Genomic DNA, 57,671 nt, shown 5'->3' on the forward strand with positions numbered 1-57,671 from the left:
AAGCTGAAACGCGCGTCATAGCCAGTGACTGGTGCGGTCTTAAGATCCCATGGCTTACAAATCATATTTACCGAGCCCTCCGTCACCTGGCAATCAATTGAAACAATTTTGTCCACGCTAAAGTCTTCGACGCGCCGTACAGCCGCAGCACACTCTATAAATGATTGCAGATAGTGACAGCAGGGGTAAAGCTTTGCTCGCGTATCTAAGAGTTCCCAGTGTTGGCCAATACCATCAAGGATACTCGCCAGATCGTACTGCTCGCCCCGGAGAATTGAATTATAAAGACCGAGGTGTCCCTCGATAACGCTGGTCGGACCCGTAAACCCTATTTTAGCAAAATCGCTCGCCATTATGCCACACAAACCAGCCCAGCCTGCGTGTAGACGCTTGGCAGAGCTCCGTGCCGGGACGCATTCAAGGAGACCGGAGGCAAAACTGCCACATATGCCGAACGCTTCTTCATAAGCTTCAAGACTGGCGTTCCTAGTGTGCGACGACAGGATGGCTGAGCCAAACGTACAGGCGACGGAAGTTGTGTGGAAGCCTCTGAGGTGAAATCTGTTTAGCGCTGGCATTGCAAGACGGATCGATACTTCAACAGCGATCACTAATGCCAGCAGGGCACGTTGGCCGTCAATCTGATCACGCTCTGCGCACGCGAGCATGGCAGGCACAAGCGCACTGGATGGATGAACTACTGACTCCGTGTGCGTGTCGTCATAGTCTTGTCCATGGCCGAGAATACCGTTGACAAGCGCAGCGTGGTGCGGCGCAACCTTAAGCGACGATCCAATCAGTGAGACTCCGCCTTGTATTTCCCACTCCTTGGCAAGTTTAATTGTGTCTCGACCGAATTCGAGCTGGCTCGATGAAAGGCAAACCCCGATAGTATCAAGTACCATTAGTTTGGCTTTCTGAAGCACATCCGGGGGCACTTGGGAAAAAGACGTTTCATGTGAAAAGCGCGCCAATTCTGAGCTGATCGTCAACTTGTTTCCCTCCATTTTAAAGTGTCGCTCTTGGTCGAAGCGAGTTTACATTCTCTCAACAGTGAACCTAGCTATCCGCCCTACTAAACCATTCGACATGAGTGCCCCCTAGTACCTCCTGCTGTTTTCGGTCGACAGTTGTTCGCGGCACTTTAAATCCCTGTTTGGATTACGTTCTGCAATCTGTATAGACGCGATGCACTTCGCCAGAAAAGATCATCTTTTTCATCCACACTGGCGCCAGCCGTGAGCCATTTCATGGTATTCCAGACCTTATCATAACTAATCCAGGCCCGATCGGCAGGAAAATTACTTTCGAACATGCAACGTGACGTTCCAAATGCTTCAATACAGGTTTCAACCCATGGCTTCCATCCGCGCGCCAACTCTTGTGAACTAGCGTTTCCATCTTGCTGACGGCTGAACCCTGTGAGCTCCAGTCCGAAACCACCAATCTTCATCGAAACATTATCGCATCCGGAGAGTTCAACGATGGCTTTCTTCCATTGGGCGAATACCTCTGGGTGGCGATTAGTGTATTTACCTATGCCGAGAATGCCCCCGCAGTGATTGACTATTATAGAGGTCTCCGGAAAGGCACGCGCCAACTTCACCAAATCATTGAGTTGATGGAAGAAGAGCCACGCATCAAAACTTAAGCCCGCGCGCGCCAGTTCGCTAAATCCTGCCCGAAATTTTGCACTATCCATCATATCGCGTGACGTGGGATAAGCCGGATTAAGTAGCGATTTGTCGGCGTCCCACGCAACGATATGTCGGATGCCTCGAAAGCGCCCCTTACCTGAATCGATATGAGCTTCGAGAACCTCCGCGACCCTCTTGCCGAGCTGCAAATCAGCATAGCCAACTATGGCATCGCAAACGGATGTCTTTATCTCTGTGTCGCACGCGCATTGATCGGCGACTGTTACTGCAAACTCCGTTTCACCCACTGATCGCAAATGCTCAGGACCCGTCTCACGGTACATGCTTCGCGCCTGCACGAATACCGTAGCGCGTATATTATGGCCGGTCTTCAGATCCTTTTGAAAATCTGGAAGCAGGTAGCGCAACTCTTTGCGGTCATACAAATGATGATGAGCATCAATGATAGGCTGTGACGGATAGAGAAGCGGATCTTGTTCCAAATGGTCAATATCCCCTAACGCTTTTTCGTGGATTTGCTTCTTTTCCATGCCCTCATGGTGCCTCCTGATCAGAAACTGTGTCGTTCAATTCAGCTGCAACATTCTCAGGTAAACCCAACTCGAAAACATTTAGCGTTAGAGAGACGAGACAGTAATAGCCCAGTATGGCAGTTAGCTCTACGAGACAACGTTCACCAAACATTGCCATTCCTTCGTCATAAAGTGGCTGGGAGAGCTTACCCTTCTTTAAGACTGTAGCAGAGAGTTTGTGAACCATCTCTTGCTTCTCATCGTCAAAGTTGGGCTGGCGGCCTGCGGCAATGTCTGCAATCACGCCGCTTGACACACCCGCTTGGAGCGCAAGTTTTTTGTGAGCTGTCCATTCATGGTGAGACGTCCAGTACCTGGCGCAGGTCAATATCGCAATTTCAGTGAGTGCCGCATCGAGCTCGGTATCGAACCGCAACAATTCGCCTAGCTTCTGTCCCCGTCGAGCGAGCTCTGCATTTCGAAGCCAGGCGGTCATCGGTGTGGGAACCTTGCCGCGTGGACCCGCTTGCACTTCTCGGCAAGCGTTAAGCTGTTCGGCACTCAACTCATCTTGAGCCAATGGCTGAATTCTTGCCATATCATGTTTCTCCTGAATAAATGGAACTTTTGACTCTCATTGGCTCGGCCTTGCGGCGGTCATACCACCATCGACTACGATCTCGGTTGCCGTGATGTAGCGCGCCTCATCACTGGCCAGAAAGAGCACGGCGTTGGCAACATCCCATGCATCTCCCATGCGACCCATGGGAACGCTGGCATTGCGCGCCGCGATCAGGGATTTAGCATCTCCGGCACCGAGTTGAGCGACAAGTCGGTTTTCAACGAGCGGCGTATGCATGACGCCTGGAACGACGGTATTTACCCGTATTCCCTGCTTCACATAAGCTATTGCAGTCGAACGGCCGAATGCGACCACCCCTGCCTTGGATGCAGCATAAGCCGCACTTACCCGCCCCCCAACCTGATAAGTCATCGAGCCAATACTGGACAAATTGACAATTGCTCCGCCCTTGCCTTCATTCTCAAACTGGGACACCATTGTGGGTAGCGCATGCTTGCAGGCCAGAAAACAGGTAGTGAGATTGAGATCGATCTGATGACGCCAAACTTCTTCACTCATTGAAACAGGATTGCCCGGTGCACTGCCGCCGACATTGTTGACGAGAATATCTATACGACCAAACCGCGCCAAGCACGCATCAAACGCAGCCTTCACTTGATCATTGTCAGTCATGTCACAAGGTAGCGATATCCATGAATCTTCCAGGCCTTCCGCCCTCATGCGTTCAGCGGTCCCCTCCAAAGCTTTCTTGTCTAGATCAACACCAAAGACTTTCGCTCCTTGACGAGCCATGAGCACAGCCGTCGCCTTACCGTTTCCCCAGCCCTCGCCTACAGAGCCAGCTCCGGTTATGAATGCTATTTTCCCATCTAATCGTAACATTGCTCAAGCTGCCCCCTGTGTTGACTGATGGCGTGCGCCCTGGGCGCTGTCATTCACAAGGCCCAGTTGATCGGCCTTAATCCGCAGGGCAATATAGTGTGAGTATATGCGCGCATGTGAAAATCCTCCCCCAATAAACCACAAACCCGACTGTGCAGTTGCCCGGTACATGTTCGCCAATTCTCCGTCATCGGCAATGCCCCATATGCGACCAATTTTGTCAGCGATCCGATCACCGAGCAGTTCGCGAACGACTTCCTGCTGATTCTGGTAGCCAGTCGCGGAAACGATTAGATCCGCCTCTATCACGCTGCCGTCCTTCATACGGATGCCCTGTGGTACAAAACAATCCACGTCCTCAAAGTGGAGTAGCCCGATCTTTTCTTCAATAATCAACTTGCTGCATCCGCAGTCGAGATAGTAGCCACCGTGTCGACGGCGGAATTTCATCTGATGACCCGTTTCGTCTTCACCGTAGTCTATGCGAAAGCCACGCGCTTCTAGCCCTGCGATCATTTCTGCATCTATCTCTTTCATTTTCTGAGCTGAGAGCTGATGACCGCGAATAAGCAAAGGATAAGTACTAGACGTGCCGACAAGATCGGCATCTTCCAGTGGCAGATTCTCATTGTAATAAACGGAGTGTACTAAGCCAGCAGCCTTGATACTGGCAACAGTCGTCGACCCGCGCTGGACCAAATTCACATTCGCACCGTGACTTTGTAGATCCTGCGCCACGTCGTGACCGCTTGTCCCTGTGCCGATGACTATCGCTTTTTTGCCCGCCCAAGCTGAACCGTCGTCGAATTCATGGGTATGCATTAGAGTCCCGGAGAAGTCCTGCAAACCTTTAAACTCGGGGATTATCGGCCTACCCGCAATGCCATTCGCAAATACGATGTGCTGCGGGCGCAAGAGTCTTTCTTTGCCATCCTCTGTACGCACGCGCGCACTCCATTCGGAGTTTTTCTCGATATAGTCAGCACCGAGAAACGTGGTACCAGTCCATACATTGCACTCCATTGCCCAAGAATATGTTTCCAGCCAGTTAGCGATCATATCCTTTGGCAGGAATTCGGGCCAGTTCGGAGGAAACGGAAGATATGCCATATGATTAAGGCCAATCTTGTTGTGTAGCGCAAGTGAACGATAACGATTGCGCCACACATCCCCGACTCGCGGATTGCGGTCTACCACCAACGCACTTACTCCAAGAAGCCGCAGGCGCGCGGCAACGCTCAAGCCTGCCTGACCTCCACCGATAATCAACACTTCAGGTTCGCGTCCTTCGAAAGTAATTTCTTCTTTACGGTTGTCACTCCAATTGCTTCCTCCGAACATGCGCGAATAGGACGACCCATCGGGACGCATCGCACCGATGGGCTCCTCATGCCCTTTAATCTCCTCAAGCGAAGTCGTAAAAACCCAGGCTTGTTCAGGATTTTCAGCTAGCAGCCGGAGTAGGCCATGCCCTCGCCCTGCTTGTGTTTGGAAAGAAAAAATAGCTTCAATTGAATCTATGCCTAGCCGGTTGACGCGGCGCGGAGGTGTCCGGTCTTCATCGAGACAAAAGTTGCTGGCCTGCACTTCGGGTTGAAGTGCAAGTAAGCTATCAATGATTGCCGATAGACTGTCATGTGGTGTGATGCTCCAAGTGAAAGCCAGGAGATCCTTCCAATGGCTCTTCTCGGAGAATAGAGTTCCAAGATTTTCCCTGTCTGATGCTAAAAGACTTCGCTCAAAATTAGCCAACCAAGCCCTAACAAAATTGGCATTTCTAATCGTTTCATCGCTACTATCTGTGTTCATCCTTGAAACTCCTCTCGCCGTTCTTATCGGCATGACTTGGCAAAAAGTTTGCCGTATTTCGTGGCGGCAAATTTTTACTCACACACGCACAACTATAGGTTTTTTTATTTAGTTTTTAATAGAGGCCTTGACTGCTCGGAAATAATTTCATCGCGCATTCGTTTGAAGAACGCTGGCCTGAACCGCTGATTTTAGGTGGCTCACGCTCATAATCATGTTGCTTTCGAACCAGATGTCGCCTTGAAGAATGATCATCAGAAATCATTCTTTTTGGCTTTAAAGATACGATCATAGAAGGACGAAGGAGCTGAACGCGCTGCCCGTATTTTGCAGTAAACCGAACAGGTTGAGGCATTCTCCGGCATTGAAGCCCATGATATCCGACTTGTCGAAACATTCGGCGAACGGCCCGAACAAAATTCTTTCTTCCGTCTCGAAGCTTTGTTCGAAGATCGTCACGATGAGAATGGCATCGACAAAAGCGCCTTGCATCTGAATGCGAACCATCAACTCTTTGTAAAAATGTTGAGTGGTAGCAAACAATACCTCGATCAAGAGTTGAATGAACCTTCCGCTCAATAGGACCATCCCCTGAAACAGAATTTGGCCGAACTTTTACAGAGTAGAACTGTTGAATGATTTCAAAAAATCCAAAGTTCCTTTTATTTAAGTCATTAAGAAATGCTATGGCCATAGTATCCGGTATCCAAACTGCTGGTCTTTTCAGAAACAGTAGTCCGGAGTTGAAGGCTCGAGAATGACTACTTTGCGGGCAGGACACTTTCGCTGAACGCAAAGATCAATAGTAGCTAGAGATCATATACCAATGGACAGCATTCGAATTGAAGGCAAGAAGCAGCACTAACCAGCGAGGCTGTTCCAATTGATAAGCATACTTTTCCAGTTTCGCTTAATTTCGCGTGTGGAGACCGGAACTATATAGCTTTCAGCGGCACTTTGGCAACCACCGACGCGGGTAAAGGCGTGGCGATCGCTTCTGGAGCCGATACAGAAATCGGATACAAAAGCGGGAGGTTTACGCTAATTAGTTTGGTCGGGCTGATCGATCCAGCACAAGTTGGCCCAAAGGATAGCCTAATAACTTTTCAACATTATTAGGTGACTTTACTGAATCATTGTATACTCGTAAGCTTCTCGGATATGCATGTGTGTGGGGAGGGAAGCATGACCAACGAGGGAAAGACCATACCCACAAAGGAAGCGCCCGCAATCGAACCACGCCCCAGTGAATCAGAAAATCCGCCACCGCATCACGGCCCTAAGAATGCTCACTTTCTAGTTAAGGAGATGGCTCTGGTAGGTGAAGTGGCTACGGAGGATGTCTGGAAGTGGCTCGCCGCCGGCTGGTCGGACCTGAAAGCCAATACCGCTGTCAGTGCTAGTTATGCTGCTCTGTTCATTTTCATCGGGCTGATGATGTCTTTCGGTTTCTACTTCATGGGCTGGCCATATCTGATACTGCCTGGCCTGACCGGATTTCTTCTTGTAGGACCCGCGGTCGGGATCGGCTTTTACGAGATCAGTCGTCGTCATGCGGCAGGAGAAAAAGTCTCTCTTATGGCTGCGGTTACCGCTGCGCGCCATAATAAATTGGGAATCTTCGGCTTTGGCATTGCGCTTGCCTTTATATTTCAGGTTTGGATCCGCATTTCCTTTACCGTTTTTGCATTGAATTTTCCGGGTATCATGCCGGAGTGGCACATCATTCTGATGCGTGCCCTTAGTATGGAAGGCGTCTATTTCGGAATTTCCATTGCTCTTGTTGGTGCCGTTTTTGCTGGCTGTATTTTCTTCGTCGGAGCTTTTGCCATGCCGATGATGATGGACCGGAATACAATACTGTTGCCATCTATCATTGCCAGCGCCTATGCCGTCGCCCATAACCGTAACGCAATGATCCTGTGGGCAGCAATTATTGTGATACTCACGGGAGTTGGCCTGGCCACAGCCGGGATCGGACTGATAGTGACACTACCGCTCGTTGGCCACGCAACTTGGCATGCCTATAAGCAAGTGATGTCGGGTGATCTTCCAGAAGAGTATCCCACCCCACCTAAACCAATGCAGAAATAGAATGAAAATTTGAGTATGAAAAGAGAAAGAGAGAGAAGAGCGCGATTGAGGAGCTTTTACTCTCTTCTTAAAAACCCGGTCATTTTATGAACAAATACCTCGCGGAGAAAAAGCTTTTCTATCCGCACTCAGTCTCAACTAAGACCGGCTACGAATTGAACGCCATAACCGGAAATACTGGATAAAGCCCGCCCAAACCGCTAGCTTGTAGCTCGCCCGTTAAAAACGGGTCTCAAAATCTAGACCCAAAGGCGTCGTTGGAGGGGAAAGTGGTGATGGCAGACGAAAGCACCAGTACCACGACGGTTAATCAATCGCAGCCTAAACCTGCTTGGATAAAATTAAATACCGGTGGGATGATAGAACTTGGGGGATGCTGGACTATCGGCGCGGCCGAACGGCTGGACAAGGAGCTCACGGTTATCCATGACGGTACAAGCACCAAGTATATTTTTAATCTTTCAGGGTTAGAGAGGTTAGATACGGCTGGAGCATGGTTAATCTATCGCACACGTAAAAGTCTAGAATCTGGTGATACAGAGGTGGTACTTGAGGGTGTGAAACCTGAATATGGTATTCTTTTGGACGAAGTTGCGGCCAATGATCAAACTCCTCCTCCCCTTCCCCATGCAAACCAACTATTGGAATGGGTCGCGCACACTGGCGAAATGACTCTGGATGCCTTGGCCCGGGCGCGCGATTTTCTCGGCTTTTTTGGCCTCGTTTTACTGACCCTATCACGCAGCGTGTCGCACCCGGCTCGCCTTCGCATCGTCCCGATGATCCATCACATGGAGAAGGTTGGGCTAAATGCGCTTCCTATCGTCGGCTTGATTTCCTTCCTCATCGGCGTCGTTATCGCTTATCAGGGCGCCAGCCAGATGAAGCAGTTCGGGGCAGAAGTGTTCGTTGTCAATCTGATCGCTGTCTCAATCCTGCGCGAGATAGGCATCTTGCTTGCCGCCATTGTTATTGCGGGACGGTCGGCCAGCGCCTTCACCGCACAAATCGGCGCAATGAAGGTGAACGAAGAAATCGACGCCATGCGCACTCTTGGCCTGGATCCCATCGAAGTACTCGTGCTCCCAAGATTGTTGGCATTGGTATTGGCCATGCCACTATTAGCGTTTTTCGCCGACATGATTGGATTGCTTGGCGGAGGACTGATGACTTGGATCGTTCTTGACATCAGGCCAGATCAATTCATCGAAAGACTTAGCGATGCAGTTTCTTTGTGGAGTTTTTGGATTGGCATTATCAAGGCGCCTTTCTTCGCTGTTATAATTGCCTTGGTTGGTTGTTATGAGGGCTTCCAGGTTGGCGGAAGCGCAGAGAGCGTTGGTCATATGACCTCCCGTTCCGTTGTTGAATCCATTTTTCTGGTTATCGTGGCCGATGCCATTTTCTCCATTTTCTTCCAGTTGGCCGGAGTTTAAGGATGACGGGCGATGCAGTTATCAAGGTTGAGGATTTACATACGGGTTTCGGGGATCATTTAGTTCATGACGGCCTAAATTTGGAAGTCCGCAAGGGAGAAGTTCTCGGTGTTGTCGGCGGGTCCGGCACGGGAAAGTCGGTCTTGCTTCACTGTATCATCGGTCTGAAAAAGCCATGGTCGGGATGTATTGAGGTCCTTGGTCAGCGCGTATTGGACCTAGAGCCGCCTGAACGTTCCGCCCTCGAAGCGCGATGGGGCGTATTGTTCCAGGACGGCGCATTATTTTCATCATTGACGGTGGCGCAGAATATCCAGGTTCCTTTAAAGGAGCATCTGAATCTGAATCAGCGATTGATGGATGAAATCGCAATGATAAAAATTGGATTGGTTGGCCTGCCGCCGGAGGCTGGCAGACTCTATCCTGCGGAATTATCAGGGGGTATGCGTAAGCGCGCTGGCCTGGCGCGTGCTTTGGCACTAGATCCGGAAATACTGTTTCTGGATGAACCGACCTCGGGCCTTGATCCGATTGGTGCTGCACGCTTCGATGCCTTGATCGAGAGATTACGGAAGACCCTTGATTTCACTGTTTTCATGGTGACCCACGACCTTGACAGCTTGAATGCCATCTGCGACCGTATTGCTGTTCTTGCGGACAAACGGGTGGTCGTGATCGGCGACATGAAACAGATGTTGAACGAACGCCACCCTTGGGTCTTGGAATATTTCCATGGACCACGGGCGCGATCCGCCGGGTTATTAAAACCAGGGCGATAATGCATCGGCATAAACGGGGGAACGATGGAACTCAAAGCAAAACATATTCTTGTTGGCAGCTTTGTCCTGATCAGCACGCTCTCTTTGTTCGCATTCGTCGCCTGGCTTGCAAAGGTGGAGTTTGATCAGGAAACGACGTTCTACGAAATATACTTTGAAAACTCAGTTAGTGGCTTATCGCTAGCCGCAGACGTAAGATATCGGGGTATCAACGTCGGTTCGGTGAAACATATTAGTATTGATCCCGAAAATCCCGAGCGTATAAGGGTTCTGGTCGAAACAGACGCCGCAGTCCCTCTCCGAAATGGTGACCACGCACGGCTGGAATTACAGGGAATAACCGGCGTTTCCTATATTAACATCGATGGCGCACAAGCAGGTGCCGAAGTTTTGATCGCGGACCGAGGCAGACAGTACCCTGTTATCCCCTCTGAACCATCGCAACTCGAGAAACTGACTCTTGGAGCACCAGACCTGATTGCCAGCAGTAAGGAATTGGCTGACCGGGCGTCTAATATTCTGAATTCAGACAACCAGCGCCTTGCTGCGGAGATACTTGCGGATGTGGCCCGGGTCATGGCAAGTATTTCCTCGCGCACAGACAAGATCGAAAACATTATTGATTCTTTGGATCGCACCAGTGCTGATGTAGTTGAATCTGCCCGTCTAATTCGCCAGATTGCAAACGAAACCAAACCTCTAGTTCAAGATTTGGAAGCCAGTCTTTCTGTCGCTCACGGTACTCTGGCTGACGTCGATAATCTGATCGAGAATGATGGTAAGGCAGCGGTTATGGAATTTAGGGATTTTCTTGCTGAATCCCGGAAACTGGTCGCGATAATGACTCGCATTACAGACCGTATTGAAAACGATCCATCCGGGTTTCTCTTTGGCGAACGGGACGCAGAGTTTAAGGCAAAATGATGAAGTCAGAACACTCCATATCATTTATCGTTGCGACGTTATTAATTGTTTTAACCGGCTGCGGAACCATTTCCATTTCCGGAGATAAAGGCGTGGTGAGCCTTTACAAATTAACCCCTAAAAGCACGTTTTCTGATGATCTGTCGGATGTCGATTGGAAACTCGTAATCGAAGAACCGGTTGCCACGGGTGGGCTCGACAGTAAACGTATTGCCTTGCACCCTAAACCGACAGAGTTGAAATACTTTGCCGATGCAAGCTGGACAGAGCGAACCCCGCGAATGATCCAAACGCTACTGATCGAAAGCTTTACAAATAGTGGTCACATCGCCACGGTCGGGCGAGACACAATTGGTTTACGACCTAATTACATCCTGAAGGGCGAACTCCGGGAGTTTCAGGCTGAATATTTTCATGGCACTGCAGAACCATTGGTTCGGGTCCGTTTGAATGCGATATTATTCGACCCGTCTCAACAGGAGGTCGTCGCATCAGAAAGCTTCGAAGCGGCTATTCTAAGCACGGCTACGAACATAGACGCGATCATACTCGCCTTCGATACGGCTTTGGGAAAAGTCCTGCGTAGGACTGTGGAGTGGACTTTAGCCAAGCCATAGAAGAAGCGTCAATGAGACGGGAAACTAAGGCCCAAAATGCACCATCAGGAGAGAAAAATATAGGTAAACTCAACCAAAAAGAAGTAGCACTCCTCACCCGCCCCGCTCTGATAATTACCTATGGCGACGTCAGGGCACTACATTATGTATAAGATGACATAGGGGAAGTGATGCGCGGTAAATACTATATTCTCAACAGGATGGTTCACGGGCTGGCTCCGGCAGCTTTAATGGTCATGCTGGGGCTATGTCCCGGGGTCTTTTATAATACAGCCGTGGCCGATGAGGTCAGGGGTGGATTTGAACCTGCGGTAGTTGATAAAATTTACGCTGATTTAGGAGAAGATTCAATTTGGTGGACGCCGGCGACAGGCTTAACCGCGCGCGGAAAGATTATTGTCAACTTGTTGAGTCAAGCAGACCGGGAAGGGCTCAAGCCGTCAGACTACCTCCCTTCGAATAATCATATAAATGAAAGCCTGGCACCAGAAAACTATGACCGCAGCTTCACAAAGGGTCTGTTGCGTTACATTTCAGACATACGGGATGGCCGTCTGGCTGCACGTTATGTGGATCCAGAGCTTTTTGACATTCCAAACCCGACGGATGCCGCTGCTTTATTGAAGACCGGACTGCTAACAGCCGATTTTCAAGCATGGTTGGAAAGCCTACCTCCGCAAAGCATGAAATACAAAAGCCTGAAGGAATATCTGGAGCGATACCGTAAAATCGCTGATATGAAATGGCCCCTTCTGAACACAGGTCAAAAGCTGGAACTCGGATCCTCCGACCCTAATGTTCGTCACGTCAGGGCGCGCTTGAAAATATTAGGGGATCTTCCCGCCGATAACGATGAGACAAATGATGTTTTCGATAATACCCTTCTCGTTGCCGTCGAGCGGTTCCAGACCCGAAATGGGTTAACGCCGGACGGCATTATTGGCCCTGAAACTTATGCCGCTTTGAATGTTTCACCCGCAAGCATTATCCAAAAAATAACAATCAATCTTGAAAGGTTGCGCCAGTTACCAGAGAATCTCGGCTCCCGTTATGTAATTGTCAATGTTCCGGGGTTTGACCTGACCGCGGTTTCCGATGGTGCCGAAAAACTGCGCATGCGGGTAATTGTTGGACAACCAAAGCGCCGCACACCGATCCTGAATGATAAAATCACCGGTATCAAATTCCGGCCAACCTGGACGGTGCCTGTCAAAATTGCCCGCGAAGACCTGTTACCAAAAATTAAAGCGGATGTGAATTTTCTGCGCGCGTCGGATTTTCGGGTATTCACGTCTTGGAAGAAAGATGCCCCGGAAATAGATCCCGAGGCAGTCGATTGGCGGATAATATCGCCGGAGCGCCTAAACTATAAATTTGTCCAAAACCCGGGATCGAGCAATGCTCTCGGCCAGATCCGATTTACGCTGACCAATCCCTATGACATCTATCTTCACGATACGCCGCATAAGAATCTTTTTAACAAGTCGGGTCGAGCGATTTCCTCAGGGTGCATTCGCGTAGCGGACCCGCTAACCCTGGCTGGCTTCCTCATGGAACCCTCCGCCAAATGGACGATAGGATCGATACAAGAGGCGATGACCTCTAGCGAAAAGCAGGTGGCAAAATTACCTGCCCCAATCCCCATTTATATCACTTATTTCACGGCACTAGTGGATGAGGCTGGCCAATTGCAACTTTGGAAGGATGTTTATGGCCGGGATGCGGATTTGATACATATTTTGGGCCTTGGTGCCACTGAATAATTATTCGCCATAAAGACAAAAAATTAACACAATTTGTCTAATATATGTGAGCAGCTTAATCAGAATATGACGGATCGTTGCTTATGAACAATACGGCGGAGACTTTATCCAGGCATCGTTCACGGCGCCTTTTTTTACGCAATGGAGTAGCCGCTGTTTCAGCGGGGTTTTTTCTTCCTTCAATTGCACAAGCGGCAACGCAATTCACAGGACATGAAAAAAAGTTATTCTTGAACAACCTGCATACAGGTGAACGTCTTCAGTCTGTTTTTTGGATTGAAGGTAAATTCGTTCCCGAGAGCTTGCGGGAAATAAATTACCTGCTTCGGGATTTTCGCACGGACGAGGTAGCCAAGATTGACCCGAAACTGTTACTGCTGATTCATAAGCTTCATCATTCAGTTGACGCTTCCAAATCTGCGCAGATTATCTCCGGCTACAGGTCGCCGAAAACAAACGCCGCCCTGCGCAAGAACAGCAGTAATGTAGCTAAAAAAAGTTATCATATGAAGGGAATGGCTATAGATCTTCGCATTGGGGGCGTCGATCTCAAGTATCTTCAAAAAGCTGCAAAAAGTCTCAAAGGCGGCGGCGTAGGATATTACCCTAAATCCCAGTTTCTCCATATTGATACTGGCCCCGTCCGTTACTGGACATAAGTTCTGATGATCCGGGACTTAGGTCATTCTTGTCGCGCTACCAACGCCTCGGTGGTTTGAAGTCGCCCGAGGCGCTTCGCCTTCCACGCATCCTCAAAACAGGTCGGGATAATAACGGTGACTATATTAACGCCCCATCCAGCCGCCATCAACGGTCACAATTGATCCGTTTAAGTAATCTGACGCGGACGACGCGAGGAAGACTACCGTACCGGCAATATCTTCAACCTCACCCCATCGATTAGCCGGTATACGCCCGAGGATCGCTTTTTGTCGCTCAGGATCATCCTGTAAATCCTGAGTTACATCGGTTCGAATATAACCCGGCGCGATTGCATTTACATTGACACCCTTACTGGCCCATTCGTTTGACAGTGCCATCGTCAACTGCCCTATCGCGCCCTTACTTGCAGTGTAACCAGGTACATTCAAGCCGCCCTGGAACGTCAGTACCGAGGCGGTGAAAATAATTTTTCCCGATCCACGCTTCACCATTTCCTTGCCAAATTCTCGCGAAAGCACAAACGGGGCATTCAGATTAATGTCAATCACCTCATCCCAAATTTCATCCCGATGGTCAACGGCTGGCGCTCGCCTGACAGTTCCGGCATTATTAACCAGAATATCAATTTGATGATTTTTTGATTTAACCCGGTCGATAAACCCATACAAAGCGTTCCGATCCCTAAAATCGCAGCTATATCCTGTAAATTTTCTACCCGTTGCCAGAACTGCTTGCTCTACCACGCTTCCGTGCTCTTCCAGCGACGAACTTACACAGATAATATCGGCCCCTGCCTCTGCCAGCGCAACTGCCATGGCCTTACCTATCCCGCGACTGGAGCCTGTGACCAACGCTGTCTTACAATCAAGTCTGAATTTTTCCAGAATGCCCATATATGAGATCTCCTTGCCGCCATATTTCAGGTTTTGCTGATTCCAGTGACCACTTAACCTGTTACCTTACCAAACAATCACAGTAGTCTATCTACGGCAAATTCAAATCAAGTTTTCTATGTGTATCTCTTTCGCTCGGAGAAGGTGTTATTGGTCTCAGGGAATAGACGCAATATCAACAGCACTCATCATTTCAAACCAAAATGAGAGTATATTTTTGTCAGTCCCATAGCATCAAAAGGAATTCGCTTTCCTCTCGGGCCGCTCTCAGGTGTGTCAGGCATCTAAGGCGGCGGTGCTTCCCTCAAATATTTTCCTGCCACCCAGCCTGAAGTCCCAATACCAACTACACTAACTTGGCACCAGCGCTCTGTGAACGACTTACGGCAGCCCATATTTTGCAATACATCCCCGTTATTCACCTTGTCGATTATCGCATAGCGCGTTGATGGACCTATTCGCACATTCAAACGCTGTCCTCCGCCCACTCCCCTTACTTTCCAATAATCCGGGCCTCCTGCAAGACCATCTGCGAAATCCGGCCCATGAATTCCGATAGCCAGGGAATAGGTCGCTTTTTCCTCCCGGTTTGCGGCACTCCTTGCGAGGTAAACTTTAATTAAAAAGTCACCAGGTTCGTTTGTATATACATCCGCTACCGCACCCTTTCTTTGTCCGGAAAAAAGGGCTCTATCTGATCCGGAACGTTGAATATCAAAGTAAGCACCGGGATTGCTGCTTTTCATGTCAACCGAAAGAGTTTGGTTGGCATCGGAGGTCATCCGATATTCGTGTATCTCGTAACCTTCAATCTTACCCTTGATCAATGTCGCGGCACTTGAAGAAGAAATAGAATGGCGACCTGATGTCACATTGTCAGCATTGGCTGACCCCGCGAGAAAAATGGCTGTGGCGAAAACGAAAGCTGTTGAGCGAAAGAAACAAAAATCGTTCAACTTCTTTACTCCCGTCATAGAATATTTACGCCACAACTTCGCGTATGTGAGAAACGAGAACATTGGTAAGAAATTTCAAGCATTATGCAAGATCAAACCTAGGTCGAGGCTCAAGCCATTGAGTTATTATGATGGCATCATTCAGGCCGCCGATTTTTTGGCGTCAATCAGCTCATACCCCGTATTCTCGATTAGCGCCTTGTGAAGGATCTCGACCGCTTCCGTATAGCTGCCATCGGGGAAGGCGAACTGGATATCTACACCGCGCCCGGACACATGTGTGGCAAGCAGGTCGAGATTTGAATTCTCGATCGCTGCAATTGCATCGCCAAGGATGTTTTTGGCCCGCAAGTTTGCTCCGATTGCCGACACGATATCAACCTTTCGGGTCTGAATATCTGCGCCGGGCTGATGTTTCTGGATGTTTTCAATCACGCGGCGCACCTGCTTCATCGGCGCGGAAACATAGAATGACATTGTATTCGCGTTCATGCTCCAGCTGACAAGCGGAACCTTGAAACGACGGAAGGCCGTCAGCGCAACCTCACCCGACCCCGGTATGCCGACCATATCCTGATCGAACACCTCAATTTCAAACGCATTTTCAAGGCCAGTTACAATTTCGATGCGGGCCTCCTCCGGTGTCCAGCTTTCTTCAATAACGGTGCCGGGATGGTTTGGCTCAAAGGTATTGACGATCCGAAGGGGGATACCCTGCTGCCGGAGACCTTTTGCCGCGCGAGGATGGATCGCTTCCATCCCCATGTTGGAGAGCTGGTCTGCGACGTCATAGTTTGTCCGGCCAATAGGTTGCACCTTGTCAGTACCGACAATCCGCGGGTCTGCACTGGAGAGGTGAAATTCCTTATGGATAACGGATTCTTTCGCCCCGGTTACGCAGGCAACCGCGGAAAAGGTTACTTCAGAATAACCGCGCCCGTAAATTCCCATCAGACCATCTGCGGCCTGTGTATAGCCGGTGACGATGGGCATCACGGTCTGAACATCTATATCGACGAAGGCATCGCGGATGCGATCTTCAAGGCTCATGCTCTCGCTTTCACGCCAGCCCGAAAGATCAACAAACTCGGCATTTACGCTCCGACGACGCAGCAATAGCATCGTATTATGAGCGCTATGGGCCTCTCCAATGCCGCTTATCATTTCTCGCACGGTCATCAGATGTTCTTTAAGCTTGAAATGTCCATAGCCGCAAATCCGCTGCAGATCGATCAGGCAGCTTCGAACGCCCTCAACCCGTTCCTGCACGAACCGGTCGGCAAGTTTGCGGTCCGCCTCGTCGTCAAAGGCATCCGCATTGATTTCCAGCATGCGGTTTTGAACTCGGGACAGGGCGTCGCCCCATGCCCAATCATTCTCTGAGCCGGCATAAAGCGCGAATACGCCCGGTTCCCCCGTTTTCTTGTTTTCAAGCAATAAATCAGTGACACCGCCATAAGCGGAGACCACGAAAATCCGATTATAAAGCTCTTCGGGTTTTCTGCCGCCAATGAGGATGTTATCAAACACCGCCTCGATATTCGACATCGAGGTTCCGCCAATTTTGTGGACGGTATGCGACCTGCGATCCTTCGTTGCTTCCCCGTTATTTGCGGTTGGCATTGTCTTACTGGTCATAGATTATCCCGTTTCCGTATTTTTATACGTTTTGAAGTGCTTCTTCGTTCAGCTTGTAGGCGCCATCCTCATCATGGACTTCGCGGCCGTTAAGCGGCGGATTGAAGGCACAGGCGAGCTGCATGTCTTCGGTTCCACCCCGCAGCAAATGCTGGTCATTCTTGTTCAGAATATAAACAGTACCAGGTTCGATCTTGTAGATCTTGCCATCGCTGACGGTTTCCACTTCGCCATTGCCGGAAATGCAGTAAACGGTCTCAAAATGGTTTTTGTACCAGATTGGCGTTTCCGTTCCGGCGTAGATGGTCGTGATATGGAAGGAATATCCCATTCCATCATCGGCCAGGGAAAGGCGAACGCTTTTCCATGTGTCGGTTTTTACGGTGCGGTTAGAGTTTTCACACTCTTCAAGCGTGCGAACAATCATAATAGTCTCCTGAAATAGTATCTAGCTGTCTGGTGCCTTTACTCGGCAGCGATCAGGTTTGAATTTCCTGCGTTAATAGCCGCGTCAAACGCCTGATTGAGAATATCAAGGCCGCGGGCCAGCTCCTTATCCGTAATGGTGAGGGAGGCGAGGCATTTCACCACTTCGCCATGCGCGCCCGAAGTCTCGATGACAAGGCCGCGCTTGAAGGATTCCGCGACGATACGGCTCGCAAGATCGCCGGACTCTACGACAATCCCGCGCATCATGCCTCGGCCGCGCAATTCAACAACTTGGTCGGCATAGTTTTCCTGAATTGCCTTAAAACCACTCAGTAGTTTTTCGCCCTTGTCCTTTACGCCATTCGCAAAGCTGTCATCATTCCAGAATTTTTCGATAGCGACTGTCGCCGTGACGAAAGCATGGTTATTTCCGCGAAACGTGCCGTTATGTTCGCCGGGCTCCCAGATATCGAGGTCGCGATTGATGAGCGTGACAGCGAAGGGTAAGCCGTAGCCGGAAAGCGATTTGGAGAGCGTAACCATATCCGGCTTGATACCGGCCGGCTCGAAACTGAAGAACGTTCCCGTCCGGCCGCAGCCTGCCTGAATATCATCAACGATCAGCAGGACGTCATGGCGACGGCAGACCTGTTCCAAATTTTGCAGCCAGTCAATACGGGCAGCAGTTAATCCTCCCTCACCTTGTACGCACTCGACTATGACAGCCGCCGGAAGATCAACACCGCTGGACGGATCGCCCAAGGCGCGATCGAGATATTCCGTGCTGTCCAAGTCCTTACCGAGATAGCCGTCATAAGGCATGGTGCTGCTACCCGGCATATCAACGCCTGCGGCGCCGCGATGATGCTCGTTTCCAGTGGTCGCGAGGGCACCAAGCGTTACTCCGTGAAAGCCATTGGTAAAACTTATAACATTACTGCGACCCTTGACTTTACGGGCAAGTTTCAATGCGGCCTCAACGGCATTTGCACCTGTTGGGCCGGTAAACTGCAACACATAATCCAACTTTCTCGGCTGTAAGATGTGTTTCTCGAACGCGCTCAAGAATGCGGCTTTTGCCTTTGTATGCATATCAAGGCCATGAGTGATGCCACCAGAGCTTAAATACTCAACCAGCGCGTCACGCATGTCTGGATCGTTATGACCATAGTTTAGACTGCCCGCACCAGCGAGAAAATCGATGAAATTATTGCCCTTCTCATCCGTAAGGGTAGCGCCTTGCGCCTTGTCAAATATGACAGGGAAGGACTTAGCATAACTTTGAACCTGTGATTCACGTCTTTCAAAAATAGAGATAGCAACCTCACTTTTGTTGTTGAGTTAAAAATATAGCCGTTTCAATAATCATGGCATTGCGACCCGACCCCGGATGCATTCACCTGGCAACATTAAAGGATGATTTTATGCTCCAGCCTTACGCTGCGCTGGAGAGGGCCGACATTATGTCCGCACGCTTGAAAGGACCAATATTCCAAAGCATTTCTGTGCCTTGCTGACCATCGAAATGCTCTTCCTCGTCGAACAAGACATCTCGATCGACGTCTGCGCCCATTTCCCGGGCTATTGAGTTAAAGACTCCGTGGGAGGCCTTATTGTCCGGTGTTATCGTCGTCTTAATATATTTTACCTTCTTCGCAGAGGAGCGATGCAGGATATCGAAAATCATCCGCTTGCCTAAAGAAAGCCCCCTTGCTTCAGGCGCTACTGCGACTTGCCAGACGAACAGGCTTTCTTCGTCTTCCGGGATCATATAGCCGGATACAAAGCCAGCCACTTCACCATTGATCTCCGCAAGCGAGCTGGTTTCACTGAAATGAGAGCATTGAAGCAGGTTGCAGTAAACCGAATTTTCGTCGAGTGGCTTGCACTTCTCTACCAGTTCATTAATGGCAATTCCGTCTTCTGGAGACGGGCGCCTGAGAATAATTTCCGGGTCACGATCTTTCGTTGCACTCATTGTACTGAACTTCCCTCTTATTAATATATCAATAATCGATATAATTTTCTTGCGTATGACATAAACAGCCATGCCGCCAATGTCAAGTAAGTCACCAAATTTTAATAATATATTTTTATCTCATATGCCTAACGCTACTATATTGGCCATATCTTGCCGCTAGAGAGTAATTAAAATACATTGATATTTGATTGAAATTTCGTTACTGCACAATTTATGGAAGATGTTTCAGCAATTTTGGGCTATGTACCTTTCCTTTTAGCGCCAAACTGCCGTACAGGATAACGGGCATGGATCAACTCAACGAAGCACTTGTCTCTATTCGCAAAATATTGCGGGCGACGGAATTGCACGGGAAAGCACTGCGAATTGCAACAGGATTGAAGACATCACAATTGATTGTCCTGCAGGCGCTAGAAGAATCACCCGAACTTACAGTTGGCGAAATTACAGCTCAGGTGCATATGGCACAGGCAACAGTGACCATGATTGTAAGCCGACTTGAAGCGATGGGCTTTGTTCTTCGAAAGAAGGGCGTTACCGACAAACGTAAAGTCTTTGTGAGTCTCACAGAACGCGGGCTGGAGGTATTAGCTCAGGCCCCCGAAGCTTTGCATGAGCGTTTTGCCGAAGAGTTTGAACCTTTAGCGGCTTGGGAAAAATCAATGATGATTGCGTCCCTTCAGCGGGTGGCCGCGATGCTGGATGCGTCGGACATCGACGCAGCGCCACTCCTGCAGCTAGGCGAGGCCCATGCCCATGATGCAGGCGTCAAGTAAGTCAGCTGCGCCAACCTACATCCCTTTTCCTTCAAGAAAATACAAAATTTCTTCCAGCTTCCTCCCTCCTAACCTGAAACCGGAATTGCAAGAGAAGATCAAGTCCGCGTTCTTCAGCTTTGACTGGGAAGGCTCTGCCTTCAAGGAAGAATTCTCAAAGTCCAGCGAGGAGGACGGGACGTCAATATGGGACACGCAGGATGAAAACGATGATAAGCATCCTCGCTAAACATTAGGCGCGCGTCGTTATATCAACTACCATTCATTCCGCTCTGATCACTATTGCTTTGTTTAAAATGATTTAAACTTAATAAAAGCCCGTTCAATGGCCCTATATAAGAATTCTAACGAAACCTTATCCAAACCAGTTTATGAATGGAAAGTAATATGGACAGAAATCCCGAAAACACAGCCGGCAAATGTCCGGTGATCCACGGTGGCGCTACATCAACTGGTAGGGCGAACATGGAGTGGTGGCCCAAGTCTCTGAACTTTGACATCCTTCATCAGCACGACGCGAAAACCAATCCGCTGGGAAAGGACTTTAGTTATCGCAATGAGCTCAAAAAACTAAACGTGAAAGCACTTAAGAAAGACCTTCACGCCCTGATGACCGACAGTCAGGAATGGTGGCCTGCAGACTGGGGACATTATGGCGGTTTGATGATCCGGATGGCCTGGCACTCGGCAGGCTCTTATCGCTCTGCCGATGGCCGCGGTGGTGGCGGCTCCGGCAATCAGCGTTTCGCACCCCTCAATTCCTGGCCCGATAATGTCAGCCTTGACAAGGCGCGCCGCCTGCTCTGGCCGATCAAGAAGAAATATGGCAACAAGATCAGCTGGGCTGACCTGATCATCCTCGCCGGCAACATCGCCTATGAGTCCATGGGCCTGAAGACTTTCGGCTTCGCTTTCGGCCGTGAAGACATCTGGCATCCAGAAATCGATACATATTGGGGAGCGGAAAAGGAATGGCTGGCCGAAAGCACTGGACGCTATGACAGTGACGACCGCGAAACATTGGAAAACCCGCTCGCTGCCGTGCAAATGGGTTTGATCTACGTCAATCCAGAAGGTGTCGACGGCAAGTCCGATCCACTCAAGACGGCAGCGGACATACGTGAGACATTCAAGCGCATGGCGATGAACGACGAAGAAACTGTCGCCTTGACTGCTGGTGGCCATACTGTCGGGAAATGTCATGGGAATGGCGATGCGAGCCTGCTGGGCCCAGAACCTGAAGCGGCCGATGTCGAAGAGCAAGGGTTAGGCTGGCGCAATCCGACCGGTTCGGGCAAGGGCCGTGACACCGTTTCAAGCGGTCTCGAAGGCGCATGGACAACCCATCCAACCAAGTGGGACAATGGCTACTTCTATCTTCTCTTCAATTATGACTGGGAATTGAAGAAGAGTCCGGCAGGCGCTTCGCAATGGGAGCCCATCAACATCAAGGAGGAAGATAAACCTGTCGATGTCGAGGACCCCTCTATCCGGCTCAATCCGATCATGACCGATGCTGACATGGCCATGATCAAGGATCCAAAATACCGGAAAATATCTGAGCATTACTACAATAACCCAGAAAAACTGTCGGAAGTTTTTGCGCGGGCATGGTTTAAGCTCACACACCGTGATATGGGCCCGAAATCACGCTACATCGGCCCTGACGTTCCTAAGGAAGATCTGATCTGGCAGGATCCAATACCCGCGGGCAACACTGACTATAATACGGATGCCGTCAAAACGCGCATTGCTGACAGCGGCCTAACGTCAAGCGAAATGATCACGACTGCCTGGGATAGCGCCCGTACGTTCCGTAGCTCTGACAAGCGGGGAGGCGCAAATGGGGCGCGCATCCGTCTTGCACCGCAGAAAGACTGGGAAGCCAACGAGCCGAAACGTCTTGCCAAGGTTCTCGCTGTGCTTGAGGGTATCGCGGCCGATACGAGTGCAAGCGTTGCGGACATTATTGTTCTTGCTGGCAATGTTGCCGTTGAACAGGCCGCCAAGGCCGCAGGCTTTGAGATCACTCTGCCCTTCGCGCCGGGTCGCGGGGATGCAACCGATGAGATGACCGACATCGAGTCCTTTAACGACCTGGAACCCGTCGCAGATGGATATCGCAACTGGCTCAAGAAGGACTATGCCGTTAGCGCCGAAGAGCTCATGCTTGACCGTTCACAGCTCATGGGGCTGACCGCCCCCGAGATGACCGTTCTTGTCGGTGGAATGCGTGTTCTCGGTGCCAACCACGACAACACCAAACATGGTGTGTTGACTGATCACGAAGGCACTCTCACGACCGACTTCTTCGTCAACCTGACCGATATGAACAATAAATGGAAATCTGTTGGGAATGGTCTCTATGAGATCCGCGATCGCAAAACTGATGAGCTGAAATGGACAGCAACGCGTATGGATCTCGTCATGGGGTCAAACTCGATCCTGCGATCATATGCAGAAGTTTATGCTCAGGATGACAGTAAAGAAAAGTTCGTAAACGACTTTGCCGCGGCATGGACCAAGGTCATGAACGCGGACCGTTTCGATCTGGCCTAACCTGAATCCGCATCTCCAGACGGCTAAAATCAGTCGCTTGGAGATGCGGAACAATTAACAGAATTTGCATTTACCGAGTCTTTGAAATTGTCCGGGAAATTAGCATTTGCATTAGTTCGATTGCGAGTGCAGTTCGAACGGTTGCCTAAAATCTATTCTCTGGTACCAGTCTTTTCCCACATTGCTTATAGGGTGACTTTGTTACGCCATAATAGCTTCGAACTCTAGCGGCACCCAGAAATAAACAATCGTATAGAGGTTAATTAAGATAGGATGGATCAGTCGCGTCCAATTCTGACTTCAACTGCTCAAAATGTGCGAAGGAAGCTCCAAGGAAATCATCCCAACCTTTCGCGATTTCACAGGCCAATTCATGGGATAGAATATTCAGCGGTTGCCCCGAGGAATAGGCCAGGATCATGGTTTTGCAGGCTTTTTCGAGATAGTAAAGATCCTCGAATGCTTCCGCGACAGTTTCTCCAACGACGGTTACGCCATGATTTCCCATCATAAGAACCGATTTCCCCTGAAGGCTCTCGGCGATCCTCTCCCCTTCGTCTTCATTGTTTGCAATTCCGCCAAAGTTGAGGTCGTAAGCAATGCGTTCGTAGAAACGCGACGTATTGTTGTCGATTGGTAATATACGGGGATCTTTTAGAGTTGAAAGAGCGGTGGCATAAGCCGGATGCGCATGCAGGATCACGCGGGCGCCGGGACAATTCCTGTGGATACTGCTATGAATATGCCAGGCCGAAATATCGGGAGCATTATCGCTATGCAAAATACTCTCATCCTCAACATCAAGAAGCTGAAGATTACTCGCGGTGACATTCGAGAAATGTATCCAGCGCCGGTTCATTAGGAATTGCCGGCCATCCTCGGAAACTGCCGCACTTAAGTGATTGGCAACTGATTCATGCATATCAAGCTTATGAAGAATCCGGAAGGCAGCGGCGAGATCTACTCGCAATTGACGTTCATTCTGCGCCGATGTCATATGTTTCGTCCACCATTTGGATATCTGGCCTTGAGAACACGATATGTACTACGCAGATCTCCCCTGTCAATATAACAACCGCGTAAATGTCTCAATCCGCTCCCCTCCTCAAAGGAGGTGCGACCGTGGGCCACACGATGATTATCGAAGACAATGCATTCACCGGCATTTAAACGGAAGGTCATCAAAAACCGAGGGTCCTGCATCATTTTCCCAAATTTGCGAAAGGCTGGATAGAATACATCCATTTCATGCTGCGGAAAATCAAAGATGTCCGCCAGATGCTGGCTGAAATTGATTCCACTCACTTCGCCGTTATTCTCATCAATTTCAATAATATGTTGCTTTGCACGAACATCCTGGGAATGTGTTGTGTAACGGAAGGGAACCTTATACTCCGACAATATCTTAAAATACTCGGGATAGGCCTTCTTTAGTTCATTGGCGACCGCCATCGCATCGACAAACAAACTATTACCGCCAGCCACTTCATTCGCGCGGCAATGCAGAAACTGAATGCCAGGCGGAAATTCCTCCGCCGCTTCATCCGTATGCAATTCAAGTGCCTTGTTTGTATAAGCGAGATTAACAGGATCTATCTTCATTCTGACATCAAAGGCGTTACCGGAATAAGTTGGACGCACAATACCCAGAAATTCACATAATAGCTGAAGCGCCTCATCGGTATTGGGCATGCCACTCACCAAAGCAATGCCATCATCCAGCAGCGCTTCCGCCCAATCGAGAACCTCTGCTGGACGGTCCAGCAAGGCGTTAAAATCAAAGCGCGCCATACTCTCATAGTGATTGCTGTACCAAGGACGGCGATTGCGAATAGCCACATCAATGCGACTTTCTTCTTTATGCCACTGTTCCAGCCAGCATAAATCATACTGGCTTTCATGCCCATTTCGCCAAGCAATCCAGAGATAGTTACCCCTTACTTCGGCGGCGGCGGCATTCAAGTCGTCAGCCTCTGCAAGAATGTCAAAAATACGTTCTTGGGTAACAGTGTCCCAGGAACTCGGGCAATTATCCCGTAACCAGAAGTAGTTGAAATACGCCAACTCACTGCCGAACGGAACAAGCAAGCCATTTTGCATCAACGAGACAAGAGCCATATCATCTCTCCTGATTTTTTATAATCACCATTATATAATAAAAATGTTATAGCTCGTCCATGCCAAAAATAGTGGATCACGATCAAAGACGAAAAACAATTGGTGCTACGGCAATGAAAGTAATTGCCGAGCGCGGTTTGGAAGCGACCAAACTTGTGGATATCGCGCGCCTCGCCGGGGTGACCACAGGGGCCGTGACCCATTATTTTTCCGATAAGGATGCGATCCTGATGGCGGCATTGGAAATGGCATATGACACGATGTTTGCGAATATGGAACGCGTGAAGAAGGGGGACAACTACAGCTTTCTTGACATTATTTCCAAAGCGCTACCCACCACCGACGAAAGCCGCGTTGCGATGACTGTGTGGTTAGCCTTCTGGAGTCGATCTATCGCGGAACCCCGGGTCGCGGAGATGCAACTCGAATTTCATCACCGATGGCAGAATATTGTTTCGCAGGAACTCATTCGCCATTATCAGCGGACTAAAATGCCCGCGCCAAAGGACCTCGAGAGCATAAGCCAGTCTATCACAGCACAGGTAAATGGCCTGATCATTCGCGGACTTGTAGATAAGCCGGATTGGCCCGCATCCCGTTTGCACAATTGCCTAAAGGATTATCTTGAACAAATTGGCATTAAGGGCCACCAATAAATTAAAGACTGGCTTCTTAAATTATACGAGTTTGACCCTCACTCCAGTTTAAACCAGGCAGATTTACTCTGAGTATAGCCCAGCAAGCTTTCCATTGATTTGTCCCGACTGTTCCCTGACTGTTTATAACCCCCAAATGGCTGGGTCATGTCTCCATCCCCAAAACAGTTGACCCATATTACCCCGGCCTCAATATTCTTTACCATCCGCATGGCAGTTTTTAAATCTTTCGTCCAGACGCTTGCCGCAAGTCCGTAGGGGGAGTCGTTCGCGATATCTATTGCCCCTTGCTCATCCTTCACCGGGATGACCGATGCAACGGGACCAAATATCTCCTCGCGGGCCAAAGTCATGTGATTTTCGACGCCCGAGAACAGGGTCGGCTTCACATAGGCACCGGGTTCAAATGTCTCGGCCGCGCCGCCACCGAAAACGATTTTTGCCCCCTCCTCGCGACCCAGCGCAATCTTTCTCAGTATATTCTGCTGATGCTCCTTCGTGACAACAGGGCCGAGCGTTGTATCGGGGTCCAGTGGATCGCCGGGCTGATATACCGCCTGACTTCTTTTAGCGAAACTCTCAACAAAGGCATCATGGATATTCTGATGTACCAGCAAACGGGACCCCGCATTACACACCTGGCCCGCGTTATCAAAAATCCCCGCAAAAGCGTAATCCACGGCTTGATCTAGATCATCTATATCCGCCATGAATATTTGCGGACTTTTGCCACCTGTCTCGAGCGCAACGCGCTTCATGTTCGATTGACCTGCATAAATCATGATCTGCTTGCCAACCTCGGTAGACCCGGTAAAGGTAATTTTTGCAACATCGGGATGCAGGGCCAGCGCCTTTCCTGCTTCGTCCCCAAACCCGTTAACGACATTGAATACACCAGCAGGACCGCCAACTTCCATAAAAAGCTCCGCCAGCAGCAAGCAGCTCAAAGGGGCCTTCTCCGAAGGTTTAAGCACAACACAATTGCCCGCCGCCAAAGCCGGCGCCACCTTCCAGACAGCCATTAGCAAGGGGTAATTCCATGGTGAAATGGCGCCAACCACCCCAAGCGGTTCTTTCATAATCATATGCAAGGCATTGGTTTCCGAATTCGTCACCAACCCTTCGAGCTTATCGATACATTCAGCAAAATACCGAAATGTTACAATCACTTCTGGCAGATCAATCGTCAGTGAGTCCGTAATCGGTTTGCCCATGTCCAGAGTGTCCAACAAGGCAAGATCTTCACTACGCTGCTCGATAAGATCAGCAAAGCGGAATAGAACATTCATTCGATCTCTCGGGGCCATAAACCGCCAGCGCCCGTCTCGCCAGGCTTCCTTTGCCGAAGCGACGGCAAGATCTATATCTGCCGCCCCACCCCGCGCAACTGCAGCCAAAACCTCGCCCGTTGCTGGATTAAGACTTTCAAAGCGTGCGCCGCTTTTTGCTTCCACATAGGAACCATTGATAAACAACCGGCCTTCAATATTCAGAGATTCTGATCTTCTCAGCCAGTCACGATGCTGCAATTTGTCAGAACTTTCTTGCATCACAAGCGACCAACTTCCGCTCCCTTGGGGAAGACTTCCGCGCCTTTTTCCTCCGGTTCATCATCGACCATTTCAGCCGGGAATCCCGGTGCCAGCACCTGAACACCACAGGCATCTTCCAGCCGCCGGATGATATTTGGGGACAGTTCTCGCGGCCCATATCTCTTCTGCCCGTCCTTGAATATGTCCAGTATCATGGGAGAGATTTCCAAAGGAACCCCATGGTCTTTGGCAATTTCGTCAAACAATCCAACGTCCTTTATTACAAGGTCCATCGTAAAGCTGATGTCCCGACTGCCATTGAGGATAACCTGGGATTCCGTTTCATGAACGAATGAATTTCCAGAGGAAATCCGGATTGCCTCATAGGTCGTGTTGAGATCCATGCCTGTCTTCTTGGCAACCGTCAACGCTTCTGCGAGAGAACAAAGATTGGCTGTTGCGAGATAATTTGTCAGAACTTTCAAAACGGAGGCCGTTCCGATAGGCCCCGTGTGAAGAATTCGCCTTCCCAACGTCGTTAGTACCGGAAGAACCTTCTCGAATGCCGATCGCTCAGCGCCAACAAAAATGGAAATATTCCCGGTCGCGGCCCGATGGCATCCACCCGAAACAGGTGCCTCCAAGGCAATGGCGCCTTTACCGATGACCAGTTCGGAAATACGACGAATTTCATTTGCGTCCGTCGTGCTCATTTCAATCCAGAACTTATTCGGTCCCAAACCCGCGATAACACCATTCGCTGCTTCCATGACTTCTGAACAGGCCGCGGGGGAAGGTAAACATGTAAAAACCATATCGACGGCCTCGGCCATCATTTTGGGGGTCTCCGCCCAATCTGCACCTTTATCAAGAAAAGGCTGTGCGACATCCTTGTCTAAGTCGAAAACAGTCAGATCATGCCCGTTTCGCAACAAACTTCCGGCAAGCTTACTACCAACATTTCCGAGGCCAATAAATCCAACTTTCATAACGGCTCCCTCTCTCGAGTAATACGCTTGCCAAGGTTCAGTCTGGCGGCGTGTCTAAATTTAGCATCCGCGTAAAAAGCATAAAGGATCTAAATATATTTGCAAAAGACGATGTTCCGCAATTTAAACACAGGGCAGCCCCCCTGCGTTTCATGCGAGTGCCTGCTCTGAATGTTAGCCTACCAATTTACCCTTTTATCTTAGTCGAAACGAGACCACGCCTTCTTTGTCGCGCTTTCTAAGTTGTCCCACGCAATTTCGATCCCCGTCTTGAGGTCCTCCCAAGCTGTCTCGCTCGCTTGCTGGAGTTCATTCAATTTCTTCTGAGCCTCAACCTGCTCTGCCTTAACCTTATTAATTTGCGTATCATACGCAACCTTAGCGTCCGCCTGGGCACTGTCGGCCTTAGCTTTGAGCTTGTCGATCTCTGCATTCCATTCGTCTAACTGTGCCTGCAGTTTTTTCACATAGGCTTCTTTCATGCTCATAACCATTGCTCCTTACATCTCGATTTGATGACCTCGGCAAGAGGTAGCGGAAAATCTAATTAATTTACCGCATACATTACATAGTTATTATAGACGAAATGACCGACTTTATAATTGACTAAAATCAACCTTTCCAGTTCCAGCATTCAATGTCTAGTCAACCTGAAAGCAGCGTCGTTACGCGTTCATCGACCAATGGCATATGCCTGCATTAAGCGCGGAGTCGCCGCAGCCTGCATCTGTCCATCGGGATGACGCCTTGCAGCCGTCAGGCGCCCTACCGTATTGGGCGCTGCGATGACTATCTCATGTCCACGTTCACGCAACGCAGCAATAACCTCTTCACCGATTGTCTCTTCAATCATCATCTTCCCCGGGTTCGCATTGCGCGGATAGAATGAGCCCTGAAAATGCATTGAATGGAACAGTGGGGCATCGATCCCTTCCTGCAGATCCAGCCCGTAGTGAACCAATCGTAAAAACCAGATTAGCTGCCATTGATCCTGCTGATCGCCGCCCGGTGTCCCAAAGGCGAGTGAGGGGCGACCATTCTGATATGCAATGGTAGGGGTTAGCGTTGTTCGCGGTCGTGCACCAGGCGTCAAGCTCGATGCCAGACCCTCTTCAAGCCAAAACATCTGTGCACGCGAGTTAAGCGGAAACCCGAGTCCCGGGATGACTGGACTTGACTGGAGCCAGCCTCCCGATGGCGTAGCAGAGACCAGATTTCCCCAGCGATCAATGATATCAAGATGGACTGTGTCGCCCTTCACATCGGTCAGGTGAGCCATTGTTGGCTCCCCCGTCGCGGCATTTCCAGCCACCTCCGTACGACGATTCACGCGAAAAACAGCCGCATCCGCGAGGTGCTCATGGCCTGCAATTCGGCCGGGGCGCGTTTCCAGGGACGCCTTGTCGGATATCAATGTGGCTCGATCACGCCCGTATTCCTCACTAAGGAGTGTTTCCAATGGAATGTCATAATATTTCGGATCACCATAATAGGCTTCCCGATCGGCCCAAGCCAGCTTGATGGCCTCGATCACGATATGCGTAAATTCAGTCCCAAACGGGTCCATTGCCGCGAGGTCAAAGTTTTTGAGAATCTGCAAGGCTTGAAGCAGGACCGGACCTTGTCCCCAAGGGCCGGTTTTAAAGAGTTCCCACCCATGATACGTAATAGACGTCGGCTTTTCGAACTGAGCACTCCAGCCTTCAATATCTGATCTCGTCAAGAGAGCTGAATTTTTTTGGCCGGACGCATCCATCACATTTGCGGTGGCTAAATATTCACCGATTTTCTCTGCGACAAATCCTTCGCGCCAGGTCGCACGAACTGCGTCAATGCGGATCTCGCGTGTATCGCCCTTTGCAGCATCGACAAGCCGTTGGTATGTTCGGCCAAGATCTGGATTGCAGAACAAAGCACCTTCTTGAGGGCACGCCCCTTCAGGGCACCAAACTTGCGCAGATGATGGCCATTGGTGTTCAAAAAATGTCTGCAAGTCGGCAATCGTGCTTGCGACAGATGGAAGCATCGGGTGGCCATTTAAACAATAGTTGATTGCCGGCTCGATAACATCCGCAACCTCCATCGTTCCATAGTCACGTAATAGCAAGAGCCAACCGTCGAAAGCGCCCGGCACGACGGTTGCGAGCAAGCCAGATGCGGGTATCAAGTCATTTATTCCGCGCGCACGCATTTCCTCAATGGTCGCTGACGAAGGCGCACTCCCCTGAGCGCAAAGAACGCCAGGCGCGTTGTCGCGAACAGAATGGAACAAGACCGGTAGATCTCCCCCCGGACCATTCAGATGAGGTTCGACAACCTGCAACACAAACCCTGTTGCAACAGCAGCGTCAAAGGCATTACCACCCCGCTCCAATATTGACATACCAACTGCTGACGCGATCCAGTGGGTCGATGTTACAACCCCGAAAGTACCGCGTATTTCTGGTCTGGTTGTAAATTTCTGCATCGTCGTACCGTCACTTATTTTGTTTATGAACTATAGGTGGACGGACGTTGCTTTATGGGCCATCTCAATCATATGCGTGAAATTGAAAGCCGACAAACCTGTTACCGCCTGTATCGACGCACTATAGGGCGGGAGCAAGGAACATTCCAAAAGAATTGCGGCGATTTTCAGATGATCTCTCACAAGCTCCCGCACGTTGGACAGGGAAACATCTTGGTAAAAAGCGGAAAAGATAAAAAGTACGACGGAGGAACTCTTTTATCTATAGTTCCCCAGTCGTTAACGATCACTTTTCGGGTTTTGCTTTTTTAAGCTTGTTTGCCCTGAACCCGTCTTTAATTGCGCCATCCTTGGAGTTCACGTTCTTTTTAGGCTTAAGCTTCTTTTCTTTTGGCTTTCGATTGAATTTGCTAACCGGTCGGTCATCGTCTGAGGAATGAGACGGTTTCTTGGGCGCGGATTTCGTCGCCTTATCTTTACCTTGCGCTTCCTCGCTCAATCCAGCTTTGAATCGTTTCTTCTTAAAGCGCTCTGTTGGGTTTTCTACGTCACCAAAACGCTTGTTATACGCATGCGCTGCCTCATCCTGCTGATTCGTAACATGGTCTTTCTGGACAGGGTTATCCCGTTTACGGGTTTCTGCCAAACTACGATCTTCTCGTTTGTCAGCTTTCTTATACGGCTTTTTATGGGCATTCTCGCCGTCAAATCTTTTTCTCGGTTTGGATTTATTATCGGAACCAGCCGTTTCATCCCGCCGGGGTTTACGATCATTTCTTCGTGGGCGGCTATCGCGCCCCCCACCGATATCGGGCTTTCGGTCCAAACGCGTAACTTCAACCGTTTTTTCCATTTTACGGCTCGGCCCAAGAGCCTTCAGGAAGGCGTCAACGCATCCACCATCCAACTCAACAAAAGTCTTTTCCTCTTGAATTCTAATCGGACCGATTTCATTTTTCGTAATATGCCCGGCGCGACACAACATCGGTAATAACCAACGCGGTTCTGCCGTATGTTTGCGCCCGACGGACAATTCAAACCATACGCCGTTTGAGAAATCCTGCCGCTCTCTTTTGGGTTGACCAGAATCTGAGGATCCCTGATCCAACAATTCTTCCGCGGCTGGCTTTGATGTATGGTGAATACGGACCAGCGCCGCGGCGATCTGATCGGCTGAATGATTTTCCAACAACTCTTTGACAATCGCCTTCTCGTCGTCTTTTATCGGCTCCGTCAAACATGGGTCGCTCAAGAACCGCTCCTGATCACGGGCGATCACATCTTCTAATGAAGGAGGTCTTTCCCAAACGGCCTTTACCTTGGCCGAATGCAGCAGCCGTTCCGTTCTTTTTCGCCAGTTATAAGGGACAATTAGGGCGCTGACGCCCTTGCGGCCTGCACGCCCGGTTCGACCACTGCGATGCAGTAAAGACTCTGCACCCCGCGGTAAATCAGCATGTATAACCAGTTCCAGATTAGGCAAATCAATTCCGCGCGCAGCGACATCGGTGGCCACGCAAACCTGTGCACGACCATCCCGCATTGCCTGCAGAGCATGGCTACGTTCATTCTGGCTTAATTCACCTGACAGAGCGACAACAGAGAAACCCCGGTTATTCAACCGGCTGGCAAGTTGAGTAACAGCCACCCTGGTGCCACAGAAAACAATGGCATTTTTCGCATCCTGAAACCTCAGAATGTTAACAATCGCATTCTGACGATCATTGGGCGCAACAGTTAAAGCTTTATATTCAATATCTTGATGCTGCTTTTCTTCTGCAGCGGTACTGATACGGACAGCATCGCGTTGGTACCGCTTTGCCAAACTGGCAATCATTCGCGGTACTGTTGCTGAAAATAACATTGTCCGGCGCTCAACAGGAGATGTATCCAGAATATATTCCAGATCCTCTCGGAATCCCATATCCAGCATCTCGTCAGCTTCGTCCAAGACTACGCATTTAAGTCCGCTTGTATTAAATGCGCCACGCTCTATATGATCGCGCAGCCGGCCTGGCGTTCCAACAACAATATGTGCGCCGCGGTCCAGGTTTCTTCGTTCATTTCGTGCATCCATACCGCCAACGCAAGACACCACGGAAGCACCTGTTTTGGCATACAGCCAATCAATTTCGCTTTTAACCTGCAGCGCCAATTCACGAGTCGGCGCAATGATCAAGGCAACGGGAACATCCTTTGACGTAAAGCGGTCATTTCCCTCCAACAACGTTGTCGCCATTGCCAATCCAAAGGCCACCGTTTTACCAGACCCGGTCTGAGCGGAGACAAGCGCATCCCTGTTTTTCAAATCGGGGTTGAGCATGGCAGTTTGAACAGGGGTTAAGACAGTATATCCACGCTCATCCAACGCCATAGCGAGAGGGGGCGTAACATCTTCAATACCGGTCATCTAATTGCTTTCAAATTGTAATTTTTTGCGCTCATAATAGTCGCATAATTTTCGAGAGGCAGGAACCGAACATCCGGTTTGCGGCATCGAACAAGTCGCAAGGTTTCTACTGTCTGTTAGGCGCAATGTAAAGATATTGGCATGGTTAGCACAAAATAGATACGCGCCACCAAAATCTATTGTAATTTTTAAATACAGTGGGGTGTCGCAAACCGGGTACAGCGGCGCAAACAAACCAATGCGATACTACAGAGCAAAGCACTAATATCGGACCAGTACGGCAACCATCACAAAAAATCTCTTAGGTCCGCAATAAACCTGTCAAACTGGTCATGATGCAGCCAGTGACCCGCATTTTCATAATTCTTCACAATCGCATTCTTAAAATGTTCTATACGTCCATCGTCAACCGGATTTGAAGCCCAGCTGTCATTGCCATAACAAAGCATTGTCGGGCAGGTAATGTCGCTCCATAATGCCTGGATATCCTCTTGGCTGATATCAGACGGTCCCCAAACACGCATATAGTTATCAAACTTCCAGCTGAAAGTACCATCTTCATTCTGGTTGACGGCGTGGATTGTCAGATGCAGTGCCTGCTCATCGGAAAGATGTTTGTTTTCGGCCTTCATACGCCCAAGGGCATCCTCAAATTTTTCATATCGACGATGTGTACGGCCACTTGCTGCGCGCTTTTTATCTATCCAGTCACGCCAGCGTCTGGCCATCGGCACAGCCTGAGCTTCCTTGATCATTTTGGGAGACGACCCTAGCCCCTCGATCGCAACAACCTTTCTTACATTCTCTGGATACAGCCCCGTATAGCGGAGCGCAATACTGCCACCAAGGGAATGGGAAACAATCGTTACGGGGCTCAATTCCTTTTGATGGATGAGCTGCGCGATATCATAAACATAGTTCTGGACGTTGTAGTTGCCGTCCGTGGACCAGCCACTATCCCCGTGCCCCCGCAGGTCAGGTGCAATAATATGCCAGTCGTGACGCAGTTCTTCTGCCACCCAGTCCCAATTCCGGCAATGGTCACGACCGCCATGAATAAGCAATAACGGCGGGGCGTCCGGATTTCCCCAATCCACGTAATGAAGCTTAATACGCTGTGAAATATAGCTATTTGAAATCGGCCCCATGGGTTGTTCCCGTATTATTCACCTGATTATGTTTACGCGCATTATAAGATAATTTATCCGCTACGGTCTATCCACATCAATGGCAGGAAAGAAGTAGCTACATTCAATCATCAAACCCGATAAAGGTTACAACTTCCTCAACCGGTCTGCGGGTAGAAACAACCGCATTTGCCGGAAAGCTATCGTCAGGATAGCCCATGGCAACAGCGGTCTGGATCACGTGATTTTCAGGAATGCCCGCATGCTCCCGCACGACAGGAGATTGCATGATCCCCTGACTGTTGATGACGGCACCAATACCCCGGCTCCAAGCAGCAAGCACCAGCCCGTAGGTTATAGCCCCAAGATCAAAATGACGGATATCCCCTTGTAGTTCTTTATCATAGGCAACGATAACCGAGACGGGCGCGTCGAACTGACGAAAGCCCCGAAGGACCCATTCCTGACGCCGCTCGGCATCATGCCGTTCAATTCCCATGGCCTCAAAAAGCTGAACGGCCACTTTCACCTGACGATCGCGATGAACGCCCTCATATTTATCTTCAACTCGAAACTCTCTGGATGAAGGAACCCCAGCAAGGTTCCGCTCTGTATTCCCCGCACGGATACGATCCAATGGTTCGCCACTGATTACATGCAGATGCCATGGTTGCGTATTCATGGAAGATGGCGCGCGCGCCGCAATATCAATTATTTCCTTAAGAACGCTTTTTGGGATTGGGTCCGGTTTATAGCCGCGGATAGAGCGCCTTCCGCGCACAATTGTATCGAAGTCCATTATATTTTCTCTTATTTTTTCTTGTTTAGTTACCGCAAGGCATCCTTGCGGGCAGTACAGTGTCTTTACTTTAAAATTCCTCTTCAAGGAAGGACTGTGTTGCCCTGAAAAGCTGATCCCTCCGCCGTTCAAGCAATGCAGAATGCGTTGCTTTTCCAATAATCGTATAGCGGCGATGGGGAGCATTGATCAGTTTATGATAAAGCGCCAACGCTCCATCGGCTGTCGTTTCGATATCCCTCTCGCCTACAATTACCAACGTCGGAACCCTGACCTCAGTCGGGTCATATTGGAAAACACCTTGCGACCAACGGCATATCTTGTCATCCACGACGCCGGTCGGCGCACGAAGCATTGGCGGGTTATGCTCACCTGATTTGGGATCACTGGCAACCGCCTCATCTAGCCACTGCTGCTGCCAATCGGGGTCGATAATGTCCTCTATCTCCTGTGGGTTTAGCCCATGCTCCCATCGGGCTTTAATGGATTGGGCATCCACATACCGATAGGCCGTCGTTGGCCTCTCATTTCCAATGAGGGACGCACCTGAATTCAGCATGCTTGTCCCATAAAGAGCCAGTCGTTCGACTTTAGCGTTATTTTTAGCCGTGTATGCGCCAGCGATTAAGGTTCCCCATGAGTATCCCAGCAGCTGCAGTTTTTCCAAACCGCGTTTAGCCAATATATACTCAATCACCGTACCAAGATCCGCTATGGCTACGTCCGTATGGACAATCGGCCCGTTGGCTTCCGCAGCCTGCTCCATCTCCGCCGGTCGATCAGATCGACCATAACCCCGGATATCCAGAAGCCAGCAATCGAACCCGGTCTCGGCCAGCGTATCCATCCAGGAGTAACCGCCCGCAACGAAATCAAACGTCACTGACGAAGGATATGTTGCCCCATGTACAAACAGTAAAGTACGTTCCGGCCGACCCAAAACGGCATTTTCCCGCCGCTTATTCCGCAGGAAAATGCGCAATTCATGGTCCCCGGCAGGAACCATGAATTCTTCAACAATCAAATCTTGAACGATTGTTCCTTGGCTCTCAGGCTCTACCATGCACCGTGCTTTTGCGCCTCGGCCCGACCGACTACCATATGATGCACTTCGTCCGGCCCATCAGCGAAGCGGAGGTGGCGTTGATTTGCATACATACCGGCAAGGGGCGTCCAATGTGACAGTCCCGTTGCGCCATGCATCTGGATCGCCTGATCAATAATTAGACACACTTTCTCCGGCACCATTGCCTTGACTGCGCTGACATAGACCCGCGCTTCCCGGTTACCAAGAACATCCATCGCTTTCGCCGCCTGCAGCACCATCAGGCGCATGGCGTCAATTTCAATGCGCGCACGTGAAATAACTTCCAGGTTCTTGCCAAGCTTCAGTATGGTTTTACCGAACGCTGTCCGGCTGCCAGCGCGCTTAATCATCAATTCCAGCGCTTTCTCCGCCTGGCCAATTGACCGCATGCAATGATGAATGCGTCCAGGTCCGAGCCTTACTTGAGAGATTTCAAAACCACGTCCTTCACCCAAAAGCATATTCTCTTCCGGGACACGCACGTTATTGAATTTGAGATGCATATGACCACGTGGCGCATGATCTTCTCCGAATACCTGCATTCCCTCGATTATCTCAACGCCGGGAGTATCGATCGGTACCAGAATTTGAGACTGCTGCTTTGACGCTGGGGCATCCGGGCTCGTCTTCACCATGGTGATCATGATTTTACAACGGGGATCCCCGGCACCTGAGATGTAATATTTCTCGCCATTAATGACCCATTCGCCATTTTCCAGATGCGCCGTGGTACTGATATTTTTTGCATCAGAAGACGCCTCTCCCGGTTCCGTCATCGCATATGCCGACCGGATTTCTCCGTTCAGCAACGGCTTCAACCACTTTTCTTTCTGCTCCGGTGTTCCGACCCGCTCCAATACCTCCATATTACCAGTATCGGGTGCGCTGCAGTTCAGGGTTTCAGAGGCAAGGCTATACTTACCAAGCTCCGATGCAATGTAAGCATAGTCTAGATTACTTAAGCCTGCGCCAGTTTCTGCGTCCGGCAGGAAGAAATTCCACAATCCCGATTCCTTGGCTTTTGTCTTAGCGCCTTCAAGCAGTTCAAGCTGACGCGGATGCCAGCTCCAACGGTCCTCTTTGCCTTCATTCAGGGCGTAAAATTCTTCGGTAATTGGGGCAACATTTTCCTGAATATGTTTTTGCACGGCATAAAGTAAGGGCCGTGCCTCTTCAGACATAGCTAAGTTAAACAGCTCTTGGTCGGTTCCCGACATATTATTGATCCTTATTTGGGATTAGTTGAATGTTCTTAATGCTGCGATTGTTCGCTACTGTCTGTCAACCGCTATCACGGTAGATAACCGCGTTCCTCATATGGAAAATCCCAAAGCTCCCGGTTCTTTGGATCTTGCAAGTAGTGATTATTATGATAACTACGGATCTCTGATATCTTGTCTTCTTTGAATATATACCATTCCGTACCACGTAACAGCTGGCGCTTTTGATCAAGCGGGGGTGTCCAGGGCATACTCCATTCGATCACAGCCTCCGGTTCCTGCACGATAATATGGTCCAGAATCCATGACGCCTTTGTTTTCGGACCAACCTTCAACCAGTAGTTTGCCAATGCCGCAGCTCCAAATACCGGGCTGTGATCGACGAAATAATGCACAATATCCGGGTCAAAAGTGGACATCATCATGTCGAAATCTGCTGTAGAACAGCCTTCATAATATCGGCTGATAATATTCGTATATCGGTGCTGCGTTTGCGACATTCTCTTGCTCCTTACAAAATTAAAGGGGGTTTAAATGACAGCACCCATGACTATACTCACATTTACAATGTACAGTCCGTGCTAGTTTTAAAGGCGCGGGCCTATTAGACTGTAAACCGGGTTCCACAAATTAGTAGAGTATTATCCTCTGATGACAACAACCAAATTATTCACACCGATTGAAATTGGTGGCCTGCACTTATCTAACCGGGTGATCATGGCACCTCTCACACGAATGCGCGCCACTGTTCCCGGCAATATCGCTAATGAAATGATGGCGCAATATTATGCCCAGCGTGCAACTCCCGGAGGATTAATCATTGCCGAAGCATCTCAGGTTTCAGAGGATGGACAAGGCGCCCCCTGCACACCCGGCATTCATTCGGCAGAGCAGATTGCGGGCTGGAAGCTGGTAACCGAGGCAGTTCATGCAAAGGGTGGAAAAATCTACTTGCAGCTCTGGCATATGGGCCGGCTGTCACATCCGTCCTATCAACCTAATGGAGAGCTACCAATTGCGCCGTCCGCGGTTCCGGCAAATGTTGATGTCACTACGCCTGATTTCAAACGCGTTCCCTGCCCGACACCTCGGGCTCTGGAAACGGAGGAAATTCCAGACTTAATCGAACGCTACACCCACGCTGCCAACTGCGCAAAGAAGGCCGGTTTTGATGGTGTCGAAATCCACTCAGCCAACGGCTATCTGCTGGAACAATTTCTCCAGGCGCGAACAAACAAGCGTACGGACATATACGGTGGTTCAATTGAAAATCGCTGCCGCTTGGTGTTGGAGGTAACGAAAGCTATTGCTGCAGTTTGGGGATCAAGTCACGTTGGTATTCGCTTGTCGCCCTTTGGTATTGCAAACGACAGTGGCGAGGACGAACCAATGCCGCTCTATTCCCACCTCATCAGCGAACTTGATAAGCTCGGCTTAGCGTATTTACATCTGATTGAGCCCCGCGCCAGCGGTGCGGGTCAACGCGATGTGGATCATAAGGATGTGCCATCGGCAGCACAGCTGTTCCGCCCCTTCTGGCATGGGACCCTGATCGCTGCTGGTAATTTTAACAGGGAAAGCGCCAACATCATGATTGCAAGTGGTGATGCGGATGCGATTGCGTTCGGCCGTCTCTTCATTTCCAATCCAGACCTGCCCGAACGACTAAGACTGGACGCTCCCTTAAATCCATACAACCGCGCGACCTTTTATAGTCGCGGACCGAAAGGATATGTCGATTATCCAGCAATGGCTGATACGGCGACAGACTGACCAGAGTTTAAGAACAACAAACTCAAGACTTACCTTGGTGACGTTCGACTTGTTAAATAGAGCTAGATTGGGAATAGCGTAAATCGCTTGGGGGCATTTTTGACACGCATATGGGCTAAACCGCCCTTGTGCCGCGTCACAAATGCCCTCTTTTCATCAGATTATGATTTCGCCGCTACGAAGTATAATTGATCTGGCGACACTATAGGCTGCCAGCATAGAAGTCTTTGGGTTTTCAGGTAATGAGTTGCCAGCAATTTTGACAGACAAGCTTCCAAAATCACCTACGGCCTTAAGGTAGTGAAAATTCGATGAGGTCGTCGGATCAGAAATCAGAATTGCCTTGGTGCTTTCAAAACCAAGCCCCGCCAACGCAATTGTGGCAATCACATTTGCATTTTTTGGATATTGCTTAACGGCGTCCTCGGCTGTCCCTTCATATAGAACTAACGGTTCGTTTTGCGCACTGTTCTTCACCAGGTCTTCGCCCGGCGTACCTTTCCAAGCTTGTGGTGGCTTAACGACTGTGTGCTCAACGCTCGCAAGCCCGGAATACCGCGCCGCTGATAGGGCTTCTACCCCCGCAATAGCGCCAGCAACAATTGAAATCCTGGCATTCCCCTTGGCTGCATTTTCAATAAGTGCTGTGCGCAATTGAGTATCCGCAAGTACACCTACAGAGACAATGGAAAAAGCAACCCCGGCAGCGAGAATCGCAGCGCCATATTGGCGCACAGCCTCATGCCCCGCGCATTCATAAATGCCGTCAGGTGCCAGAGCGATAAGATCTTCAACCCTATTCACTACCTGACAGTCTGACGGCAGGTCTTTTGTAACGGTGGCGCCAGGCCTGATCAATACAGCGGCAACTTTTGTATTACGAGAATTCTGGCAAACAACATCCATAACAACTTTTGATATTGCGCCATATCCGATCAGGCCTATCCGCCGAGAGTTAATCATGATGTCAGGAACTGCCCATCAAATACTTCGTTAAGGGTCATGGTCCGTTCAATCGACTTATTCGAAGTCAGAACATTCTGCGTTACATCGAGAGTTTCCTGTGAAAATTCTCCGGATGAAGAAACCGCAGCTTTGACCATACCGGCACCAATTTGCAAAACATCATCGCCCAATGCGCCAAACACTGGCTTTAAGGGTTCGCTGATTGTTTTTGCGTCATTCTCCAGAATAAACTTGGAGGCTTTGCTGAGCGCGCTCACCATGGCTTTACAGGTTTCAGGATTGGACGCCATATACTCCGGCGTGGCCCAAAGTCCTTCCATCATAAAGGAAGGCAAATTCGGATCCTGACCATTTGAGTTGTCGATAAGGGTAATCGCATTACCGGAGTTGACCACCCGCTCGCCCAATGGAACAGAAATATAGATAACATCTACATCCTTATTATCGAGTGCAGCAGCAACAGCCGGTCCGCCACCCACACCAACAATCGTCGCATCGGTATCAGGATTAAGCCCAGCTTTTAAAAGATTAAACCGCGCAAGCTGCCAGGTCAGAGATCCCGGGCGCGTGACGCCAATTTTGAGACCTTTAAGAGCGGCCAGCTTCTGCTCGATCGGGCTTTCCGGCGTTAGATTAAGACGATCCGCCGTTTCCTTAACCATCGAGACATTGATGATATTCTTGTCCAATGTCGCCATGATACACTTGAGGTCCAACCCGCGGGCTACCGCTGGCAGTACCTGCGCACCATCATTGACCGTGAAGGCGGCATCGCCAGAGATAACAGCCTGCACGTCAGGGCCACCGCCGCGTGTTACAACGATTTCAACATCAAGGCCTTCATCCTTGAAATAGCCAAGTTCTGACGCCAGGTAATTCTGAATAAATGCCAGGGATGTAACGGCTTGGGTTACAGTAATTTTCTGAAGGGAGGAAGCCGCGAATGCTGTCCTATTGAACCCAACAGCCCCCGCGAGCGCAAGAGTTGCTGCGGTTCCTGCCAGAAATGACCTACGTGGTATGCCTTTTATCTGCGTCATATTACTCTCCTAAGTATGATATAAGTTGGGTCCAAATACTGATTTCTAAATTTTCTGAATACTATCTATGTGCAACTCAAAGGCCTTGACCGCCCGCATCGCTGGAGCGAGACGGTGGCCGCCAAGCCAGGGCGCGGCGTTCAATCCAGGCCAGAATGGAATTCAACAGCACAACAAGGATCATCAGAACGATAATGCCGCCCATGGTTCCAGTTGTGTTATAAATGCTTGTTTCTAATTGGATCTTATATCCAAGCCCTTCGCTGGAGGCGATAAACTCTCCAATAATTGCTCCGATAACAGCATAGGGAATAGAGAGTTTCAGCCCCAGAATGATATAAGGCATGGCCGCAGGCAAAATCACTTTTGAAAACAGCCTGAAAGACCGCGCTCCCATTACCCAGGCAAGATCGACATACCGTCTTTCAACAGATCTTACACCGGCATAAGAATTATAAAACACGACGAAAAACACCAGTGTGAAGACGAGGACAATTTTGGGGGTAATGCCAATGCCGAACCAAATCACAAACAAAGGCGCCAAAGCGACACGCGGAATGCCATTTAGGGCAAGAAGGAACGGGTCGAGAATTTTCGCCGTTCTTTCCATGCGACCAATTGGCAACCCGAGCGCGAGGCCCAGACCAGCCCCAAGGGAATAACCAACGATAATCTCTGTCATTGTCGCAGTCAGGTGCCTCATGAAATCGCCATTAAGGACCCAGTTATAGATGTAGCTGACAATCAGGCTCGGCTTGGATACCCAAAAGGAATCGAACAATCGCCCAGACATGACTTCCCATGATCCGAGCAGGACGACCAAGATTACAAGTTGCCAGATCAATGTAGTATTAACTGACCGTTTCGGCTTAGCGACAGGTTGAGGTTGTTGAGTAGGTTTGCTGGTTTCAGACATTTATTTTCTCCCCATTGCGTTGGCAGCCGAAACCTCATCCGCCAATTCATCCCACAGATCCGACAATGCATTCCGAAATTCTGGATCATCATGAAGATGGTGTAGATCCCTGGGGCGAGTTAGTTTGATGTCATACACAGATCGGATACGGCCCGGGCGTGCGGTCATCACCACAACCCGATCACCCAGCGCAATAGCTTCCTGCAAGTCATGGGTAATAAAAATGACCGTCTTCTTGTCCTGTAACCACAAGTCCAGTAACTGCTGCTGAAGAACAATTCGCGTCTGGGCATCAAGAGGACCAAACGGCTCATCCATGATGATCAAACCCGGATCAAACGATAATGCACGCACAATATTGCCACGTTGACGCATACCGCCGGATAATTGGTGTCCATACCGGTTTTCAAATCCGGCAAGCCCTACCTTTTCCAGCAACTCCGCGCTTCGCTTTCGGCGTTCCGATTTTGACATTCCCCTGATTTCGAGAGGAAACTCAACATTTTCCCGTAATGTACGCCAAGGATAGAGATTATCTTCCTGAGTAACGTAACCGATATTTCGAAGCTGTTGCCAGGCCGGCTTCCCATTTATCAAAATCTGGCCAGAAGATGGCTTATCTAAGCCAACCACAAGATTGAGCAAGGTTGATTTACCACATCCGGATGGCCCCACTATCGTAATAAATTCACCGTCTGATACATTCAGAGAGAAATTATCAATTGCTGTTACCTGGCCGCCATCAGGACTTTCAAAAACCTTTGTTACATTGTCGAATATTAAAAAGTCCGAAGAAGACTGCATGCAAACCGTCCTAGTTTTGAGGTCACCTTGAAAGTATTTGAAGCATACAATCACATATATTGCCTTGCCAACAAGCGCATAATATGGAACGATGCATTGCTAAATCGGCAACAATAGAAACATTTGCATTTTAAATGACTGAAAAAAATGGGTTTAAGTATTATCCATGATTCAAGAACTACCTTCACTCATGCCCAAGGCGAGAGACGCCCAACACCTTACCGTTCTAAGGTACTTCCACGAAGTAGCTAGAACCGGATCAATTCGTGAGGCAGGCGAGAATCTGAATGTTGCCTCATCCGCTATAAGCCGACAAATATCCAAACTGGAATCTGAAGTTGATGAGGTATTGTTTGAACGCCTACCGCGGGGGATGAAGCTTACAGCGGCAGGTGAAATATATAGTGCATATGTTGTTGATAGTCTGCTGGCTCTTCGCCGACTCGGGTCAGAAATTCAACAGCTGAGGAATATGAAACGCGGGACCGTGAGAATTGCCGCCATTGAAGGCATGATCGGCTCGTTCCTCTCCCCCCTTGTTTCAAATTTTAGACAGACTTTTCCAGAAGTTAATTTCCAGCTTCTTGTTGCAAGTGCGGCCGATGTTACAACGCAATTACTGGCCGGAACGGCAGATATCGGCTTGGCTTTCAATGCGCCTGCGTTGGATAAAATTGAATACCGGATGCGGATTAATGATCCGGTAATGGCAATTATGGCGCCAGACTATGAGCTTAGTAGTGTAGAACAATTCGATCTGCAGCGTGTCCTGAAAGGGCCGGTCGCCATACCAATCACAACTTTCGGCATTCGTAACCTGCTCGATCAGGCTTGCAGGGAAACAAAAGTTCCTTTGGTGCCTGCCCTTGAAACCAACTCGATCGAGGCGCTGCGGGCATTCGCCAAAAATGGCGACGGGATATCGCTTTTACATACCTATGCGGTCAAAAAGGAACTGGATAGCGGAGAGCTGATAGCGCGTCCTATCCACTCCAAGACCCTCACAGGCGGTACAATTGACCTCTGCATTCTTTCCGAACGCTTGTTGCCGGTTGCTGCCAAAGAGTTTCTTACATTCGCAGAGGAAAAGTTGACTACGGTACGTTAAGTTTTAGTAACTGATGCTGGTTCCTTTTGGCCAATATCATGTCCATAAAGAAGCGAACGATTTTCTGTCAGATCTATATGAACGTCAATCAGGGCCGGTCCGCTTGTTTCAAGCAACCAGCGCACAGTTTCTTTGATATCATTGCCTTTAGAGATTCTACGCCCTTCTGCGCCAAATGACTTGGCCAAGGCCGCAAAATCAGCGTTACCATACTCCGTTCCATAGCTGAAGACCTGCCGTGCTTTCATGGCCCCGTATGCGAAATCATTCAGAATTACGATTTTGACATTGGCCTTTGTCCTCACCGCAGTTTCCAACTCCTGGCAATGCATAGTGAAATCGCCGTCGCCCAGGACACAGATAACCTGGCGTTCCGGAGACGTAATTGCCGCACCAATAGCTGCAGAAAGTGCGAACCCGACTGTACCGGAATTCGCTGCATAAAAGAAATTTTCCGATCGACGAACAAGCCACTCTCCAGCAAATTGCTGAAACCGCCCACCCCCCATCACCACTGTGTGATCATCACCCACAAAAGTCTCTAGCGCTTTCATAACGGCTTGCGGCTTGACCGCAACCTCATCATCAATAGCGTAGAACTTGTTTCGTTCCTTACGGCGATCAGCAGACCTTGAGCGTAGATCCCAGAATGCTGTTAGCGGCGCCTCGAACCCCTCCTCCAGCTTCTTGGCAAAAGCCCCGGCATCACTTACGATCGCAAGATCCACAGGCCAGTTTTGGGCAATCATGGTCGCCTCTATATCTACTTGGATAACGGTTTGGTCCGGGTTCAATAAAGACCAGTTATGTGTTGTTAAATCATCCAGCCGACACCCCAATGACAAAATGAGGTCCGCCTCGGCCAATGTTCTACTGGCGTGGACCTGACCAAATCGACCCGCATGACCTAAACACAATGGATGCTCTTCCGACAGCGCCCCGCGCCCGTTTGGAGATGTAACGACAGGAAGGTTCCAACGCTCGCACATCGCCCGAATAGCTTTACTGGCTTCCGGATTTCGACCCCCGCCACCTGCGACAACAACAGGTCGCCTCGATTTCCGCAACAGACTCACGGTCTTAACCATTGCTGCCTCTCCCGGGCTTGGCAAAAAGCCGGCGGCAAAGGGTTTGAGGGGCGATCTAACTTCCTGCTCCCAGATATTCTTAGGGACACTCAACAACACCGGCCCCTTACGGCCTGACATTGCAAACCTAAGGGCTTGATCAAGAAGGCGTGGAAATGCCTCGGCACTCTCCACACGTTCGCAGAATTTTAACATTGGAGAGAACACCGTAATTTCCGGCATCTCATGCCAAACCTCTCGCCCTATTAACGACTGATGTTCTTGTCCCGCTAAAATTAACAAAGGTGAAGAATCCCGACTCGCAGCAAGTGCGGAAGTCAGCGTATTTGCCAAGCCAGGACCAAGATCAACCAGCAATACTCCGAGCTTCGCCCCAAGCCGCGCGGTTGCATCCGCCATATGTCCAGCACATTGCTCATGCCGTGTTACAACGAATTCCGGCGCACCAAGTTGGCGCATAGCCTCCATAGCCGGTAAAGTAGTAATTCCGGGCAACCCAAATACTGTCTTAACCCCAAGGTTACTAATATTTCGCCACAAATAATCTGCAACCGTCGTCGTAATCAAGCCAGGTCTCCTCATGTCAGAAATTTTGTTGCCCTTTAACCAGCCTCAGCCAGAGCGCAAGTCCTAACCTACCTTAGCTCTACGGATCGCAAGAACAACAATCAAGTTTAGCGCACGCCGACCGCAAAACGGCAATCGTCAGACAGCGCCGACAGTCACCTGCTACAAATCTGGTTTAGTATAATCGCCTAGCTCTCGCCCTGCGGGACACCTGCAGAAACAGCGGACGCTACCCGGACAAGAGTCAACATCCGCCGTTCACCTTCGCGTGTGTCCCAATAAAAGCTAGCGCCCTCTTTCAAACCGATCAACGCGATACCAATAGGTGTCATTATCGATACCTTCTGGTGCGCGATATCCGCCTCGCCTGGGAAGACAAGCGTCACAGTTCGTTCCTCCCCGGTTGTTCTGTCCCGGTAGGTCACAACATTACCAATCGCCGCAACATTGGCAGGCATCTTATGTTGATCAACGATACGTGCTCTGGCAAGTTCGTCCAGAAGGCGGCCGGCCATAGCTGGATCGCGCTCCAAGAATCTTTCAGCCAACGCCTCCAGACGAGGCAGTGACGCGGCACTGATGACAATTTTTGGTCGACGTGTAGAGATAGGGAGTTGGGATGAAGCGGTAACCATACGAACCTCCAATTTCTTTAAGTGGATGAAAAATGTGGGAATTAGTTTAGTGACAGGCAGTGCCCGTTTTTCACAACCTGCAATTTTTTAAAGCCAAAAGCCCAGTATTAGGAAATTCTCGAATACAAGGAGAAATGGAGTGATTTTAAGCCGGTTGCTCAGACAAACTGTTCCGTACTCATCGTCATCCAAAGCTTACTGACACTAAAGATTAAGAAATATAGACATGTCCCGACTCCGGGCGTTTTTTCGCTGGCAAAGTCAACTTAATTATATTGGGACGCCCCGAGAGGTTTGGCAGGCGCAGGTGCGCCTAAACCGCCCGGGGAAAGGGGCGGTTCAGAAGAATAAACCGAAAATGATCTGCATGCGTTATCATAAGTCGACAGATAAGCGCAGTATGCTAGATAGTCAATGGGTAAATGCGAGAACAGGAATGGCTGGGCTAAAAGGTAAGTTCCCCGTCCCTTACTCCCGGGGCAGTCCGATTTTCACCAGATTTTCAAGGTCCCGCATCCAGCGCGCCGTCTCGATTATGAAATGGAATACCCACGCCAACGGGTCCTTTGGATTAAGTGCCAAGGCCGTTTGTGCCTATTTCTCCATCGCGTGTGTATCGGGGTCAACCTGATATAGATACATCACCGGGTTATTGTCATTCAGCGCATAGACACGATCCAGAGATTCCTTGGCCGGCGTTTCCTGATGCATCATGGTGTGCAATTTTTAGGCTGATATTCGTGGGATCACGGGTATTAATCGACGGCTATTGTGTCCTCTGGAAGTCAGTGCCTGTCCAATTAGGATTGAGACGGACAACTTTTCCGGTAAATGACCTTGTTGTCTCCGGGCCGATAGAAATCTTTGATTTCAACCAGCTTCTCGAACCCGACCCGTTCGTAAAATGCACGTGCCTTGTCATAAGCAACCGTTGACGAGGTTTCCGCGATCATGAACGCACCGCCTGCTTTGCGGATGGCTGCCTCGGTCCGCTCCAGAATTTGGTGCCCGAGACCGCTACGCTGTCGGTCCGGATCGACGGCGAGCCAATAGAGATCATAAGCCTGCTCGCTCCCCGGTGTCTTGCCATAGCAGGCATAGCCAGCGAGTTTCCCATTTTGTGTTGCAAGGATAAACTCATAGCCGGTGATCCGGCCCTTGGTGATACGTTCTTCCGCCAGCTCCGCCGCGATATCAATTTCCTCGCCAGAAAAAGCGTTGGTTGCCATAACGATCCGGCGTATTTCAGCTACATCGGAGGGGACAACCGACGAGCGCCATTTCATCGGCTCATTCTTGCCTAGGCCGCCTTTACGTTTCAGTTCCCAGGTCAAGTCTGGTGTTTTGGCAACACTTGCCACCCCTTCAAAAAAGCGCCGGGCATTGACACCGAGATTGCGCACGCGATAACCGCCCTCTTGCACGAACACCGTCGGCAGGCCTATTCCGGCGATCAATGCCCCCATCTTGAAGAAGTCGGCAGCGCGATACGGCCAGGTACCTGTCGGATCCCCCTTGGCCGCATCCAGACCTAGCGCGACCACCAAATAGGCCGGTGCATGATCCTTGATACGGGCAAAGGCTTTCTTTAGGGCCTCGCGATGGACATCGGCCATAATTGTCTCCGGCAACGGAATATTAAGATTACAGCCTGCTCCTGCCCCTCGCCCGGTTTCATTGCGAAATCCGGTAAAATACGGATAGGCGAAGGATGGATCGCCATGGATCGAGACAGTCAGAACATCGCCGCGTTCATAGAAAATGTCCTGTGTGCCATTCCCATGATGGTAATCGACATCAAGCACAGCCACCCTTCCATACCGGGAGAGATATTGCGCCGATATCGCAGCATTGTTGAAATAGCAAAAGCCGCCGAAGGCGCGGCTCTCTGCGTGATGGCCAGGTGGACGCACAAGTGCATAAGCGGCGCGCGCTCCATCAAGAACCGCTTCTGTCGCCGTCAGGGTGCAATCAACAGCCCGCCGTGCTGCCGGAAAGGCATTGCGGTTGAGCGGTGTGAAGGTATCAATACACCAATATCCGGCAAGAACGGAACGATCCTTGGGCATTCTCTGTGCGTTCCGGATCGGGAAGACATAGGGATAAATCGATTTTCCTTCAGGCGCATCCGCGCAGGCGCGCTCGATATAATCGACAAGCCGGGTATCGTGGACTGCCTTGATATGCCGGTCGCCATAATGCTTCGGCGACCTCACGGTAAAAAGCCCTGTCGGTTCCAGCTCCTTCAAGATTGATTTGATGCGGACTGGCGCCTCGACATACCCTCGCTCACGAATATGGTGGATATCATGCCGGTCATTGACAACGAGCGGAATTTTTGCGGCGATAGCTTGTTGTTTAACGTCGGGCAGTGTGCTGCCGTAACGCGGCAGCCGTATCGCATATTTATTGTCCTCAATCGAATCGACGACCCGCTGAACATATTCCGGCGGGCAGAGGTCGGCATATTTCCGCTCCAGGATTGCGCGGACTATCCGGCGTAGCGTCACGGCGGGCGGCACCATGAATTCGCCAAGGCCGTCAAACATCAGATAGGGGCTATCTGTCGTTCCCGGCGTAACGGGCGTCTCGTAATCCGTCCCCATAATTGGATAGGCGTTGAACCCCTCATAAAAGCGGAGCCGGTCCTCGTTCTGCTTGCGGATGGCCGGGTTGGGGCTCAACTCCGGATCATCGGGCAAACATTCAAAATAAAGGCCGCGCAAACCCTTTTCACGCGCGCGCTGCTGGATCTGTTGATAGAGCGCCGCGCCAACACCACTGCCGGAGCCGCTCTTCGCCGTCGCAATCAGCTCCAGATAGCCGAAATTGAGCAGCGGATCGACAAGCAGCAACGAGAAGCCGCGAATGCGTCCACGCCCATCCTCTGCGACGGAGACCTTGGCGACGAACTGGTGGGTAATCGGATCCGAAATCTGTTCCGGCAGCTTGGCGATGTCCTTGTCCGTCATATCGGAGAATTGATCCCGAATAATTGCCTGGATTTCACCAATGGCCTTCTGGTTCGCGGGGGCCGAAGCATCGGTAAGGGTTCGAATACGAAACATCAGTTCACTTCCTTCGCAAGGGCCGCATCGACAATCATTTGGATACCTTCTTCATAGCTCATACTGGCTTCCGTGAGAGCCGCCGCGAAACCTGCATCCCGCGCAAGGCAGGGATTAGCGTTATACTCGAGGATAGAAATCCGGCCCATGGCATCGACGCGAAAGTCGATCCGCGCGTAACCGCTAAGGTCCGCGGCAAGCCAGCAATCAACACACAAGCGCCGGAGTTCTGCCGCGAGATCCGGCTCTCGATCCTCCAAGCCAAACCTGCGTCGGGTGTGATGATAGACATCACTTTCCTCGTCCCACTTCGCATTATAATCAACAATCGGATAAACGCCCTCAGGCAATCCATCAAAACGCATTTCCGCGATCGGCAGAACCTGGGGTCCCGTCTTTGTTTCCAAAAGTGAAATATTAAACTCCCGCCCCGGAATATAGGCTTCGGCGAAAAAGCGTCCACCAAACTGTTGCTCGCGGCGCACAATCTCGCACGCCGCCTCTGGTCCCTCGACAATTGACTTTTGGTCCATCCCGTAAGACGCATGCTCATTAACTGATTTGACAATCACCTTCTGTCCTACGGGAACCGCGCCAGCCCATTCCATCGGAGTCGGTAGATTTGCCGCGCGAAGCAGCGACTTAGAAAGCCGTTTCGAATTGCTCTGGAAAAAGGCTGTCTCCCCCGCTCCCGTATAGGGAAGGTGAAAATGCGCCAGCAGAGCGCAGGCGAGATGGCCAAGGCTCCCGTTTCCGCGGATGCTCTCAACGAGATTGAAAACCACGAGAGGCTGTTCCTTGGTCAGTTCTTCAATAATTGCAAAATCGATATCGAGCGCGATGACATTGCTTCTATAGCCAAGGTATTCAAGCGCCGCTGCGACACATTTTGCGCTATCAATGGTATCGAGCTCGTCCGCCCGGAGGTCCGTGCCGCCATGCAGGACCGGGATATAGTCTGCCATTGACGTCTCAGGCCGCCCGGACGCCGATTGCTGGTAAAGAAAAGCCGTAGCGCTCTGACGCAGAAGCAATGATCTCGCCTATCAGCCAATCATAGTTGAAGCCGGCCTTTGTTGTCAGGATCGGCAAATCCGAATGGGTTGGATGCAATCCGGCAATCGGGTTCACTTCGAGAAACTGCGGCGAGCAATGACCGTCGGATTTAAGATCGACCCGCGCCGCATCACGGCAGCCGAGCGCATGATAGGCAGCCATCGCCCATGTGCCCGCAAGCTGTGCCTCTGCGTCATCCACCATAGTAAGCGTTACAAACGGTTCCCAGTTTTCCTTAATCTCGTAACTATAGATGCCGCTGTCCGCATCGGGTTTGACAGCTATTTCCATCACCCCGATTACCTTTGCATTCGCGCCATTACCGACGATACCGACAGTAAACTCGCGTCCAGCGAGATAGCTCTCGGCAATCACGGGCTGATGGAATTTCTCGATCAACCGCGCGGCCTCGCGTTTCAGTTCCACCTTGTTTGATACCTTGGAACGTCCGCCGCAGCCTTTGCCCGTCCCTTCCGCAATCGGTTTCAGGAATGCCGGAAAAGCAATATCCGGCAAGTCACTCGTTGCCCTCTCGAGAATGACGAAATCCGCTGTCGGAATGCCGCTGTCCCGAACAATACGCTTTGCGACCGGCTTGTCCAGCGTTACCGCCATGGTTAGTGGATCGGAAAAGGCATAAGGCTGATCGAACATCTCGCAAAGCGCCGGAACCTGCGCCTCGCGAGACCGCCCGTGTAGGCCTTCTGCGATGGAAAAGACAAGATCAAACCGCTCCCCGCCTACCAGTCGGTGGGCGAGTTCCTGTCCACGCCCGATCCGATGGACATCCCATCCGAGACGTCCAAGGGCGCCTTCAAGAGCATCAATAGTTGCCCGGGAATCGAACTCAGCGGTCTCCTCTTCCGAGAAGCCAAGGGCGAGATAATCGTCCCGCAGATCATAGACGAGGCCGAGCTTCATTGCGCGGCCTCCTGATGGCAGGGTTCAGACCCGATTACGCCGCCAGGATCATGGTAACGATAGGTCCCGCCCTCGAAGTTACGGAGGATAAGGTCTTCACCATCGCGGCCAACGACATAGTCAGGAAGCAGTGGAATCTTGCCGCCGCCGCCAGGCGCATCAATCACATATGTGGGAATGGCATAGCCCGTCGTGTGACCACGCAATCCCTCGATGATTTCAAGACCCTTTGCTACCGGGGTCCGGAAATGCGAAGACCCGGTAATCGGGTCGCATTGATAAAGATAATAAGGTTTCACCCGGCGTTTGAGCAAACCGTGCATCAATGGCTTTATGATTGAGATATCGTCATTAATACCTTTCAGCAAAACCGTCTGACTGCCAAGCGGAATACCCGCGTCGGCAAGCCGCGCAGTCGACTCGGTCACTTCGGGAGTCAATTCATCCGGATGAGTGAAATGAATGCTCATCCACAACGGATGATGCTTTTTCAACATATCCGTTAGTGACTTGGTAATCCGCATGGGCATCACCACCGGGATCTTTGAGCCGATGCGAATAAATTCCACATGCTCGATCGCCCGGAGCCGCGTCAGCAGATAATCCAGCCGATCGTCTGACAAAGTCAGAGGATCACCACCGGAAATCAGCACGTCACGAATTTCAGGATGCGCCGCGATATAGTCGAACGCCTTCTCCCACTGGGATTTCGAAAATTCATACTCACCGCCTGCCTCACCGACCATGCGCGATCTTGTGCAGTAGCGACAGTAAGTCGAACAGAAACCTGTTGCGAGGAACAGCACCCTGTCTGGATAGCGATGGACAAGACCTGGCACCGCCGCGTCGTGATCCTCGCCGAGGGGGTCGTCTGCCTCGCCCGGCATCTTGATGAACTCATCACCAACCGGGATATGCGTGCGCCGAAGACCCTCGGACGGATTGTCCAGACTCATCAAGCTTGCATAATAAGGGGTGATGCCCATCGGTAAAGACCCGGACTGGCGCGATACTGCATCCCGCTCATCGGCTGTCAGAGTAAACACCCGTTCAAGACCCGCAAGAGACCTGATCCGGTTTCTGAGCTGCCAGCGCCAGTCCAGCCATTCCGCGTCGCTCGCGGCAGGGAAGAACCGGTCCTTGAAGACGCGGGATCGCTCCGATATCGGAAATGCAGTCGTTTCCGCAAGAGCGGTGCTGTCTGCAACAATATGGGGAAGGGATTTAAAGTCTGCGCTTTGAAGGAAGCGTCGACTGGGCGGCTTAGCGGCCTCCTTTGCCGCTTGACCAGACATAAGTGAGTTCATCTTAAGATGGTTCTCTGTGTCAGAAGGGGCCGTCGCGCGACAATCGTCGATTCTGTCGCCACACTTCCGAACAAACGCATAATTAGAAACGATTTGTTTCATCGTCAAGCGTTTTTTTATAAACAACAGAAATTTCTAATTTATACTGAGCATAAAACACCTAATCCTTTGTATTTAAACATGTTTACTTTTATGGATTGTAGTCGGGATGCTCTTAAAATATTCCTGATATGGACGATCTACACGCGACAACATCATTCCTTGCAACTATTTATACTTACATTCAGAGGTGTTGACACATTATCAGTCTGCAGGAGATGCCTGCGCCACTTTTGGTGCCGGTTGAACGGGAAACAGAAATTCTAGTCAGGGTTTTTCAATGCCATTGGCCGGGCATAGTCATTCCCGCACCACCATCACTGAACAGGTAGCATGGCGTGTCACTCGCGCCGCGTTGGGACCCAGCAGATAATCCTGCAACTTAGGCCGATGCGTTCCCATGATAATCAGGTCAGATTTAATTTCCCGGCTTACCCGAAGAATCTCCTCATATATCGATCCAAGACCGATAATATGCTGGACATGAATATCTTCAGAAACATGCTCCTTCACAAAGGTGTGGAGCATTTCATTGGCCTTTTCAACCATCTTTTTTTCATGATCCTTGGGAAAGTATGAGCTGACAATACTCATGCCAAAATCCGGAACCACCGTCATGATATGCAAATTGGAGTTAAAAGCCTTGGCATATTCCGTGGCCACCTTAATGGGCTTTTGCCATGACTGCACATCCTCGACATCCACAGCAAGCAAGATATCTTTGAACATTCTATTCTCCCTTTATTTACGCTGTGCTAGCCGATGAAATACCGGATTGCTGTCGGCGGCGTTGCAACCAGAAAATACCACCAAGCAGCAAGAGAGCCGGAATGTATAAGAGCTCCTTCGTTGGCTGGCTTACCGGCACTAGAATAGTAAGTATCTGCTGATCAAATTCAAGGCCAGCGGCTTGTGCAGGACTGTCAAACATCGCATTATCAACGAGGACCTTGGTATCTTCAATCAGGATCTCAAGGCCGTATGCTTCAAGTCTTTCCTCACCTGTCGCTTGATCGCCAATAGGCATTACGGCTGTAAAAACCAGCTCATCACCAACATCGTCCATTCCCTGGACTATAAATCGCAGTTCCGACCCTACAGGTGAATTTTGGACAGCCTCAACTATTCCGGCTGGATCCGCTTTCTCAAACGGAGGAGAGATAATATCCATCCAGAAACCCGGTCGGAACAAGGTAAAAGCGATCAGGATGAGCACTATCGACTCCCATACCCTCGACTTGGTCATAAAATAGCCCTGTGTTCCCGCCGTAAATAACAGTATGGCCGCAGTCGCAACGACAAAGACAACAAATCCCTGTATCGGTGTTACATCAATCAACAGCAAATCTGTGTTGAAGATGAACAAGAACGGTAAAATCGCTGTTCGAAGTGAGTAGAAGAAGGCCACAAAACCTGTTCGGATTGGGTCACCGCCTGAAACTGCCGCAGCCGCGAATGACGCAAGGCCAACCGGCGGAGTAACATCGGCCATAATTCCAAAATAGAATACAAACAGATGAACCGCAATAAGAGGAACTATAAGCCCGCTCTGTTGTCCCAGACTCACGATCACAGGAGCCAAAAGCGACGAGACGACGATATAGTTGGCTGTTGTTGGCAACCCCATCCCAAGAATAAGGCTTAAAACCGCTGTAAATATCAGGATCAGAAGAATCTGCCCCTGGGACAGAAATTCTACAAGTTCCGCGAGAACCAGCCCGACACCGGTCTGTGAAACCGTACCGACGATAATTCCTGCCGACGCGGTTGCTATACCAATCCCGATCATATTACGGGCGCCCGCAATCATGCCTTCAATAAATTCGTCAAAGCCACGCCTAAATGTCCCCGAAGATGCTTCTTTTCGGAATAACGCAAACAGGCGCCGCTGCGTAAGAAGGATAAAAATCATCAACGCAACAGCCCAGAAAGCGGAAAGTTCAGGTGACAAGCGTTCAATCATCAGACACCAGATCAGAACACCAACCGGCAGAACAAAGTGCAACCCGACCATAACGGTCGGCCCTGGTTCCGGAAGTGCGGTAATCGGGGCATTCGGGTCATCGACGACGAGATCGGGATACCTGGCGCAAATTGATACCAGATAAACATAGACAAGCAGTACCGCTGCACCGGCAATCCAAGGCGTAAGGGTCGGCCCGACGAGCTGCCGCAATAGATCTACGGCAAAGAAAATGGCAAAGCTCGCGATCACTATATTGCAGAGGATCAGCGCCCCTTTAGAGAGAATCTTTGCTTTCGTCCCCTCTTCCGCTTTCTCGACAGCCACTTTGAAGATACCAACCTGAAGTAAAATCAGGATCAGGATTGCAATGAGTCGGTTGAGCGAGTTGTCCAGCAGATTAAACAATTCCGACAGATAATAAATACCACCCCCCAGAATGAGGATAGTCGCAAGGGTAATGCCAAACGACAACAACGCCAGCTTCATCGGCTTGACGTCACCCCCCCTATCCAGCCCCTGCATATTTAGCTTCATAGCTTCCAGATGCACGATATAGACGAGGGCGATATAAGAGATGATAGCAGGCACGAAAGCGTGTTTCACGACCTCGAAATAACTGATATCGACATACTCAACCATCAGGAAGGCCGCGGCGCCCATCACAGGCGGCATAATCTGGCCATTTACGGAAGACGCCACTTCCACAGCACCCGCCTTCTCTGAACTAAATCCAACACGCTTCATCATCGGGATGGTGAAGGTGCCGGTAGTGACCACATTGGCAATAGAAGAACCGGATATCAACCCTGTCATACCAGAGGCGACGACAGCCGCCTTTGCAGGACCACCCCGCATATGCCCCATGAGGGAAAAGGCGACCTTAATGAAGTAGTTTCCTGCACCTGCCTTATCGAGCAACGCGCCAAACAACACAAAAAGAAACACGAGACCTGTTGAAACACCGAGAGCAATGCCGAAAACACCTTCTGAAGAAAGCCACTGATGATCCGCAACCGCCCCGAAACTAGCGCCTTTCCAGGCAAGAATCCCAGGCGCATAGGGACCCAGGAAGGTATATCCAAGAAACACCATGGCAACGATCATCAAAGGCGGGCCAAGCGCCCGTCTGGTTGCCTCCAATAGAACGACAACGCCAACACAGGCAACGATGATATCCACCATATTCGGATTTCCGGGCCGGTCAGAAAGACGGGAACCCAACAGACTATCCGCGATAGAGCTATCGAAAAAGACGAGATACATCGTCGTGGCAATACCGAGAATACCAAGCAACCAATCGACAGCGGGCACATGATCCCGAGGGGATTTTTTGAATGCAGGATAGGCCAGAAATGCCAGGATCAAGGAGAAAGCCAAATGGATAGGGCGGGCCTCCTTGCCTGAAAAAACACCCCAACTCAGAATATAGGGAATTGGCGAGGCGATCCATACTTGCCATACCGACCAAACCAGTGCCAGTGCAGCAATAAGCAGAGCAATATTTCGGTTGGAAGGATTGCGGCCCCCTACATCCGTCGAAGCAACCAGATCCTCAAGCTCTTCAGCGCTGAGCGGCTTTTGTTCGTTGTTGCTGCCCATAGAAAGCGTCCCCCTCTTCCACTACATAATCTTCGCCCAGTTAGGTCATATACGTCACAATAGCAAAAAAATGGCAGGCGGAAAATAACTTCCCGCCTGCCCGTATGGCCTTACATCCAGCCTTGTTCCTTGTAATATCGAACAGCCCCTTCATGCAAAGGAGCCGACAGATTATTCGTAATCATTGCCTTTGTGTCCAGATTTGCAAACGCAGGATGCATTTTCTTGAACCGTTCAATGTCATCAAAAACCGCCTTCACAATCTGATAGACCACTTCCGGATCGGTCCTCGTTGAAGAAACGAATGTTGCCCCCACACCAAATGTTTCGACATCTTCATCCGTACCATTATACATTCCGCCAGGAATTGTTGCCATTGCATAAAATGCGTTATCCGCAACCAGCTTTTTGATGACGTCATTATTGACATTCACAAGCACTGCATCGCAAGAGGTGGTGGCCTCCTTGATGGATCCGTTAGGATGACCAACTGTAAAGACGATTGCATCTACCTTGTTATCGCAAAGAGCGGCAGCCTGTTCGGAGGATTTCAGCTCAGACGCCAGAGCAAAATCGTCCATCGCCCAGCCCATTTTCTCCATAACGACTTCCATAGTGCCGCGCTGACCCGAACCAGGGTTGCCGACATTGACCCGCTTCCCTTTCAGATCTTCAAAAGTCTTGATGCCGGAGTCCTTGCGAGCCAGCACTGTAAAGGGTTCAGGGTGAACCGAGAATACAGCGCGCAGCTCTTCGAACTTACCATCCGGAAACTGCTTAGGAGCCGTGCCGTTATAGGCGTGATACTGCCAGTCAGACTGGGCAACCCCCATGTCCAGATCCCCTGCACGAATGCCATTGATGTTTTTTACGGAGCCCCCTGTTGTATGGGTACATTTAATATCATGATCCGCGGCCCCGCGATTAACCAGCTTACATATTGCGCCACCAACCTGATAGTAAACGCCGGTCTGCCCGCCAGTTCCGATAGTAATAAATGTTTCTGCACTCGCTGGCGCAGCCGATAGGCCAAGCCCGCCGATGGCAGTAACCGCCACCGCCGCTACGGCAAAAAACTTTCTCATTATATTCCTCCTTCACTTGTAAAAAATGCTGCTAGCAATTTCTTAATCTCCCCTAGCAACGAATTATGCCAATTTCGAAAAACAATCCCAAAGTCGGCCTTTCCTCTCAATTCCTAGCGCAAAGCGCCAAAAAATAAAATTCAGCCTTGAAGAAAATTTACCCTCATATCTTACCAAAAGCCTGCATCACGGGACGTAATTTTTAAAAACTAACGCCATATTGCTCTCAAAGCAAACTCTCAAAATTCCTTCCATGGCAAGAACGCCTGCTGCTGACGGATGAGCAACTCACGCTAAACGGTTGCCTCCCCTACAA

Annotated in this window: 50 protein-coding genes and 1 pseudogene (2 of these 51 running past the window's edge); 13 read left to right on the forward strand and 38 right to left on the reverse strand. The window is 50.2% G+C overall.

Annotated features, from left to right (window positions below):
- The 6 genes from GQE98_RS13090 to GQE98_RS13115 all read right to left on the reverse strand — a co-directional run.
- Nucleotides 1-992 carry the 5' portion of an MmgE/PrpD family protein gene (locus tag GQE98_RS13090; protein WP_161316060.1) on the reverse strand. Its footprint begins 373 nt before the window's first position, so only the first 992 of its 1,365 coding nucleotides appear in the window; it begins with the start codon at nt 990-992; the stop codon falls past the left edge of the window.
- A gap of 152 nt (nt 993-1,144) precedes the next feature.
- Nucleotides 1,145-2,188, reverse strand: a complete 1,044-nt coding sequence (locus GQE98_RS13095) for an amidohydrolase family protein (protein ID WP_161316061.1) — start codon at nt 2,186-2,188, stop codon at nt 1,145-1,147.
- Nucleotides 2,189-2,192: 4 nt separating this feature from the next.
- On the reverse strand, nt 2,193-2,768 hold the full coding sequence (locus tag GQE98_RS13100; RefSeq protein WP_161316062.1) for a carboxymuconolactone decarboxylase family protein: 576 nt from the start codon (nt 2,766-2,768) through the stop codon (nt 2,193-2,195).
- Nucleotides 2,769-2,804: 36 nt separating this feature from the next.
- Nucleotides 2,805-3,635 (reverse strand): SDR family NAD(P)-dependent oxidoreductase, encoded by an 831-nt coding sequence (locus GQE98_RS13105; RefSeq protein WP_161316063.1) that lies wholly within the window; start codon nt 3,633-3,635, stop codon nt 2,805-2,807.
- A 3-nt stretch (nt 3,636-3,638) separates the two neighbouring features.
- Nucleotides 3,639-5,444: a flavin-containing monooxygenase gene (locus tag GQE98_RS13110; protein ID WP_202526276.1), complete on the reverse strand. Its 1,806-nt coding sequence runs from the start codon at nt 5,442-5,444 to the stop codon at nt 3,639-3,641.
- Between the two features lie 288 nt (nt 5,445-5,732).
- Nucleotides 5,733-6,023 carry a hypothetical protein gene (locus GQE98_RS13115; RefSeq protein ID WP_161316065.1) on the reverse strand — a complete coding sequence of 97 codons (291 nt, stop codon included), beginning with the start codon at nt 6,021-6,023 and terminating at the stop codon, nt 5,733-5,735.
- 606 nt (nt 6,024-6,629) lie between these two features.
- On the opposite strand from GQE98_RS13115, the gene GQE98_RS13120 reads away from it, so the two are divergent.
- From GQE98_RS13120 to mepK, 7 genes are all read left to right on the forward strand, one after another.
- On the forward strand, nt 6,630-7,538 hold the full coding sequence (locus GQE98_RS13120; protein WP_161316066.1) for a DUF2189 domain-containing protein: 909 nt from the start codon (nt 6,630-6,632) through the stop codon (nt 7,536-7,538).
- 275 nt (nt 7,539-7,813) lie between these two features.
- Nucleotides 7,814-8,974 (forward strand): ABC transporter permease, encoded by a 1,161-nt coding sequence (locus GQE98_RS13125; RefSeq protein ID WP_202526277.1) that lies wholly within the window; start codon nt 7,814-7,816, stop codon nt 8,972-8,974.
- A 2-nt stretch (nt 8,975-8,976) separates the two neighbouring features.
- Nucleotides 8,977-9,753 (forward strand): ABC transporter ATP-binding protein, encoded by a 777-nt coding sequence (locus GQE98_RS13130; RefSeq protein WP_161316067.1) that lies wholly within the window; start codon nt 8,977-8,979, stop codon nt 9,751-9,753.
- A gap of 24 nt (nt 9,754-9,777) precedes the next feature.
- Entirely contained in the window at nt 9,778-10,677 is a 900-nt protein-coding gene (locus GQE98_RS13135) for an MlaD family protein (protein ID WP_161316068.1), read from the forward strand.
- The gene (locus GQE98_RS13140; protein WP_161316069.1) at nt 10,674-11,294 is read left to right on the forward strand and encodes an ABC-type transport auxiliary lipoprotein family protein; all 621 of its coding nucleotides are present in this window, start codon (nt 10,674-10,676) and stop codon (nt 11,292-11,294) included. Before GQE98_RS13135 ends, GQE98_RS13140 begins: the two co-directional genes overlap by 4 nt.
- A gap of 170 nt (nt 11,295-11,464) precedes the next feature.
- The gene (locus tag GQE98_RS13145) at nt 11,465-13,057 is read left to right on the forward strand and encodes a L,D-transpeptidase family protein (RefSeq protein WP_161316070.1); all 1,593 of its coding nucleotides are present in this window, start codon (nt 11,465-11,467) and stop codon (nt 13,055-13,057) included.
- An 83-nt stretch (nt 13,058-13,140) separates the two neighbouring features.
- Nucleotides 13,141-13,716 (forward strand): peptidoglycan L,D-endopeptidase MepK, encoded by a 576-nt coding sequence (gene mepK / locus GQE98_RS13150; protein ID WP_161316071.1) that lies wholly within the window; start codon nt 13,141-13,143, stop codon nt 13,714-13,716.
- A gap of 126 nt (nt 13,717-13,842) precedes the next feature.
- Here mepK and GQE98_RS13155 read toward each other — a convergent pair whose 3' ends face one another.
- The 6 genes from GQE98_RS13155 to ectA all read right to left on the reverse strand — a co-directional run bounded on the left by GQE98_RS13155 (nt 13,843) and on the right by ectA (nt 19,614).
- Complete coding sequence (locus GQE98_RS13155; RefSeq protein WP_161316072.1) at nt 13,843-14,613, reverse strand: SDR family oxidoreductase; 771 nt, start codon at nt 14,611-14,613, stop codon at nt 13,843-13,845.
- 284 nt (nt 14,614-14,897) lie between these two features.
- On the reverse strand, nt 14,898-15,587 hold the full coding sequence (locus GQE98_RS13160; protein ID WP_161316073.1) for an SH3 domain-containing protein: 690 nt from the start codon (nt 15,585-15,587) through the stop codon (nt 14,898-14,900).
- Between the two features lie 123 nt (nt 15,588-15,710).
- Complete coding sequence (locus GQE98_RS13165; RefSeq protein ID WP_202526278.1) at nt 15,711-17,207, reverse strand: aspartate kinase; 1,497 nt, start codon at nt 17,205-17,207, stop codon at nt 15,711-15,713.
- Nucleotides 17,208-17,229: 22 nt separating this feature from the next.
- A complete protein-coding gene (locus GQE98_RS13170) occupies nt 17,230-17,634 on the reverse strand; it encodes an ectoine synthase (RefSeq protein ID WP_161316074.1) in 405 nt (134 codons plus the stop codon).
- Nucleotides 17,635-17,672: 38 nt separating this feature from the next.
- Nucleotides 17,673-18,953, reverse strand: a complete 1,281-nt coding sequence (gene ectB / locus GQE98_RS13175; RefSeq protein WP_161316312.1) for a diaminobutyrate--2-oxoglutarate transaminase — start codon at nt 18,951-18,953, stop codon at nt 17,673-17,675.
- 118 nt (nt 18,954-19,071) lie between these two features.
- On the reverse strand, nt 19,072-19,614 hold the full coding sequence (gene ectA / locus GQE98_RS13180; RefSeq protein WP_161316075.1) for a diaminobutyrate acetyltransferase: 543 nt from the start codon (nt 19,612-19,614) through the stop codon (nt 19,072-19,074).
- A gap of 290 nt (nt 19,615-19,904) precedes the next feature.
- Between ectA and GQE98_RS13185 the strand changes: the two genes are divergently transcribed.
- The 3 genes and pseudogenes from GQE98_RS13185 (at nt 19,905) to katG (ending at nt 22,952) form a co-directional block, all read left to right on the forward strand.
- Nucleotides 19,905-20,393, forward strand: a complete 489-nt coding sequence (locus tag GQE98_RS13185; RefSeq protein ID WP_161316076.1) for a MarR family winged helix-turn-helix transcriptional regulator — start codon at nt 19,905-19,907, stop codon at nt 20,391-20,393.
- 70 nt (nt 20,394-20,463) lie between these two features.
- Nucleotides 20,464-20,565 (forward strand): annotated as a pseudogene (locus GQE98_RS18465) (phosphate/phosphite/phosphonate ABC transporter substrate-binding protein); the annotation flags it as partial.
- Between the two features lie 215 nt (nt 20,566-20,780).
- Nucleotides 20,781-22,952, forward strand: coding sequence for a catalase/peroxidase HPI (gene katG, locus GQE98_RS13195; RefSeq protein ID WP_161316077.1), 2,172 nt, complete (start codon nt 20,781-20,783; stop codon nt 22,950-22,952).
- 259 nt (nt 22,953-23,211) lie between these two features.
- On the opposite strand, the gene GQE98_RS13200 is transcribed toward katG, so the two are convergent.
- Together GQE98_RS13200 and GQE98_RS13205 are read right to left on the reverse strand one after the other, a co-directional pair.
- Nucleotides 23,212-23,949 carry a class II aldolase/adducin family protein gene (locus tag GQE98_RS13200; protein WP_161316078.1) on the reverse strand — a complete coding sequence of 246 codons (738 nt, stop codon included), beginning with the start codon at nt 23,947-23,949 and terminating at the stop codon, nt 23,212-23,214.
- On the reverse strand, nt 23,946-25,070 hold the full coding sequence (locus tag GQE98_RS13205) for a TauD/TfdA family dioxygenase (RefSeq protein ID WP_161316079.1): 1,125 nt from the start codon (nt 25,068-25,070) through the stop codon (nt 23,946-23,948). The genes GQE98_RS13200 and GQE98_RS13205 overlap by 4 nt, the downstream gene beginning before the upstream one ends.
- A gap of 113 nt (nt 25,071-25,183) precedes the next feature.
- Here GQE98_RS13205 and GQE98_RS13210 point away from each other — a divergent pair, with 113 nt between their 5' ends.
- On the forward strand, nt 25,184-25,726 hold the full coding sequence (locus GQE98_RS13210; RefSeq protein WP_161316080.1) for a TetR/AcrR family transcriptional regulator: 543 nt from the start codon (nt 25,184-25,186) through the stop codon (nt 25,724-25,726).
- Between the two features lie 38 nt (nt 25,727-25,764).
- Here GQE98_RS13210 and GQE98_RS13215 read toward each other — a convergent pair whose 3' ends face one another.
- The 10 genes from GQE98_RS13215 to GQE98_RS13260 all read right to left on the reverse strand — a co-directional run bounded on the left by GQE98_RS13215 (nt 25,765) and on the right by GQE98_RS13260 (nt 37,857).
- On the reverse strand, nt 25,765-27,276 hold the full coding sequence (locus tag GQE98_RS13215; RefSeq protein WP_161316081.1) for an aldehyde dehydrogenase: 1,512 nt from the start codon (nt 27,274-27,276) through the stop codon (nt 25,765-25,767).
- Nucleotides 27,276-28,247 carry an NAD(P)-dependent oxidoreductase gene (locus tag GQE98_RS13220; protein ID WP_161316082.1) on the reverse strand — a complete coding sequence of 324 codons (972 nt, stop codon included), beginning with the start codon at nt 28,245-28,247 and terminating at the stop codon, nt 27,276-27,278. The genes GQE98_RS13215 and GQE98_RS13220 overlap by 1 nt, the downstream gene beginning before the upstream one ends.
- 200 nt (nt 28,248-28,447) lie before the next feature.
- Nucleotides 28,448-28,735, reverse strand: a complete 288-nt coding sequence (locus GQE98_RS13225) for a sll1863 family stress response protein (protein ID WP_161316083.1) — start codon at nt 28,733-28,735, stop codon at nt 28,448-28,450.
- A gap of 185 nt (nt 28,736-28,920) precedes the next feature.
- Nucleotides 28,921-30,714, reverse strand: a complete 1,794-nt coding sequence (locus tag GQE98_RS13230) for a gamma-glutamyltransferase family protein (protein ID WP_161316084.1) — start codon at nt 30,712-30,714, stop codon at nt 28,921-28,923.
- Nucleotides 30,715-31,000: 286 nt separating this feature from the next.
- Nucleotides 31,001-33,124: a DEAD/DEAH box helicase gene (locus GQE98_RS13235; RefSeq protein WP_161316085.1), complete on the reverse strand. Its 2,124-nt coding sequence runs from the start codon at nt 33,122-33,124 to the stop codon at nt 31,001-31,003.
- A gap of 287 nt (nt 33,125-33,411) precedes the next feature.
- On the reverse strand, nt 33,412-34,272 hold the full coding sequence (locus GQE98_RS13240; RefSeq protein WP_161316086.1) for an alpha/beta fold hydrolase: 861 nt from the start codon (nt 34,270-34,272) through the stop codon (nt 33,412-33,414).
- Nucleotides 34,273-34,375: 103 nt separating this feature from the next.
- Complete coding sequence (locus GQE98_RS13245; RefSeq protein ID WP_161316087.1) at nt 34,376-35,050, reverse strand: nitroreductase; 675 nt, start codon at nt 35,048-35,050, stop codon at nt 34,376-34,378.
- A gap of 70 nt (nt 35,051-35,120) precedes the next feature.
- Nucleotides 35,121-36,113, reverse strand: coding sequence for an alpha/beta hydrolase (locus GQE98_RS13250; RefSeq protein WP_161316088.1), 993 nt, complete (start codon nt 36,111-36,113; stop codon nt 35,121-35,123).
- Entirely contained in the window at nt 36,107-37,354 is a 1,248-nt protein-coding gene (locus tag GQE98_RS13255; protein ID WP_202526280.1) for an acyl-CoA dehydrogenase family protein, read from the reverse strand. The genes GQE98_RS13250 and GQE98_RS13255 overlap by 7 nt, the downstream gene beginning before the upstream one ends.
- A gap of 74 nt (nt 37,355-37,428) precedes the next feature.
- Nucleotides 37,429-37,857 (reverse strand): nuclear transport factor 2 family protein, encoded by a 429-nt coding sequence (locus tag GQE98_RS13260; protein WP_161316089.1) that lies wholly within the window; start codon nt 37,855-37,857, stop codon nt 37,429-37,431.
- A 151-nt stretch (nt 37,858-38,008) separates the two neighbouring features.
- On the opposite strand from GQE98_RS13260, the gene GQE98_RS13265 reads away from it, so the two are divergent.
- Entirely contained in the window at nt 38,009-39,130 is a 1,122-nt protein-coding gene (locus tag GQE98_RS13265) for an alkene reductase (protein ID WP_161316090.1), read from the forward strand.
- Between the two features lie 156 nt (nt 39,131-39,286).
- Here the strand turns inward: GQE98_RS13265 and GQE98_RS13270 are convergent, their stop codons facing one another.
- From GQE98_RS13270 to GQE98_RS13285, 4 genes are all read right to left on the reverse strand, one after another.
- Nucleotides 39,287-40,093 (reverse strand): aspartate dehydrogenase, encoded by an 807-nt coding sequence (locus tag GQE98_RS13270; protein ID WP_161316091.1) that lies wholly within the window; start codon nt 40,091-40,093, stop codon nt 39,287-39,289.
- A complete protein-coding gene (locus GQE98_RS13275; protein ID WP_161316092.1) occupies nt 40,090-41,136 on the reverse strand; it encodes an ABC transporter substrate-binding protein in 1,047 nt (348 codons plus the stop codon). The genes GQE98_RS13270 and GQE98_RS13275 overlap by 4 nt, the downstream gene beginning before the upstream one ends.
- 76 nt (nt 41,137-41,212) lie before the next feature.
- On the reverse strand, nt 41,213-42,052 hold the full coding sequence (locus GQE98_RS13280) for an ABC transporter permease (protein ID WP_161316093.1): 840 nt from the start codon (nt 42,050-42,052) through the stop codon (nt 41,213-41,215).
- Complete coding sequence (locus GQE98_RS13285; RefSeq protein WP_161316094.1) at nt 42,053-42,856, reverse strand: ABC transporter ATP-binding protein; 804 nt, start codon at nt 42,854-42,856, stop codon at nt 42,053-42,055.
- Nucleotides 42,857-43,046: 190 nt separating this feature from the next.
- On the opposite strand from GQE98_RS13285, the gene GQE98_RS13290 reads away from it, so the two are divergent.
- On the forward strand, nt 43,047-43,964 hold the full coding sequence (locus GQE98_RS13290) for a LysR family transcriptional regulator (protein ID WP_202526281.1): 918 nt from the start codon (nt 43,047-43,049) through the stop codon (nt 43,962-43,964).
- On the opposite strand, the gene GQE98_RS13295 is transcribed toward GQE98_RS13290, so the two are convergent.
- The 10 genes from GQE98_RS13295 to GQE98_RS13340 form a co-directional block, all read right to left on the reverse strand.
- A complete protein-coding gene (locus GQE98_RS13295) occupies nt 43,961-45,619 on the reverse strand; it encodes a thiamine pyrophosphate-binding protein (protein ID WP_161316096.1) in 1,659 nt (552 codons plus the stop codon). The two genes, GQE98_RS13290 and GQE98_RS13295, sit on opposite strands and share 4 nt — an antisense overlap.
- A 188-nt stretch (nt 45,620-45,807) precedes the next feature.
- Nucleotides 45,808-46,254: a nucleoside diphosphate kinase regulator gene (gene rnk / locus GQE98_RS13300; RefSeq protein ID WP_161316097.1), complete on the reverse strand. Its 447-nt coding sequence runs from the start codon at nt 46,252-46,254 to the stop codon at nt 45,808-45,810.
- Between the two features lie 800 nt (nt 46,255-47,054).
- On the reverse strand, nt 47,055-49,322 hold the full coding sequence (locus tag GQE98_RS13305) for a GNAT family N-acetyltransferase (protein WP_161316098.1): 2,268 nt from the start codon (nt 49,320-49,322) through the stop codon (nt 47,055-47,057).
- Entirely contained in the window at nt 49,322-50,287 is a 966-nt protein-coding gene (locus tag GQE98_RS13310; protein ID WP_161316099.1) for a D-alanine--D-alanine ligase family protein, read from the reverse strand. Before GQE98_RS13310 ends, GQE98_RS13305 begins: the two co-directional genes overlap by 1 nt.
- Before the next feature lie 7 nt (nt 50,288-50,294).
- A complete protein-coding gene (locus GQE98_RS13315; RefSeq protein ID WP_161316100.1) occupies nt 50,295-51,299 on the reverse strand; it encodes a D-alanine--D-alanine ligase family protein in 1,005 nt (334 codons plus the stop codon).
- Nucleotides 51,296-52,594, reverse strand: a complete 1,299-nt coding sequence (locus GQE98_RS13320) for a KamA family radical SAM protein (RefSeq protein ID WP_202526282.1) — start codon at nt 52,592-52,594, stop codon at nt 51,296-51,298. Before GQE98_RS13320 ends, GQE98_RS13315 begins: the two co-directional genes overlap by 4 nt.
- Before the next feature lie 411 nt (nt 52,595-53,005).
- Nucleotides 53,006-53,434: a universal stress protein gene (locus GQE98_RS13325; protein WP_161316102.1), complete on the reverse strand. Its 429-nt coding sequence runs from the start codon at nt 53,432-53,434 to the stop codon at nt 53,006-53,008.
- A gap of 16 nt (nt 53,435-53,450) precedes the next feature.
- The gene (locus GQE98_RS13330) at nt 53,451-56,270 is read right to left on the reverse strand and encodes a TRAP transporter permease (RefSeq protein ID WP_161316103.1); all 2,820 of its coding nucleotides are present in this window, start codon (nt 56,268-56,270) and stop codon (nt 53,451-53,453) included.
- Nucleotides 56,271-56,380: 110 nt separating this feature from the next.
- Nucleotides 56,381-57,355, reverse strand: a complete 975-nt coding sequence (locus GQE98_RS13335) for a TAXI family TRAP transporter solute-binding subunit (RefSeq protein ID WP_161316104.1) — start codon at nt 57,353-57,355, stop codon at nt 56,381-56,383.
- 293 nt (nt 57,356-57,648) lie between these two features.
- A protein-coding gene (locus tag GQE98_RS13340) for an aspartate aminotransferase family protein (RefSeq protein WP_161316105.1) crosses the window boundary here: on the reverse strand, nt 57,649-57,671 show its end. The gene runs 1,312 nt beyond the window's last position; only the last 23 of its 1,335 coding nucleotides appear in the window; its start codon lies beyond the right edge, outside the window; the stop codon is at nt 57,649-57,651.

It is taken from the genome of Sneathiella litorea, assembly GCF_009882915.1.
In the GTDB taxonomy this organism is placed as follows: domain Bacteria; phylum Pseudomonadota; class Alphaproteobacteria; order Sneathiellales; family Sneathiellaceae; genus Sneathiella; species Sneathiella litorea.

Excerpts from the sequence above, each read along its gene's own strand:
- GQE98_RS13325 (WP_161316102.1), bottom strand. The coding sequence starts at position 53,434 with ATGTTCAAAGATATCTTGCTTGCTGTGGATGTCGAGGATGTGCAGTCA.
- GQE98_RS13310 (WP_161316099.1), bottom strand. The coding sequence starts at position 50,287 with ATGGCAGACTATATCCCGGTCCTGCATGGCGGCACGGACCTCCGGGCG.
- GQE98_RS13255 (WP_202526280.1), bottom strand. The coding sequence starts at position 37,354 with ATGTCGGGAACCGACCAAGAGCTGTTTAACTTAGCTATGTCTGAAGAG.
- GQE98_RS13215 (WP_161316081.1), bottom strand. The coding sequence starts at position 27,276 with ATGCAAGAAAGTTCTGACAAATTGCAGCATCGTGACTGGCTGAGAAGA.
- GQE98_RS13290 (WP_202526281.1), top strand. The coding sequence starts at position 43,047 with ATGCCCAAGGCGAGAGACGCCCAACACCTTACCGTTCTAAGGTACTTC.
- GQE98_RS13225 (WP_161316083.1), bottom strand. The coding sequence starts at position 28,735 with ATGAGCATGAAAGAAGCCTATGTGAAAAAACTGCAGGCACAGTTAGAC.
- GQE98_RS13285 (WP_161316094.1), bottom strand. The coding sequence starts at position 42,856 with ATGCAGTCTTCTTCGGACTTTTTAATATTCGACAATGTAACAAAGGTT.
- GQE98_RS13145 (WP_161316070.1), top strand. The coding sequence starts at position 11,465 with ATGCGCGGTAAATACTATATTCTCAACAGGATGGTTCACGGGCTGGCT.
- GQE98_RS13205 (WP_161316079.1), bottom strand. The coding sequence starts at position 25,070 with ATGGCTCTTGTCTCGTTGATGCAAAATGGCTTGCTTGTTCCGTTCGGC.
- GQE98_RS13280 (WP_161316093.1), bottom strand. The coding sequence starts at position 42,052 with ATGTCTGAAACCAGCAAACCTACTCAACAACCTCAACCTGTCGCTAAG.
- GQE98_RS13165 (WP_202526278.1), bottom strand. The coding sequence starts at position 17,207 with ATGACCAGTAAGACAATGCCAACCGCAAATAACGGGGAAGCAACGAAG.
- GQE98_RS13260 (WP_161316089.1), bottom strand. The coding sequence starts at position 37,857 with ATGTCGCAAACGCAGCACCGATATACGAATATTATCAGCCGATATTAT.
- GQE98_RS13170 (WP_161316074.1), bottom strand. The coding sequence starts at position 17,634 with ATGATTGTTCGCACGCTTGAAGAGTGTGAAAACTCTAACCGCACCGTA.
- GQE98_RS13305 (WP_161316098.1), bottom strand. The coding sequence starts at position 49,322 with ATGTTTCGTATTCGAACCCTTACCGATGCTTCGGCCCCCGCGAACCAG.
- GQE98_RS13320 (WP_202526282.1), bottom strand. The coding sequence starts at position 52,594 with ATGTCTGGTCAAGCGGCAAAGGAGGCCGCTAAGCCGCCCAGTCGACGC.
- mepK (WP_161316071.1), top strand. The coding sequence starts at position 13,141 with ATGAACAATACGGCGGAGACTTTATCCAGGCATCGTTCACGGCGCCTT.
- GQE98_RS13185 (WP_161316076.1), top strand. The coding sequence starts at position 19,905 with ATGGATCAACTCAACGAAGCACTTGTCTCTATTCGCAAAATATTGCGG.
- GQE98_RS13130 (WP_161316067.1), top strand. The coding sequence starts at position 8,977 with ATGACGGGCGATGCAGTTATCAAGGTTGAGGATTTACATACGGGTTTC.
- GQE98_RS13250 (WP_161316088.1), bottom strand. The coding sequence starts at position 36,113 with ATGGTAGAGCCTGAGAGCCAAGGAACAATCGTTCAAGATTTGATTGTT.
- GQE98_RS13095 (WP_161316061.1), bottom strand. The coding sequence starts at position 2,188 with ATGGAAAAGAAGCAAATCCACGAAAAAGCGTTAGGGGATATTGACCAT.
- GQE98_RS13220 (WP_161316082.1), bottom strand. The coding sequence starts at position 28,247 with ATGAAAGTTGGATTTATTGGCCTCGGAAATGTTGGTAGTAAGCTTGCC.
- GQE98_RS13210 (WP_161316080.1), top strand. The coding sequence starts at position 25,184 with ATGAAAGTAATTGCCGAGCGCGGTTTGGAAGCGACCAAACTTGTGGAT.
- GQE98_RS13230 (WP_161316084.1), bottom strand. The coding sequence starts at position 30,714 with ATGCAGAAATTTACAACCAGACCAGAAATACGCGGTACTTTCGGGGTT.
- GQE98_RS13120 (WP_161316066.1), top strand. The coding sequence starts at position 6,630 with ATGACCAACGAGGGAAAGACCATACCCACAAAGGAAGCGCCCGCAATC.
- rnk (WP_161316097.1), bottom strand. The coding sequence starts at position 46,254 with ATGGTTACCGCTTCATCCCAACTCCCTATCTCTACACGTCGACCAAAA.
- GQE98_RS13275 (WP_161316092.1), bottom strand. The coding sequence starts at position 41,136 with ATGACGCAGATAAAAGGCATACCACGTAGGTCATTTCTGGCAGGAACC.
- GQE98_RS13245 (WP_161316087.1), bottom strand. The coding sequence starts at position 35,050 with ATGGACTTCGATACAATTGTGCGCGGAAGGCGCTCTATCCGCGGCTAT.
- GQE98_RS13200 (WP_161316078.1), bottom strand. The coding sequence starts at position 23,949 with ATGACATCGGCGCAGAATGAACGTCAATTGCGAGTAGATCTCGCCGCT.
- GQE98_RS13110 (WP_202526276.1), bottom strand. The coding sequence starts at position 5,444 with ATGAACACAGATAGTAGCGATGAAACGATTAGAAATGCCAATTTTGTT.
- GQE98_RS13100 (WP_161316062.1), bottom strand. The coding sequence starts at position 2,768 with ATGGCAAGAATTCAGCCATTGGCTCAAGATGAGTTGAGTGCCGAACAG.
- ectA (WP_161316075.1), bottom strand. The coding sequence starts at position 19,614 with ATGAGTGCAACGAAAGATCGTGACCCGGAAATTATTCTCAGGCGCCCG.
- katG (WP_161316077.1), top strand. The coding sequence starts at position 20,781 with ATGGACAGAAATCCCGAAAACACAGCCGGCAAATGTCCGGTGATCCAC.
- GQE98_RS13125 (WP_202526277.1), top strand. The coding sequence starts at position 7,814 with ATGGCAGACGAAAGCACCAGTACCACGACGGTTAATCAATCGCAGCCT.
- GQE98_RS13315 (WP_161316100.1), bottom strand. The coding sequence starts at position 51,299 with ATGAAGCTCGGCCTCGTCTATGATCTGCGGGACGATTATCTCGCCCTT.
- GQE98_RS13160 (WP_161316073.1), bottom strand. The coding sequence starts at position 15,587 with ATGACGGGAGTAAAGAAGTTGAACGATTTTTGTTTCTTTCGCTCAACA.
- GQE98_RS13240 (WP_161316086.1), bottom strand. The coding sequence starts at position 34,272 with ATGGGGCCGATTTCAAATAGCTATATTTCACAGCGTATTAAGCTTCAT.
- GQE98_RS13140 (WP_161316069.1), top strand. The coding sequence starts at position 10,674 with ATGATGAAGTCAGAACACTCCATATCATTTATCGTTGCGACGTTATTA.
- GQE98_RS13135 (WP_161316068.1), top strand. The coding sequence starts at position 9,778 with ATGGAACTCAAAGCAAAACATATTCTTGTTGGCAGCTTTGTCCTGATC.
- GQE98_RS13105 (WP_161316063.1), bottom strand. The coding sequence starts at position 3,635 with ATGTTACGATTAGATGGGAAAATAGCATTCATAACCGGAGCTGGCTCT.
- GQE98_RS13270 (WP_161316091.1), bottom strand. The coding sequence starts at position 40,093 with ATGATTAACTCTCGGCGGATAGGCCTGATCGGATATGGCGCAATATCA.
- GQE98_RS13265 (WP_161316090.1), top strand. The coding sequence starts at position 38,009 with ATGACAACAACCAAATTATTCACACCGATTGAAATTGGTGGCCTGCAC.
- GQE98_RS13330 (WP_161316103.1), bottom strand. The coding sequence starts at position 56,270 with ATGGGCAGCAACAACGAACAAAAGCCGCTCAGCGCTGAAGAGCTTGAG.
- GQE98_RS13235 (WP_161316085.1), bottom strand. The coding sequence starts at position 33,124 with ATGACCGGTATTGAAGATGTTACGCCCCCTCTCGCTATGGCGTTGGAT.
- GQE98_RS13155 (WP_161316072.1), bottom strand. The coding sequence starts at position 14,613 with ATGGGCATTCTGGAAAAATTCAGACTTGATTGTAAGACAGCGTTGGTC.
- GQE98_RS13335 (WP_161316104.1), bottom strand. The coding sequence starts at position 57,355 with ATGAGAAAGTTTTTTGCCGTAGCGGCGGTGGCGGTTACTGCCATCGGC.